Below are 56233 nucleotides of genomic sequence, written 5' to 3'. Positions count from 1 at the left end.
TGCACAGGCCGACGAAGCGCGGGCCCGGCACCGACAGACGGGCTTCACCATGGCGGCCGAACCCGTGCACAGGCCGACGGGGCGCGGGGCTCGGCGCTGACGGAGCGCCCTCACCACGGCGGCCGAACCCGTTCGCGGGACGGCGGGCCGCGCGATGGTGCGGCCCCGCGCCCCCGGCCGGACCGCCCCCGGTCAGACCAGTGCGGCCGTCTTCCGCCTGGCGCCGCCCGGGGCCGCGTCGCCCGCGGCGATGCCCGTGCTGCGGTAGGACCGGACCGCCTTGCCCGCCGGGCGGCCCCCGTTCCTCGCGAGCCAGTCCACGCGGACCCACAGCAGGGCGTCCTCGGCCTGCTCGCGGCGGCCGATCCAGGCCGCCTTCAGCCACAGGCCCGCGCCGCAGCCGGCCAGCAGCAGGCCGCCGGCGGCGGGCACCGCGAAGGCGCTGCCGAGCGCGGCGAGGAAGGCGAGCAGCAGCCACCAGCGGTGGCCCCGGCGCCAGTTGCGCACCGACACCGCGCGGTCCTGGAGGACGTCGTGCTTGCCCGCACGGGCGGCCGAGCGGGCCAGGGCGGCGTACCTCCTGCGGCGCACGGACGCCACGACGGCCGCCGCGACGACGAACAGCGCGGCACCGGCCAGCAGGCCGATCCGGCGTCCCGTCAGTCCCGGCACCAGCACGCCGATGCCCGCAGCGCACACGCCCAGCCACCACAGCGGCGCCGCCCCCGCCCGTACGACGACGGCGACCCGAGCCAGCCCCTGTCCTCCGCGTGCCACGTTCAGCCTCCCGTCCCAGATGTGCGAAGCGTCCGAAGGGTCGTCAGGGCAGGCACGTTAACGGGACAAGGTGAGACGAGTCTGAGAACTGCGGCGCGGCGACGCGCTGGTGGGTCATTCCACGAACAGCCCCCGCGCCGCCGCCTTCGCGTCGAACTCCTCCAGGCGGGCCTGGGCGTCCGGCAGGTCGTCACACATCGCCTCCAGCAGCACCCGGCCGAGGAGCATCGGCGCGCACGCCGTGTCGAAGGCGAGCCCGGTACCGACGGCGGCGGGCAGCAGCAGATCGGACACCTTGGCGACCGGCGCGAAGGCGGAGTCGGCGACCGTCACCACCGTCAGCCCCGCCTCCTTGGCGTGGGCGAGCGTGTCGACGACCTCGCGCGGGTGCCGGGGCAGCGCGAAGCAGAGCAGAGCCGTCGCCCCGGCCCGTACGGCGGCGTCGATGCGGTCGTGGATCATCGTGCCGCCCTCGTTGAGCAGCCGGACGTCCGGGTGGACCTTGGCGGCGAAGTAGGCGAAGCCGTGCGCCTGGGCCGCCGCCGCCCGCAGCCCGAGCACCGGCAGGGGCCGGCTCCCCGCGAGGACCCGGCCCGCCTCGCGCACCGGCCCCGGGTCGGCCAGCGCCTCCGCCAGGTGGCGCAGGTTCTCGATCTCGGCCTCCACGGCCTGCTGGTACTCGTTGCGGAACCCGGTCTGCTCGGCCGGCTCCGCGGGGGCGACCTCGCGCAGATGCCGGCGCAGCGCGGGGTAGCCGTCGAAGCCGAGGGCGACGGCGAAGCGGGTCACGGACGGCTGGCTGACCCCGGCCAGCTCGGCCAGCTCCACACTGGACAGGAAGGGCACGTCGGCGGCCCGCCGCACCATGCTGTGCGCGATGCGCCGCTGGGTCGGCGTGAGCCGGTGCCCCTCGAAGAGCGCCTGCAGCCGCGCGGCCGGGCTGTCGGTCCCGCTCATGACGTGCTCCCCCTCGACCTATTCACGTTCCCCGAGTCCTGCATACCTTTATACAGCCGAAGGGCAGCGCACACGTAGGCGGCCGGACGCCCCGGCCCCCGCACCCCTCCCGGCCCCTCCCGTCGCCCCCCGGGTGAAAACGGGGGCTAACCCCCGTGCCTCCGGCTCCCCGGCTCCTTACCGTGGGACTCATGACCGGAATGGACGCGCAGGGCCCCGACCTGAAGAAGGAACTCGACGCCACCCTGCAGGCCCGCAGGGAACTGGGCGAGGAGTACGACTCCGCCCTGGTCGACTCGTTCCTGGAGAAGGTCGACCAGCGCATCGACGGCGCCGTCGAGCGCCGGGTGCGCCGACAGCTCGCGGAGCAGCAGATGGCGGCGGCCCGCGATGCCCGGTCGCCGAGGGCCACGGACTCCTGGGGCGAGCGTTTCGGCTTCGGCATCGTCTCGCTGGTCCTCGCGATCCCGCTCTCCGCCATCGGCGGCGGCGTCGGGAACCTCTCCGGGCTGCTGGTGGCGTGGGCCGGCATCGTCGGCGTGAACGTCGTGCAGGTCGCCCGCACCAACCCGGGCCTCTTCGGCCGGCGCCGGCCGGACCGGGACAGCGACTGGGACGCCTGACGCCGGGCCGCAGCGCGCGGCCGGACGCCGGGTGCCGGGGACGCGCCGGCAGACAGCCGCCGGGTCGTGCCGGGGTCGCACCGGCTGACAGCCGCTGGGGGAAAGTGTTGCGCGGGGACCGCCGCACCCCCGTCGCCGGGGGGCGGGACGACGGCGGTCCCCGCGAGGGACGCGGGGCCTGGCCCCAGGGCCGGGCGGCGCGTCCGTGGCGTCCTTGGAGGTCCGGGAGCCGCTCCGGAGAGTCCGTGACGCCGTTCGGTGCCGGCCGGAGCGGGAGGCCTCCCCGCCTGGGAGGTGTCCCCGCCGCCTTGCCGACATCCCCTACTGTGCAGGACCCGTGTTAAGCGTGTGCTGCGTGAACGTGACGCGCTCGTACCACTTCGCGAACCCCCCGGAACCCGCGGTCCACCGCGAGTTCGCCCCGGTCACCCGCGGTTCACCGGGGGTTCGCCGCCCCGTCGGGCTACTTTCCGCCCTTGGCGAGGAAGGCCAGCAGGTCCTGACGGCCGATCACACCGGTCGGCTTGCCCTCCACGAGCACGATCGCCGCGTCCGCCGTGCCGAGCACCTGCATCAGGTCCGCGACCGGCTCCCCGGAGCCGACCTGCGGCAGCGGCGCCGACATGTGCTTCTCCAGCGGGTCCTCCAGCGAGGCGCGCTTGGCGAACAGCGCGTCCAGCAGCTCGCGTTCCACGACCGAGCCGACGACCTCGGCGGCCATCACGTCCGGGTGACCGGCACCCGGCTTGACGATCGGCATCTGCGACACGCCGTACTCGCGCAGCACCTCGATGGCCTGGCCGACCGTCTCGTCCGGGTGCATGTGGACGAGGGAGGGGATGGAGCCGCCCTCCTTGTCGTTCAGGACGTCGCCGACGCGGGCGCTGGGCCCGGCGTCCTCCAGGAAGCCGTAGTCGGCCATCCACTCGTCGTTGAAGATCTTGCTGAGGTAGCCGCGGCCGCTGTCCGGCAGCAGCACGACCACCACGTCGTCCTCGCCGAGCCGCTCGGCCACCCGCAGCGCCGCCACGACGGCCATGCCGCAGGAGCCGCCCACCAGCAGGCCCTCCTCCTTGGCGAGCCGCCGGGTCATCTGGAAGGAGTCCTTGTCGGACACGGCGACGATCTCGTCGGCGACGGTGCGGTCGTACGCCGTCGGCCAGAAGTCCTCACCGACGCCCTCGACGAGGTACGGCCGCCCGGAGCCGCCCGAGTAGACCGAACCCTCCGGGTCCGCGCCGACGACCTTCACCCGGCCGTCGCTGACCTCCTTCAGATAGCGGCCGGTGCCGGAGATGGTGCCGCCGGTGCCGACGCCCGCGACGAAGTGGGTGATCTTCCCCTCGGTCTGCTCCCACAGTTCCGGGCCGGTCGAGTGGTAGTGGGAGAGCGGGTTGTTCGGGTTGGAGTACTGGTCCGGCTTCCAGGCGCCCGGCGTCTCACGGACCAGCCGGTCGGAGACGTTGTAGTAGGAGTCCGGGTGCTCGGGGTCCACCGCCGTCGGGCACACGACCACCTCGGCGCCGTAGGCGCGCAGCACGTTGATCTTGTCGGTGGACACCTTGTCCGGGCAGACGAAGATGCACTTGTAGCCCTTCTGCTGGGCCACGATGGCGAGCCCCACGCCCGTGTTGCCGCTGGTCGGCTCGACGATCGTGCCGCCCGGCTGCAGCTCTCCGCTCTGCTCGGCGGCCTCGATCATGCGCAGGGCGATGCGGTCCTTCACGGAGCCGCCGGGGTTGAAGTACTCCACCTTGGCCAGGACGGTCGCCCTGATGCCCTTGGTCACGCTGTTGAGCCGCACCAGCGGGGTGTTGCCGACGAGGCTGATCATCGAGTCGTGGAATTGCACCGTTGTCTCCGGATGCTGCAAAAGAGTGTGGTCGTAGTGGTGCCGCCAGCCTATGGCTTGCCGATGGCCCGTGACGGTCGTTCACTCCCCGTTGAGATTGGGCGACCGTCCGTACGGGGCAAGCACTGGGTGTACGGGTTCGAGGAGGTGGCGGCGACGCATGACGAGCATGTCGAGGGCGAGGGTGGCCCGGCGGATCGCGGCCGGTGCGGCCTACGGCGGTGGCGGGATCGGACTGGCCGGTGCGGCCACCGTCGGGCTGCTGCTGGCGGAGGTGCAGCTGGCCAGGCGCCGGGTGGGCAACGGCACGTCGGGCCGGGTGCCCAACGCGGAGGGGCTGTACGGCGGCACCCTGCCGACGTCCGGTGAGCCACCGCTGCGGCTGGCGATGCTGGGCGACTCCACGGCCGCGGGGCAGGGCGTGCACCGGGCCGGGCAGACACCGGGCGCGCTGCTGGCGTCCGGGCTCGCGGCGGTGGCCGAGCGTCCGGTGCGGCTGAGGTCGGTCGCGGTACCGGGAGCCTGTTCGGACGACCTGGACCGGCAGGTCGCGCTGGTGCTGGCGGACCCGGACCGGGTGCCCGACATCTGCGTGATCATGATCGGCGCCAACGACGTCACCCACCGCATGCCGGCCACCCGCTCGGTCCGTCATCTCGCGGGCGCGGTCCGGCGGCTGCGCACGGCGGGCGCGGAGGTGGTGGTCGGCACCTGCCCCGACCTGGGCACGATCGAGCCGGTGCGGCAGCCGCTGCGCTGGCTGGCCCGGCGGGCCTCGCGGCAGCTGGCGGCGGCGCAGACGATCGGCGTCGTCGAGCAGGGCGGGCGCACGGTGTCGCTGGGCGACCTGCTGGGCCCGGAGTTCGCCGAGAACCCGCGCGAGCTGTTCGGCCCCGACAGCTACCACCCCTCGGCCGAGGGTTACGCCACGGCGGCGATGGCGGTGCTGCCGACCGTGTGCGCGGCGCTCGGTCTGTGGCCGGCGGAGGAGGAGCGCCCCGACGCCCTGCGCCGCGAGGGCTTCCTGCCGGTGGCCCGGGCGGCGGCCGAGGCAGCCTCCGAGGCGGGCACGGAGGTCGCGGCGGCGATGCCGACGGGGCCGCGTGGACCGTGGGCGCTGCTCAAGCGCCGGCGGCGGCGCCGGGTGGCGGAGGCAGAGCCGGAGCCGTCGGCGCAGCCGTCGTAGGCCCGGGTCCCAGACGGAAAGCAAGCGCTTAGTAAATTGCGGTCAGGGTCACACCGCACGACCCGTGACCCGGGCCATACGTGCGGGTAACTTCCCAACCAGCCCTGCCCGCCCCTCGCACTCCTGGAGCCGTGATGCCCGAAGCCGTGATCGTCTCTGCCGCCCGCTCCCCCATCGGCCGCGCTTTCAAGGGCTCCCTGAAGGACCTGCGCCCCGACGACCTGGCCGCCACGATCATCCAGGCCGCCCTGGCCAAGGTCCCCGAGCTGGACCCGAAGGACATCGACGACCTGATGCTCGGCTGCGGCCTGCCCGGCGGCGAGCAGGGCAACAACCTCGGCCGGATCGTCGCCGTGCAGATGGGCATGGACCACCTGCCCGGCTGCACGATCACCCGGTACTGCTCCTCGTCCCTGCAGACGTCCCGCATGGCCCTGCACGCCATCAAGGCCGGCGAGGGCGACGTCTTCGTCTCGGCGGGCGTCGAGATGGTCTCCCGGTTCGCCAAGGGCAACTCGGACAGCCTGCCGGACACGCACAACCCGCTGTTCGCCGAGGCGGAGGCCCGCACCGCCGAGGTCGCCCAGCAGGAGGGCACCACCTGGCACGACCCGCGCGAGGACGGCCTGCTCCCCGACCCGTACATCGCGATGGGCCAGACCGCCGAGAACCTCGCCCGCTGGAAGGGCGTCACCCGGCAGGAGATGGACGAGTTCGGCGTCCGCTCGCAGAACCTCGCCGAGGAGGCCATCAAGAACGGCTTCTGGGAGCGCGAGATCACCCCCGTGACGCTCCCCGACGGCACGGTGATCAGCAAGGACGACGGCCCCCGCGCCGGCGTGACCATGGAGGGCGTGGCGGGCCTGAAGCCGGTCTTCCGCCCCGACGGACTCGTCACCGCCGGCAACTGCTGCCCGCTCAACGACGGCGCCGCCGCCCTGGTCATCATGAGCGACACCAAGGCCCGCGAGCTGGGCCTGACCCCGCTCGCCCGGATCGTCTCGACCGGCGTCTCCGGCCTCTCCCCCGAGATCATGGGCCTCGGCCCGGTCGAGGCGAGCAAGCAGGCGCTGTCCCGCGCCGGGCTGACCATCGACGACATCGACCTGGTCGAGATCAACGAGGCGTTCGCCGCCCAGGTCATCCCCTCCTACCGCGACCTCGGCATCCCGCTGGAGAAGCTGAACGTCAACGGCGGCGCCATCGCCGTCGGCCACCCCTTCGGCATGACCGGCGCCCGCATCACCGGCACGCTCATCAACTCCCTCCAGTGGCACGACAAGCAGTTCGGCCTGGAGACGATGTGCGTCGGCGGCGGCCAGGGGATGGCCATGGTCATCGAGCGCCTGAGCTGAACGGCCCCTGAAGGACGGTCGGTAGCCCTTGCGGAACCCTGCGTGACCCGTCGGCCCGGAACCCTGGAGGCACCAGGGTTCCGGGCCGTTTTGTGACCCAATCTGCCCCAGGATGTGACCTACCTCTCCCTCACCTGGCTTTTCGCAGGTCAGACGAGTCGCACCCGCCCCTTCCGGGCCCAAAGTCCTGTCCGTTTCGTGACGTTACGCACTGACAGGGGGTTAGTCCGCCCTTCAAGCTGATGTAGGAAGTCGGGGGTCGACTTTGAACCGGGAGTACGTCAGTGAGCGCCATGCCGATCGCCCTGCTGCTCACCACGGCAGCCACCGGCGCCGTGGGCGTCGCCGTCCTGCGCAGCGTCATGGTGCTGCGCCGCCAGGTGACCGCACTGCGCACCGAGCTGGCCGAGAGCCGTGCCGCCGCCGCGCGGGGCCGCGTCCCGGCCGCGCGCACCACCGCCGACGCCGACGAGATACGCGCCGCCGTCGCCGAGGCGCTGGCGGAGGAGCGGGAGCGGGAGCTCGCCGAGGCCCGGGCGTTCTGGGCCGCGCAGGAGGCCCGCGACGCCTCGGACGCGCCGCTGCTGCTGGGTCTGGCCGACAGTGAGCTGTTCCTGCCCCGCCAGGCCGATTTCGCGGGCCTGGAGCCGGTGACCGAGCCGGGCGCCGACACCGAGGAGCCGGCCGAGTCGGCCGAGCTGGCCGCGGCGCGCCGCCGCCACCCCTCGCACCCGGACTTCGTACCGAACCCGTCCCCGGCCGGGAACGACCACGAGCGCACCATCGCCGCCCTGGAGGAACTGGCCGCCGGCCGGGTCCCGCTCGCGGACGTCCGCCCCGGCCCGCTGGGCACGCTCGACGTGTACGTCTTCGCCGACGGCACGACCCTGTGCATGACCCCGGGCCACCGCGAGACCGCGGAGCGCCTGGCCGCCGCCCTGCACGCGGGCGAGACGCCGTACCTGCTGGGCGGCTCCGGGATCTCCGGCGCCTACACGCTGACCTTCTCCTGCGGCGAGGAGAGCGTGTACATCCTGGCGGACCGGGTCATCGCCTCCGCGTAGCGCCCCGGCCCGGCGTCACACCCCGGCCCGCTTGCGCGCCTCCTCCACCAGCGCCACCGCTTCCTCGACCTGGCCGTCGTCCGTGAGGACGACGGCCAGGTCGTGCACGGCGACGGTGATCTGGTCCGCCGCCGCGAACATCCCGGCGTCCGGCATCCGGCGGGGCTCCGCGTCCGGATCCTCCGCCAGCTGGGCGCGGCGAGCCAGCTCCCTGGCCAGTTCCAGTGCCTCGGCGGCGGCCCCGCGTTGCAGCCGGCTCTGCGGAGCGGCCCTCAACCGGTCGGCGAAGTCGTCCACGGCACGGATCAGAGGCGTCGTATCAACCACGGCGCGAGCGTACGCGCCGCTCCGGGACTGTTGCCAACGGGCGAACGCTCAGGCACGGTGACGTGAAGGACCGGCTTACACCCTTTGCGTACGGAGGCGCCGATGTCCCAAGTCTTCTCCGAGGAGACCCATCGCAACCTGCTCGCCCGCATCCCCCACTGCACCGGTCGTGAGATCTCCGACTGGTTGCGCACCGTCGAGGACGGCCCCGCCCTCTTCCGCTTCGAGGAGAAGGTCAGCTGGCTCCGCCACGAATACGACCTCGCCTACGGCCACGCGAAGGCGATCGTCCACGAGTACGACCTGAGGAGGGCCGCACGCAAGCTGCTCTAGGCGTGCACTGCCGCTACGACGACGAAGGGCCCCGGGCGTGCAGCCCGGGGCCCTTCGGTCACCCGTGTCGGGGTACGGCGTCCTAGTCGTTGCTGTTGAGGATCGAGATGAGTCGCAGGAACTCCAGGTAGATCCACACCAGGGTCAGCGTGAGGCCGAAGGCGGCGAGCCAGGCCTCCTCGCGCGGGGCGCCGTAGGCGAGGCCGTCCTCGACCTGCTTGAAGTCCAGGGCGAGGAAGCAGGCGCCGAGGATGATGCCGACGATGCCGAAGACGACACCGAGGGCGCCGCTGCGGAAGCCGAGGCCGTCACCGCCGCCGAAGACGGCGAACAGCAGGTTCACCGCCATCAGGAACACGAAGCCGAGCGCCGCCGCCATCACGAAGCCGTAGAAGCGGCGGTTGACGCGGATCCAGCCCGCCTTGTAGGCGATCAGCACACCGGCGAAGACCGCCATCGTGCCGATCACGGCCTGCATGGCCGCGCCGTCCGCGATGCGGTTGTCGACGACGCTGGAGACGACGCCGAGGAAGACGCCCTCGAACGCCGCGTAGAGCAGGATCAGCGCCGGCGAGGCCTTGCGCTTGAAGGACTGGACGAACGCCAGGACCATGCCGATCAGCGCGGCACCGATGCCGATGCCGTAGGAGCGGTTGATGTTGGCGTCGTCGACGGGCAGCAGGGCCCAGGCGAGCGCGGCCGTGACCACGAGCACGCCGAGCGTGCTCGCCGTCCGCATGACGACGTCGTCCATCGTCATCCGTCCGGCGGTGGCCGGCGCCTGCGGCGGCGCGCCGTGCTGCAGGTCCTGCTGGGCGTACGGATTCTGCGCGTACGGGTTCTGCGCGTACGGGTTACCGGCCGGCTGGGCGTACGGGTTGCCCTGCGCGTACGGATTGCCCTGGGTGGCGACGGCGGGACCCCCGGCCTGCGGCGCGGCGTTGAAGCCCGCGTAGCCGTTGTCGCGGCTGAACCCCCGTCGCGAGAAGACCGGGTTTCTGCTCCTCATTTCACTCCTCCATGGCCACACTGCGCAGCCTTGGCTCAAGAGTAATAGAACGGCAAAGGATTGACCCTACTGCTTGGGGAGGATCTTTCCCTGGCAGTGCTCTGCAACACGCTACGCGGCCCCGTGATTCCCCTCACTGGCGGGCACGGTGTTCACCCGAGCGGGAAGCCCGTGTAGCCCTCGGCGAGGTCGGTCTCGGCGGCGCGGGAGGAGGCGATCCGGTCCAGGCGGGCCAGCTGGACGCGGTCGTCGAAGGGGGTGGCGTCGGGGGCGCGGTGCAGCATGGTCGTCATGTCGTAGGAGAACCGCTCGGCCTGCCAGACGCGGCGCAGACAGGTGGCGGAGTAGGCGTCGAGCAGGGCGTCGGAGCCGGTCTCCCGGCGGTGCGTGAGCGCCCGCGCGAGGGTGACGACGTCACCGACGGCGAGGTTCAGGCCCTTGGCGCCGGTGGGCGGCACGATGTGCGCGGCGTCGCCGGCCAGGAAGAGGCGGCCGTACCGCATGGGCTCGTGGACGTAGGAGCGCATCGGCGTGACCGACTTCTGGGTGATCGGGCCGCGCCGGAGCGTCCAGTCGTCGGCCGTCTCGAAGCGGCGCTCCAGCTCGTCCCAGATCTCCTCGTCGCTCCAGGAGTCGGCGTCCGTGCCGGCGGGGACCTGGAGGTAGAGGCGGGAGACGGACGGGGAGCGCATGGACAGCAGGGCGAAGCCGCGGTCGTGGCGGGCGTAGACCAGCTCGTCGTGCGAGGGGGCGACGTCGGCGAGGATGCCGAGCCAGCCGAAGGGGTACGTCCGTTCGAACGTGCGGCTCAGCTCGGCCGGGACCGCCCTGCGGGCCACGCCCCAGAAGCCGTCGCAGCCGACGACGTAGTCGCACTCCAGGACGTCCTCGGTGCCCTCGTGCCGGAAGCGGACGCGCGGATGGTCGGTGCCGGCGCCCTCGACGGCCAGCGCCTCCGCCTCGAACAAGAGCGGGCCGCCCTCCTTGAGCTGGAGGGCGATGAGGTCCTTGCAGACCTCGGTCTGGGCGTAGACCATCACGGACTTGCCGCCGGTGAGCGCGGGGAAGTCGACGCGGTGGCGCCGCCGGTCGAAGCGCAGCTCGATCCCGTCGTGCCGCAGTCCCTCACGGTCCATCCGCTCCCCGGCCCCGGCCGCGCGCAGCACGTCGACGGTGCCCTGCTCCAGGATCCCGGCGCGCTGCCGCCGCTCGACGTAGGCGCGGTCCCGGCTCTCCAGGACGACCGAGTCGATCCCGGCGTTGTGGAGCAGCCGGGCGAGGAGGAGTCCGGCGGGGCCGGCCCCGATGATGCCGACGGTGGTGCGCATCGGTCGTTCCCTTCGATTGGCGTCGTTGCCGCTGAGCGCTGTTCCGCGCATTGTTCGCGTGGTGAAATTTCCTTCACCATCTGCTGACGTGAGTTTCCGACCGCCGCGCGCCGCTGTCAACGGTCTGCGGTGAAGTCCTGGAAGGAAGGGATACGGGGACAAAGGCGTCGGAAGTGCCCGGAACCGGACTTGAACCGGTACGCCCGCGAGGGGCAGCGAGGTTTAAGCTCGCCGTGTCTGCATTCCACCATCCGGGCAGGCCATGGGCTCCGCGTCGAGTGTCCCGAGCCTATCGGGACGCGTCCTGCGAACAGCGGGAGGGCGAACCGATGTTGTCTTATTTTATTGATGTCTGAGGGTGCATCAGCCACGCGAACGGGCCATCCGCACTTGCCAATAGCCTTGCGTGCGGCGGTGGGCCGCGCATGCGGAATGACGGAATTTCACCGTCTCGACAAGGTCGCTCCACCTGTTCTCGCGGTACGTCCACGACGACGCCGCGGCTCAGGGTCGCCCGTCCTCCCCAGGTATGACACGAGGCCGCTCCGTCCGACCGAAGTCGCCCCCCGGAACCGGAACAGCGGCTGACTACACGGCGCTCCGGCGCCGGGACGATGGATGACGTCCGCCGAACACACCGCCGTCCCGACAGGAGCGCCTTTCCCGTGACCACCGCACCCATCGCCGACCGGTCCACCGCCGTGGCCGCACGCGCCACGGAGCTTTCGAAGATCTACGGCCAGGGCGAGACCCAGGTGGTCGCCCTGGACCGGGTCTCCGTCGACTTCCCGAGGGCCGAGTTCACCGCGATCATGGGCCCCTCCGGCTCCGGCAAGTCCACGCTGATGCACTGCGTGGCCGGCCTGGACACCTTCTCCTCCGGTTCGGTGCGCATCGGCGACACCGAGCTGGGCTCCCTGAAGGACAAGCAGCTGACCAAGCTGCGCCGGGACAAGATCGGCTTCATCTTCCAGGCGTTCAACCTGCTGCCGACCCTGACGGCCCTGGAGAACATCACGCTGCCGATGGACATCGCGGGCCGCAAGCCGGACAAGCAGTGGCTGGACTCCGTGATCCAGATGGTGGGCCTGTCCGGACGGCTCGGGCACCGCCCCTCCCAGCTGTCCGGCGGCCAGCAGCAGCGCGTCGCCGTGGCCCGGGCGCTGGCCTCCCGGCCGGAGATCATCTTCGGTGACGAGCCGACCGGCAACCTCGACTCCCGTTCGGGCGCCGAGGTGCTGGGCTTCCTGCGCAACTCGGTGCGGGAGCTGGGGCAGACGGTGGTGATGGTGACCCACGACCCGGTGGCCGCGGCCTACGCGGACCGGGTCGTCTTCCTGGCCGACGGACGGATCGTCGACGAGCTGTACGGGCCGACGGCCGACTCGGTGCTGGACCGCATGAAGCGGTTCGACGCCAAGGGCCGCACGAGCTGACGTCCCCTCACCTCACGCACGTACCTCCGGACAGAGAAGACCCATGTTCCGTACCGCCTTGCGCAACGTACTCGCGCACAAGGCCAGGCTGTTGATGACCGTGCTCGCCGTGATGCTCGGCGTGGCGTTCGTGTCGGGCACCCTGGTCTTCACCAACACCATCTCCGACGCCCTGCAGAAGAGCTCGGCCAAGGGCTTCGACCACGTCGACGTCGCCGTGCAGGCCAAGTACCAGGACGCCGAGGGCGACAGGGTCGGCAAGGAGCCCGAGCTGACGAAGGCCGTCCTCGACCGCAGCGCCGAGGTCCCCGGCGCGGCCTCCGCGATCGGTGTCGTCGGCGGCTTCACCGCCATCGCCGACCAGGACGGCAAGCTGATCGGCGACGGCTTCAGCACGCGGGGCGGCAACTACTGGGGCACCAAGGACCCCCGGTACCCGCTGGTGGAGGGGCGCGCCCCGAAGGGCGAGGGCGAGATCCTCATCGACTCCAGGACCGCCGAGCGCGCCGGCTACGAGGTCGGCGACACCGTGCGGATGTCGGTCGACGGCCCCGTCCTGAAGCCGACGGTCACCGGCGTCTTCACCACCGACGACGGCACCGTCGCCGCCGGCGGCAGCCTCGCCCTGTTCGACACGGCGACCGCGCAGAAGCTGTTCGGCAAGCCGGGCACGTACGACGAGATCGACGTCCAGGCGAAGGCGGGCGTCACGCAGGCCGCGCTCAAGGCCCAGCTGGACGAGGCGCTGCCGAAGGGCGTCACCGAGACCACCACCGGCCAGAAGCTCGCCGACGACCAGGCGGAGATGATCGCCTCGTCGATGAGCGGCATGAAGCAGGGCCTGCTGGTCTTCGCCGGCATCGCGCTGTTCGTCGGCACGTTCATCATCGCCAACACCTTCACGATGCTGGTCGCCCAGCGCACCAAGGAGCTGGCGCTGCTGCGCGCGGTCGGCGCCTCCCGCCGCCAGGTCACCCGGTCGGTGCTGATCGAGGCGTTCGTGGTCGGCGCGGTCGCCGCCGTCGTCGGCCTGCTCGCGGGCATCGGCATCGGCGCCGGGCTGCGCTCCCTGATGGGCGCCCTGGACGCGACCGTGCCCGACGGGCCGCTGGTCATCAGCCCGGGCACCATCGTCACGGCCCTCGCGGTCGGCGTGCTGGTCACCATGCTGGCGGCGTGGCTGCCCGGCCGCCGGGCGGCGAAGATCCCGCCGGTGGCGGCGATGAGCAGCCTGCACGCCAAGGCCACGACCAAGTCGCTGGTGCTGCGCAACACGCTCGGCGCCCTGTTCTCGGCCGCCGGCATCGCGGTGGTCCTCGCGGCGACCACGATGAGCGGCTCGGACGGGCAGGCCCCGATGGGGCTCGGCGCGGTGCTGCTGATCGTCGGCGTGTTCATCCTGACGCCGCTGCTGTCCCGCCCGCTGATCGCCGCCGCGGCACCGGTGCTGCGCCTGTTCGGCGTCTCGGGCAAGCTGGCCCGGCAGAACTCCGTGCGCAACCCGCGCCGCACGGCCGCGACCGCCTCGGCGCTGATGATCGGCCTCACCCTGATCACCGGCATGACGGTGATGGCGGGCAGCCTGCAGAAGTCCATCGACAAGATGGCGTCGGCGGCGATCGAGGCCGACTACGTGGTCTCCATGGCGAACGGCAACCCGCTCTCGCCGGACGTCGCCGAGAAGCTGCGCCGGGCCGACGGCGTCACCGCCACCAGCCCGCTGCGCAACGCGGCCTCGCGCATCGACGGCGAGACGGAGTACCTCACCGGTGTGACCGGCTCCACGATCGGTGAGCTGACCGACCTCAGGGTCGAGCAGGGCGCCTTCGAGGTCGGCGGCACGAAGGTCGTCGTGGACGGCGACACCGCGAAGGAGCACGGCTGGAAGGCCGGCTCGGACTTCACCGTCGCCTACGAGGACGGCGAGAAGCAGCGGCTGACCGTCGCCGGGGTCTACGAGGGCAACGACATGATCCGCGGCATCATGCTCGACACCGCCGCGCTCGCCCCGCACCAGTCGGACCCGGTCGACATGCAGGTGATGGTGAAGACCTCCGACGGGGCCTCGGCGTCGGCGAAGGACGGCCTGGAGAAGGCCCTCGGCTCCAACCCCGCGATCAAGGTCCAGGACAAGAAGGACATCTCCCAGGAGATCGCCCAGATGTTCACGCTGGTGCTGAACATGCTCTACGGCCTGCTGGCCATGGCGGTCATCGTGGCGGTCCTCGGGGTCATCAACACCCTGGCGATGTCGGTCTTCGAGCGTTCGCAGGAGATCGGCATGCTGCGGGCGATCGGTCTGGACCGCCGGGGCATCAAGCGGATGGTCCGCCTGGAGTCCCTGGTGATCTCCCTCTTCGGCGGCGTACTCGGCGTCGGGCTGGGCGTGTTCTTCGGCTGGGCGGCCGGGCAGCTGCTGGGCTCGACGATGGCGACGTACGAACTGGTCCTGCCCTGGGGCCGGATGGCCGTGTTCCTGCTGCTGGCCGCCGTGGTGGGCGTCCTGGCGGCGCTGTGGCCGGCCCGCCGGGCGGGGCGCCTGAACATGCTCCAGGCGATCAAGACGGAGTAGCCGGACGGACGGCAGGCAAGGGCCCCGTTCCCGTGAGGGAGCGGGGCCCTTGCGCGTACGGACCGCGGTCAGTTCCAGGTGCGGGCACGCAGCGGCATGCCCGAGTCGCCCCGGTCGGGGGTCTTCACGGCGAGGACCTGGTTGACGCCGATGCGGTTGCGTTCGAAGGAGAGCGCGGAGGCCGCCATGTACAGGCGCCAGACACGGGCGCGGCCGGGGCCGGTGAGCTGCACGGCACGGTCCCAGCCGGCCTCCAGGTTGGCGACCCAGCGGCGCAGGGTGAGCGCGTAGTGCTCGCGGATCGACTCCACGTCGCGCACCTCGAACCCGGCGCGCTCCAGCTGGGTGACGGTGGTGCCGATGGGCGCCAGCTCGCCGTCGGGGAAGACGTAGGCGTCGATGAACTCGTCCACGCTGTAGGCGGACTCGTCCTGCTGGGGGCGGCGGGCGATCTGGTGGTTGAGGAGCCGCCCGCCGGGCTTGAGGAGGCGGTAGAGGTCGCCGGCGTACTCCAGGTACCGTTCGGCGCCGACGTGTTCGGCCATGCCGATGGAGGAGATGGCGTCGTACGGCCCGTCGGCGACGTCCCGGTAGTCCTGGACGCGGATCTCCACCCGGTCCGTCAGCCCCTCGTCGGCGACGCGCTTGCGGGCGTAGGCGGCCTGCTCCTGGGAGAGCGTGACGCCGACGACGCTCACGCCGTGCTCGCGGGCCGCGTGGATCGCCATGGAGCCCCAGCCGCAGCCGACGTCGAGCAGGCGCTGACCGGGCCTCAGGCCGAGCTTGCGGCTGACGAGTTCGAGCTTGTCGCGCTGGGCGTCCTCCAGGGTGCCGCCCTCGGACTCGGGAGCCGTCCAGTAGGCGCAGGAGTAGACCATGGAGGGGCCGAGGACCAGCTCGTAGAAGTCGTTGCCGACGTCGTAGTGGTGGCTGATGGCCCGCCGGTCGCTGCGCCTGGTGTGCAGATGGCCGCGGACCCGGCGGACCTCCTCGCGGGGCGGGGCGGGCGGCAGCGGCGGACCGGCCAGCCTCACCAGGCCGCGTACGGCGGCCCGGACCTCGGGGTCGCGCAGGGCGGCGGTGAGCGTGCGGGCGTCCTCCCCGCGCTCCCAGATGAGACCGGCGAGCAGGTCGAGGGCGGAGTAGAGGTCCCCCTCGACGTCCAGGTCACCGGCCACCCAGGCGCGGGCCAGGCCCAGTTCGCCCGGCTTGAACAGCAGGCGGCGCAGGGCCCGGCGGTGTCGTACGACGAGGGTCGGCGCGCCCGGCGGCCCCGCCTGCGAACCGTCCCAGGCGCGGATGCGCACCGGCAACGGTGCTCCCAGCAACTGTTCGAAGAGGCCCTGCAGCCGCAGCGCGGCATCAGCCATGGCGTACCTCCGTGACGTGCGATCCCGGAATGTCCATCACCACGTAAACACCTGTGGGCCCCGGGTACAGTCCCCGGCACGCGTTACGACTGAGCAAAATGCCTGTACACACCACGCATTTGGTCGCCCGTCCGGCGCAACGCCGAAGGGGCCGCCCGCACCACGGATGGCGGACGGCCCCTTCGGGCGTGTCACGGGTGACCGGAGGTCAGGAGGCCTTGGCCTTCTCCTCGGTCTTCGGCGCGGCGGCGACCGGCGCCGGCTTGGCGGCCTCGTAGAACTCCTCGCGCGGGGACTCGATCGCACCGAGCGAGACGACCTCGCGCTTGAGGAACATGCCGAGCGTCCAGTCCGCGAAGACACGGATCTTGCGGTTCCAGGTCGGCATCGCCAGCCCGTGGTAGCCGCGGTGCATGTACCAGGCGAGACGTCCCTTGAGCTTGATCTTCATCTTGCCCATGACGATCATCGCGACGCCCTTGTGCAGGCCGAGGCCCGCGACCGCGCCCTTGTTGGCGTGGCTGTACTCCTTCTGCGGGAAGCCCCGCATGCCGGAGACCACGTTGTCGCCGAGGACCCTGGCCTGGCGCAGCGCGTGCTGGGCGTTCGGCGGGCACCAGGCGTTCTCGTTGCCCGCCTTGCGGGCGGCGAGGTCCGGCACCTGGGCGTTGTCGCCCGCGGCCCAGATGTAGTCGGTGCCCGTGACCTGGAGCGTCGGCTCGCAGTCGACGTGACCGCGGGGGCCCAGCGGCAGACCGAACCGGGCGAGGGCCGGGTTCGGCTTGACGCCCGCCGTCCACACGATGGTGTTGGAGTCGACCTCGAGGCCGTTCTTCAGCACGACGTGGCCGTCGACGCAGGAGTCCATGGAGGTCGACAGGTAGACCTCCACACCGCGGCCCTCGAGGTGCTCCTTGCCGTACTTGCCGAGCTTCGGGCCGACCTCCGGGAGGATCTTGTCGGCGGCGTCGACGAGGATGAAGCGCATGTCCTCACGGGACACGTTGTTGTAGTACTTCGCCGCGTCCCGGGCCATGTCCTCGACTTCACCGATGGTCTCCGCACCGGCGAAGCCACCGCCGATGAAGACGAAGGTGAGCGCCTTGCGGCGGATCTCCTCGTCGGTGGTGGAGTCGGCCTTGTCGAGCTGCTCCAGAACGTGGTTGCGCAGGCCGATGGCCTCCTCGATGCCCTTCATGCCGATGCCCTGCTCGGCGAGGCCGGGGATCGGGAAGGTGCGGGAGACCGCGCCCATCGCGATGACCAGGTAGTCGAAGGGCAGCTCGTACGACTCGCCCGTGAGCGGGGCGATCGTGGCCACCTTGCGGTCCTGGTCGATGGTGGTGACCCGGCCGGTGAGGACCTCCGCCTTGGGGAGCACACGTCGCAGGGGTACGACGACGTGCCGCGGGGAGATGTTGCCGGCGGCGGTTTCGGGAAGGAAGGGCTGGTAGGTCATGTACGACCGGGGGTCGACGACGGTGACGGTCGCCTCTCCGTAACGCATCTTCTTCAGGATGCGTCGAGCTGCGTACAGGCCTACGTACCCACCGCCTACTACGAGGATCCTGGGACGCTCCGTGGTGCTCATGCCATCGAGTATCCACCCGTCCCGGGGGGGTCGTTCGTGCGCCCCTTCACAAGCTTCGGCAGGGGCTGTGCTACTATCCGCCGCCCACGTGACGGAGGTCATGGTGCCGGAAGGGAACCAGCGTGTAGTGCACGCCGTTGTCAATGCCGCGTGAGCTGCCCCTCCGGCTCGCCGAGGCCCCTGAACCACCCCTTCCGGCGACCGTCTCCGGGGGCTCTCGCCACACCGCCCTGAACGCGTTCAAAGGGCAGTTGAGCCCCCAAAAGGGTCAACGGAGGCGCCCGTGTCGTCCTAGCGGGCCCAATTCCTTGTGAAGAACTTCACGAACTTTCCCGACGGAGTGTCGCCGAGGGGCGCACAGAGCCCCCTCGGACGCGCTCAAACGTCGTTCACCCTGCTCGGCCGGGGGGCTACGCCACCGACCACGCGATGCCGTCGAGGATGTCGTGCTCGCTCACGACGACATCCTCCGCCCCGGTCCGCTCCATGATCGCCAGCAGGACGAGGGCCCCGGCGGCGATCACGTCGACACGGCCCGGATGCATGGACGGCACCGCCGCCCGCTCGGCGTGGGTGGAGTGCAGCAGCCAGTCGGCGATCTCGCGGACCCGGTCGTGGGAGACCCGGGAGTGGTGGATGGCCGCCGAGTCGTACTCCGGCAGCTCCTGGGCGATCGCGGACACCGTGGTCACCGAGCCGGCCAGCCCCACCAGCGTGCGCGCCTCGCGCAGCGGCACGGTCTGCTCGGCCAGGTCGAGGGCCGCCTCGATGTCCGCCCGCATCGCGGCGATCTGCTCCTCGGCGGGCGGATCGGTCACCGCGCCGTCCCGCACCAGGTGCCGCTCGGTCATCCGCACGCAGCCGACGTCGACGGAGCGGGCCGCGCGCACGTGGTCGTCGCCGACGACGAACTCGGTCGAGCCGCCGCCGATGTCCACGACCAGGAACGGACGGTGCAGGTCCGCGCGCCCGGTCAGCTCCTTGGTGGCGCCGGTGAAGGAGAACTCGGCCTCCTCGTCGCCGGTGATCACCTCCGGTTCCACGCCCAGGATGTCCAGCACCCCGCGCACGAACTCGTCCCGGTTCTCGGCGTCCCGGGAGGCGGAGGTCGCCACGAAACGCAGCCGTTCGGCGCCGTGCTCCTTGATGATCCCGGCGTACTCCCGGCAGGCGGCGAAGGTCCGCTCCAGCGCCTCGGGCGCCAGCCGCCCGGTGCGGTCCACGCCCTGGCCGAGCCGCACGATGGTCATGCGCCGGTCGAGTTCGACCAGCTCGCCGGTCTCCGGGTCGGCGTCCGCGACCAGGAGCCGGATGGAGTTCGTACCGCAGTCGACGGCGGCGACACGGGTCACTTGGCGTCCTCCTCGTCCGTACCGGCCACGCACGGCCCCTTCAGCCACCACTCGGGCAGCATCGCGAGCGCCTCGTCGCCCAGCGGGTTGACACCGGGGCCGGCCGCCAGCGAGTGGGCGACCAGCACGTGGAGGCACTTGACCCGGTCGGGCATGCCGCCGGCGCTCGGGAAGCCCGTCAGCTCCTCGATCTCGTCGCGGCGCCGGATGTAGTCCTCGTGCGCGGCGCGGTAGGCGGCGGCCAGTTCGGGGTCGGTGGCCAGCCGCTCGGTCATCTCCTTCATCACGCCGTTCGCCTCCAGCGTGCCGATCGCCGAGGCGGCCCTCGGGCACGTCAGGTAGTACAGCGTGGGGAACGGCGTGCCGTCGGGCAGCCGCGGTGCCGTCTCCACGACGTCCGGCTGCCCGCACGGGCAACGGTGCGCGATGGCGCGCAGTCCGCGCGGGGGACGCCCGAGCTGCTGCTTGAAGGCCTCGACGTCCGCGTCGGTGGGTTCGGTGCGCGGAGTGGGCGGCGGGGGCGATTGCATGGCTGTCTTCTGCTGGTCTTCCTGTTGATTCACTGGTCGCGGGCGGCGTCGGCCTTGTCGACCCCGTCCCAGAGGTTGCGGTACCAGGGGCGGTCGGCGGAGCCGAGGTCGGTGCGCGACTGCTCGGCCGCGTCCGGGTCGATGACGATGTACCCCGTCTCCCCCGGCATCACGTAGTGCAGCCGCAGCCGGATCTGCTGTTCGGCGTAGGCGTCGTCCTGCCAGCGTGCCTTGAGGTCGCGCAGCTGCTCGACCCGTTCCTCGGTCTCCTGCCGCTGCCGCTGCAGGTCGGCGATCTCGGCGCGCTGGGCGACGTACTGCCGTATCGGGTAGGCGAGCGCCACGACGAGCGTGCAGATCACCATCGCCAGCAGCGCCGCCCGGCCGGTGAGCCGGGAGCGGCGGGCCTGGCGCTTGGTCTGCGAGCGGTAGACCCGGGCCGCGGTCTGCTCCCCGATCAGCCGGATCCGGGTCGCGGTGGAGAAACGGTCCCGGCCGGTCACGGAGTCTCACCTCGCATGCCCACGCCGACTGCCCCACCGCCCTGCCGGGGGTCCGGGGGTTGCCCCCCGGGACAGCACAGCACCGCCATGTGCCCCGCCTCCCGTTCGCCTTCATACGTCGTCACACGCGCGTACGTCCCCGCACACGGTACGGGACCGGGTACGGGGACGTACGTACGACGCCGCCTACGAGAGCGGCGCTCAGCCCTTGAAGCGCGGGAACGCGCTGCGGCCGGCGTACACCGCGGCGTCGTCGAGGATCTCCTCGATGCGCAGCAGCTGGTTGTACTTGGCGACGCGCTCGGAGCGGGCCGGGGCGCCGGTCTTGATCTGGCCGCAGTTGGTGGCGACGGCCAGGTCGGCGATGGTGACGTCCTCGGTCTCGCCGGAGCGGTGGGACATCATGCACTTGAAGCCGTTGCGCTGGGCCAGCTCGACGGCGTCCAGGGTCTCGGTCAGCGAGCCGATCTGGTTGACCTTGACCAGCAGGGCGTTGGCGGCGCCCTCCTCGATGCCGCGGGCCAGGCGCTCGGGGTTGGTGACGAACAGGTCGTCGCCGACGAGCTGGACCTTGTCACCGAGCTTGGCGGTGATGGTCTTCCAGCCCTCCCAGTCGTCCTCGAACAGCGGGTCCTCGATGGAGACCAGCGGGTAGGCGTCGACCAGCTCGGCGTAGTACTCGGTCATCTCGGCGGCCGAGCGGGTCTTGCCCTCGAAGAGGTAGGAGCCGTCCTTGTAGAACTCGGACGCGGCCACGTCGAGGGCCAGGGCGATCTGCTCGCCGGGGGTGTAGCCGGCCTCCTTGATCGCCTCCAGGATGAGGTCGAGGGCCTCGCGGTTGGAGCCGAGGTTCGGGGCGAAGCCGCCCTCGTCGCCGAGGCCGGTGGCCAGGCCCTTGCTCTTCAGGACCTTCTTCAGCGTGTGGTAGACCTCGGCGCCCCAGCGCAGCGCCTCGGAGAAGGACTCCGCGCCGATCGGGGCGATCATGAACTCCTGGATGTCCACGTTGGAGTCGGCGTGCGAGCCGCCGTTCAGGATGTTCATCATCGGCACCGGCAGCAGGTGCGCGTTCGGGCCGCCCAGGTAGCGGAAGAGCGGCAGGTCGCTCGCCTCGGAGGCGGCGTGGGCGACGGCGAGGGAGACGCCGAGGATGGCGTTGGCGCCGAGGGAGCCCTTGTTGTCGGTGGCGTCCAGGTCGAACATGGCCTGGTCGATCAGGCGCTGCTCGGTGGCGTCGTAGCCGACCAGCTCGGGGCCGATCTGCTCGATGACGGCCAGGACGGCCTTCTCGACGCCCTTGCCCTGGTAGCGGTTCTGGTCGCCGTCGCGGAGCTCGATGGCCTCGAAGGCGCCGGTGGAGGCGCCGGACGGGACGGCGGCACGACCCGTGCTGCCGTCGTCGAGGCCGACCTCGACCTCGACCGTGGGGTTGCCTCGGGAGTCCAGGATTTCCCGGGCTACGACGACGTCGATGGACGGCACGAGCATCTCCTTCTTGGGATGTGACGCGGTTTGGCAGGGCCGCGGCGGCTCTGTGGGAGGAACCGTGTGGCTCTGCGGGATGAGCCTAACCGGCTCCGGGCGATCGGCCAGCCGGTCACCCACCCGTTGGACAGAACCGAGAGTAAATTGTTTCCGAACGGAACAAAGACGGCTCCGGGAACCCCGCGTGAAAAGCCCGCCCCGGTGCGTACGGGGGAACACGCACCGGGGCGGGCCGACTGGGGGCGCTGCTTACTTCAGGTGCAGCTGCTGGCCCGGGTAGATGAGGTCGGCGTCGTCGACGATGTCCTTGTTGAGCTCGAACAGCTTGGCCCAGCCGCCCGTGACGCCGTGCTCCTCGGCGATCGAGCTGAGGGTGTCGCCCTCGACGACCTTGTACTCGCCGTCGCCCTTCTCGACCTTCTCGCCGGTCGGGGTGGTGACGGTCTTCTCCGCGGCCGGACGCTCGGCGGAGCGGGACGCCTTCTGCTCGGTGGAGCGCTCGGCTCCGGAGCCGGCGCTCTGCGAGCCGCCGGAGTTCTGCGAGGTCTGCGAGGAGCCGCCGTCCTGGGGCGCGGTGGCGCCGCCGCCGCTGTACGGGGCGTTCGACAGGCCGGTGCCGCAGACCGGCCAGGCGCCCTTGCCCTGGCCCGCGAGCACCTTCTCGGCGATCTCGATCTGCTGCGCCTTGGTGGCCCGGTCGGCCGTCGCGGCGTACTGCGTACCGCCGTAGGCGGCCCAGGTGGAGGCGGAGAACTGCAGACCGCCGTAGTAGCCGTTGCCGGTGTTGATGGACCAGTTGCCGCCGGACTCGCACTGGGCGACGGCGTCCCACTCGGACGCGGTGGCGGCGGAGGCGTTGCCGGCCGCCATCAGCGGGGCGGCGACGGCGACGCCGGTGGCGCCGGCGACGGCGATGGCGCGGGTGGCCTTGGACGGACGACGGTGCTTGCCCTTGCCGGAAAACAGCATGGATGGATCCCCTCACCGACGCCTGCGAGGTGAGCTGTCGGGTTCGGGCCGGTTGAGTTGCCCGGCCGTGTTCCTTGCGGAACACGGCTTCACCCCCAGCCGCGCCGGCCAACTGCCCGGTGCGGCACTTACCTTGGGTCCCCCGCTCCTGCCTGCGGCGCTCGACGCGACGACTGTTCCCGGGCGGCCGCTGGCAGGATTCGGCGTTGCGGCGGCCGGGGCCCGCGGTGGCGGGCGGTCATGACCGTAGACACGCGCTCCGCGGATTTTCAAAGACGATCAGGGCTTCTGAGACCTATCTCTCACGGCTTTTATACCGGACATACAACCCGAACCATGACGTGAACTCCCGCTACTTTTCGCCCGATTCGCCCACGACGTCAAGCTTCTGACCGGGAAGGATGTGGTCGGGGTCGGCGCCGACGGTCTCCTTGTTGTCGGCGTAGAGGGAGCGCCATCCGCCGCTGAGCTCAAGGGAGTCGGCGATGCCCCAGAGGCTGTCGCCCTCGCGCACGGTGTAGGAGCCGTCGGTGGCGCCACGCACCTCACCCTCACCGCGGGAGGCGTGCCGGCCGGAGGACTCGGCCGTACGGCCGTCCGCCGCACCCTCGTCCGCGCTGTCACCGCGGTGCCGGCCGGTGCCGGGCTCCTCGGTCGCGGTGAGCCCCGAAGAACCCTCATTCCGGCCCGACTTGTCCGAGTCGTCGGACTTGGGAGGGGTGGCGGGGGAGCTGCCGGGGTTCGCCGTCCCGCCGGTCGTCGGCGCGCCGGACCCGGAGGACGTGTCGGACTCGGCCGTTTCGTCCGAACTGTCCGACGAAGTGTCAGAGGAGGTCGTCGGCGACGACGACGGGGATGTTTCGGGTGTGGAATCCGGCGATTCAGTCGATTCGTCCGACTTCGTCGATCCGGACAGGCCGGACGACACGGATGACTCGGACGACTCGGGCGCCTCGGGCGACTCCGACGCCCCGTCATCGGTCGTGCCGGCCCCGGTCCCGGTGGACGCCGAGTCGTTGCCCAGTCCCGCGAGCAGGCCGCAGGTCGGCCAGGCCGCGATGCCCTGGTCGGCCAGCACCTGCTCGGCGACTCTTATCTGCTGGGCCCGACTGGCCTGGTCGGCGCTCGACGCGTAGTCGAGCCCGCCGTAGCGCTCCCAGTCCTCCTGGGACAGCTGCAGGCCGCCGTAGTAGCCGTTGCCGCTGTTCTGGCTCCAGGCGCCACCGGTCTCGCACTCGGCGACCCGGTCCCAGTTGGCGCCGTCGGCCGCGTGTGCGCCGCTTGCTCCGAGCAGCGGGATCGCGATGGCGGAGCCGGTCACTCCGGCGGCGACGACGAGGGCCGGGGCCTGGCGGGGGCGACGGTGACGACCGTTCCCGGAGAGCATGCGACAACCTTTCGCGAGACAACGGTGTTCGCGCGACGCGTGGTGCTCGGTGCCGCGCTGATCCGTGAACGTATAGGCATACGATCACTTGTCACAAGTTCATGCCGTGCAGATCACATGAAGATCACAGAGTTGAGCGCGTGTCACTTTTGCGGTGACCGCGTGGCCGTGACGAGCGGTCAGGGCACGGGTGTGAACGACACGGGCAGGGCGCGAAGGCCCCGCATGATGAGCCCGCCGCGCCAGCGCAGTTCGTCCGGGTCCACGGCGAGGCGCAGGTCCGGGAGGCGGGTGAGCAGCGTGGCGAGAGCGGTCTGTCCCTCCAGCCGGGCCAGTGGGGCGCCCAGGCAGTAGTGGATTCCGTGGCCGTAGCCGAGGTGCTGGTTGTCCCGGCGGGAGAGGTCCAGGGTGTTCGGGTCGGCGAACCGCTCCGGGTCCCGGTCGGCGGCGGCGAGGACGACGAGGACCGGGTCGCCGGGGGCGATGTCCTGTCCGCCGATGGTCAGCGGGCGGGTGGCGAAGCGCCAGGTGGCGAGCTCCACCGGGCCGTCGTAGCGCAGGAGTTCCTCGACACCGGTCTCCAGCAGGCCGCGTTCGCCGGCGGCGAGGGACGTCTGCAGGCGGGCCCGCTGCCCGGGGTGGGTGAGAAGGGCGTAGGTGCCGTTGCCGATGAGGTTGACGGTGGTCTCGAACCCGGCGAACAGCAGGATGAAGGCCATGGCCGCGGCCTCGTTCTCGGTGAGGTGCTCACCGTGGTCGGAGGCGCGGATGAGACCGGAGATCAGGTCCTCGCCGGGTCCGGGTTCGGGGGGCAGTGCCTCGCGCTTGCGGTGGATGAGGTCGGCGAGGTAGCCCCGCATCTTCTTCACCGACCGGGCGACGCCGCCCCGGGGCCCGCCGCCGTGACGGATCATCATGCCCGCCCAGTCCCGGAAGTCGTCCTGGTCCTCGCGGGGGACGCCGAGCATGTCGCAGATGGCGTAGATGGGCAGCGGGAAGGCGAACTCGTGGATGAGGTCGGCGGAGCCGGTGCCGGCGAACCGGTCGATCAGATCGTCGGCGAGTTCCTGCACGCGGGGCGCGAACTCGGCGACGCGTCGGGGGGTGAACGCCTTGCTGACCAGCCGACGCAGCCTGGTGTGGTCCGGCGGGTCGATGTTGAGCAGATGCGTCATCAGCTCGGCCTTGCGCTCGCCCGGGATGCCGGTCTTGCCCTTGGCGTGGGCGGGCTCGTCGTGGTGCGCCGGGTTCTTGGACAGCCGCTGGTCGGCGAGGGCCTGCCGGGCGTCGGCGTACCGGGTGACCAGCCAGGCCTCCACTCCGCTGGGCAGCCGGGTCCGGTGCACGGGGGCGTGCTCGCGCAGCCAGGCGTAGGCGGGGTAGGGGTCGCTCGCGAACTCCCAGGTGAAGAGCTCGGGGGCGGGGCTGTGGGGCGTGGGCTGGTCGGTCACCCCTCGACCGTATCCGGGCCCGGACCGGGGTGCCGGTCGCCCTCCCTCCCCCTCCGCCGGGCCGACGCCGGGGTCTCAGCTCTCGGGGTCCTCACCATGCCCGGCGCCCTCGGCGGGACCGGCGCCCTCGGCGTGCCCGGCCCTCGCCGTGCCCGGCGTGCTCGCCGTGCCCGGCATCCTAGGCGCCCTCGCCGTGCCCGACGTGCCCGGCCCCCTCGGCGTCCTCGGCGTCCCTGGCGTCCTCGCCGTGCGCGGTGTCCTCGGTGTCCTTGACGCCCTCTGCCTCCCTGATCGCGTCCCGGTACGTCCGTGCCGCCGCGCGCAAGGCCGCCTCCGGGTCGACGCCCTCGGCCTCGGCGCGGGCCGCCATCGCCAGCAGCTCGTAGCCGATGCCCTCGCCGGAGGGCAGGGGGACGTCCAGTCCCGCCGTGCGCACGCGCGAGGCGAGCTTGGTGGCGAGGGCCAGGCCGGGCTGGCCGAGCGGGACGCCCTCGGTGACCGAGGTGCGGCGCTTCTCGACGGCCTTGGTGCGCAGCCAGTGCTCCTTGACCTCCTCGGGGGTGGTCGCCGTCGCGTCGCCGAAGACGTGCGGGTGGCGGTGGACGAGCTTGGCGACGATGCCGCCGGCCACGTCGTCGACGGAGAAGGGCGCCTCGGGGTGCTCCTCGGCGATGCGGGCGTGGAAGACGACCTGGAGGAGCACGTCGCCCAGTTCCTCGCGCAGTTCCTCGCGGTCGCCGGCCTCGATGGCCTCGACGAGTTCGTACGCCTCCTCGATGCCGTACTTCGCCAGGCCCTCGTGGGTCTGCCGGGAGGACCAGGGGCACTCGGCACGGATGCGGTCCATGACCTGGACCAGGTCGAGCAGGCGGGCGCCCGGCAGGTCGTAGGAGGCGGGCAGCAGCTCCAGGTCCGGCATGCGGACGCGGCCGGAGCCGGCGAGGCGGGCCAGGCCGTCGGTGAGGGCCGGGTCGCCCTCGCCGGTCGCCACGACCACCACCGTGCGGCCGCCGGCACAGGCGTCCACCAGTTCCCGGGCGTCCGGCGAGGCCTCGTCGACCCGTATGCCCGCCTCGCGCAGGTACGGCAGCTGCGGGTGGGCGCCGTCCGCGCACAGCACGCGGTCGGCGGAGCGCAGCGCCTGCCAGGCGGGCCAGGACAGCAGGCCGGGCGCTACGCGGTGGCTGGTGGTGAGCAGGACGATGCGGCCCGGGTCGGGGGCGGTGTCGGGGCTGGTTGCGTTCACGCTTCGAACGTAACGCACGGCACCGGCGGCCCCGGACGCCGCGGGACCCGTTGTACCGCGGGACCGTTGCGGCTGCGGGCCCCGGAGGCAGCCGGGGCTACGCCGTCTGCGCCGGGCCCGCCGCCGTGACCTCGCGCACCCACGGCGTCTTCGCGTCGACGCGGCCGCTCTTCTGGACGTCCCAGGTGCCGTAGCGGGGGTTGAGGTCGACGTTCAGCCGGTCGGAGGCCTCGGACAGGGCCTTCCAGAACGCCGGCTGACCGGTGTCGGTGCCCAGGTGCTCGGCGAGCTTCTGGGCCTCCAGCTGGAGGCGGAGGTTCTCGTCCAGGCGCTCGGGCGGAACGCCGTACTGCTGCAGCCAGACCGTCCGCAGCTCCTGGGCCCCGCCGGCCTGCTGCTCCAGGCCGGCGCGCATCTGCTGGACCTCCTTGCGGGTCACGGTCACGCCCGCGTCCCGGGCGGCGCGGTGCAGCACCCGGTCGAGGACCATGCCGTGCAGGGTGTCGCGGGTGAGGCTGCCGGTGCCGGCGACGACCTGCTCGTACTGGGCCTCGTCCCGTACGGCGGCGCGCTGTGCGTCGCGCACCTCGCCGACCCGGCTCTCCAGCTGGGCGATGGTGATCCGCTGGTCGCCCACGACGGCCGCGGCGCCGGGATGCGCATCGTTTCCGCAGGCGGTCAGGAGGGGTGCCGCGGTGGCGATCGCGGCGGTGAGGAGGAGCGCGGTGCGACGGCGGCGGTGCAAGGAAACCTCCCGGTGGAGATTGTGCGACGGTGCACAAAGTCTTGCGGTGATCGATGGTAGGCAGTGGGCGAGCTCCGGCCAACCCATTCGACCAACGATTCACCGGGACTTCGGGCACCGCCGCGCCGCCCCGCGCGTGGGAGGCGTCAGCCGCGCACCTGGCCCAGCCATTGCAGCGTCCGCCGGATGTCGGCCGCGAGGGGGTGGCCGGGGCCGTGGACGCGTTCCACGTCGTGCAGCAGCCGGGCCAGCGTGTCGTGGGCGGCGGCGCGGTCGCCGAGGGCGAGGAGCAGGTGGCCGATGCGGCGGCGGACGTCGTGGGCGAGGTCCGGGTCGCCGGCGGCCACGTACTGGTTCTCGTAGTACGGCAGGAGCGCGCGGTACTCGGCGAGGGCCGCGGCCGCCTCGCCGAGCTGCTCCAGGCACTGGGCGGCGTCGAAGCGGTGGCGCAGGGACTGCGGGTCGGCCTGGCCGGCCTCGGCGGCGCGCTCGTCGGCGAGGCGGCGCAGCTCGGGCAGGGCGCGCCGGTACTGGCCGTCGTCCATGAGGGTGGCCGCGTACTGCTTGCGCAGGGTGCGCACGACCGGGGAGCGCTCGCCGTGCTGTTCGGCGGCGGTGGGCAGGATCGCGCCGAGGATGTCGACGGCCTGGGTGATGCGGCCCTCGCCGAGGAGGCGCTTGACCTCGTCGACGGCCCGGGCGACGTCGGGCTTCTCGGCCTCGGCGACGGGCGGGACGGGGGCCGGCCGCGGTGCCGGGGTGCGCGCGCGGTCCGGCCACGGCGCATGGGGGCGCACGAAGGGGCGCGTGGGGTCCAGGGGGCCTCCGGTGGGCATGCCGCGGGCGGGCAGGAGCAGCGCCAGGTCCTCGTAGACCTCCTGGGCGGAGGCGGGACGGTGCTGCGGGTCCTTGGCGAGCAGACGCAGGACGAGCGCTTCGAGCGCCTCGGGGACCTCGGGGCGGACTCGGCGCACGGGCAGCGGCGGCTCGTACAGGTGCCGGTGCAGCACGCCGAGCGCCGTGGAGCCCGCGAACGGGACGTCGCCGCTGAGCAGTTCGTGCAGCAGCACACCGAGCGCGTAAAGGTCGGTGTACGGGCCGACGGCGCCGCCCATGGCCTGCTCCGGGGCCATGTAGGCGGGCGAGCCGATGGGGGTGCCGGTGTGGGTGAGGCGGGTGGTGTCGGCGTCCATGACGGAGGCGACGCCGAGGTCGAGGACGGTGACCGTGCCGTCCTGCTTCACCATCACGTTGCGCGGCTTGAGGTCGCGGTGGACGATCGGCACGGCGTGCACGGCGCTCAGCACGGCGCACAGTTGCGCGGCGACCGCGACGGCCCACTGCCACGGGTACGGCTCGTGCTCGGCGAGGTGGTCGGAGAGGTCGGCGCCGTCGACGTACTGCATGACGAGGAACAGCTCCTCGCCCTCGCTGCCCGCGTCGTGCACGGTGACCAGGCCGGGGTGGTCGACCTGGGCGGTCACCCGGCACTCGCGCACGAAGCGCCGGCGCAGTTCGTCCGCCTCCTGGCCGGCCACCTTGTCGGGGCGCAGCAGTTTCACGGCCACGCGCCGGTCGAGCCGCTGGTCGTACGCCGTCCAGACCTGTCCCATGCCGCCCTGGCCGATGAGCGTGGACAGCTCGTAGCGTCCGGCGACGACACGTCCTGTCGTCACGGTCACCTTCCGCCCTCGTGGTTGCCGTCGTGTCTGCGCAGGTAGTCGCTGAGCTCGTCGAGTTCGGCGCGCACCTGGTCGATGCGGGCGGGGCCCGGCTGCCGGGGCGGCGGCGTGGGGGCGGGCGGCTGCGGCATCGGGGGCGGGGTGTGGGGGGTGTGCGGGACCGGGGGCGCATAGGGCGGCGCGGCCGTGTGCGGCACGGTGGTCGCCGTGTAGGGCGCCGGGGGCTGCGGGTAGCCGTACGCCGGTGCGGGCGCCGGCTGCGGGCTGTAGCCGGCGCCGTAGCGGAGCTGGTGGAAGTGGCGCACGTCGGCCGAGAGGTAGTAGGCCATGGCGGCCACGAGGGTGCCGAGGAGCAGGGCCATGCCGGTCCAGCCGCCCGCGGTGTGGATCTCGTCGCCGGGCTCGGTGCCGACCAGGACGAGCGCGAGGGCGTCGGCCACGAGCGCCGCGACGAAGAGCCCCCAGTCCAGCCCCTTGCGCGTGACGATGGCCAGGCGCAGCAGCATCGTCCAGGCGAGGATTCCGATGCTGAGGATCGACAGCGCCACGAACAGCACGCGCAGGAAGACCAACCACCCTGTGGGCGGTGGCTGCTTCACCGGCTGCGTGTAGCCGTGGCCGTGCATGGCTGCTCCTGGGACCTCAAGACGGGCGAATGTCGCTTCGAGCGTATAGGCCGACACGGACAAGCGGTCCCTGGTTGTACCGAACCGTTGTCGTGCTGATCACTTCCCGTCCCCGGACCGTCAGCCGGGCGCGACCGTACCGTCCGTGAGCCCGTCGTACATCCCGCGTACGAGTTGCTCGCCGAGGCGGCCCGCGAGCCTGAGCGCCCGCTCGAACTCGTCGAGGGCGCGGAACCGGTCGCCGTAGCGGCGCTGCTCGCCGAGCGGGAGCCGGGGCAGCTGCAGGCGCCGCACGTCGAGCCGGGTGGCGGTGGAGGCGTAGCTGCTGGCCTGGCGGTTGTTGGCGGTGCCGCGCAGGAAGCCGGCGAGGAACCAGGGGTCGAGCGCCGCGGGGTCGGGGCGCAGCAGCACGAGGTTGCGGCCGAGGGCGGCACCGGCGGTGGCGTCGTCGACCACGCGCGCGACGGAGCCGCCGCCGAGCACCGGGACGACGACGTCCCCGGGTTCGGTCAGCACGGGTTCCTCGTCGCTCTCCGGCAGGGTGCCGGAGGGGCTTGTGCCGGCGAGGACGTCGTGGTCGGTGAGCACGGGTACGCGCGCGTGGCCGCCGTTTCCGCCGGTGCGCATCAGCAGGGCGCCGGCGCGCGCGAGTTCGCCGACGGTGGTCAGCGGCCAGCGGGGTGCGGGCTGTACGGCGTCGGCGGGCGCGGGGGTGAGGTCGGCGGTCAGGCGCAGGGTCTCGCCGAGGCGGGTGCGCACGTCCGTGAGCTGTTCGGCGCCGTCGGCGGCCGCGGGGGGCGGCAGGCGGCGGGCGGGGGCCAGGTCGACGTCGTCGTCGAGGAGTTCGATGACGGGCAGGGAGCGGGCCAGTCCCGGCCGTTCGCCGAGCCGTCCGGTGCGGTCGAAGTGCCGCCAGGAGCCGAGGACGGCCTCGCCCACGGCCCGCCAGTCCGGGCCGCCGCGGCCTTCCCCGGCGAACTGCCCCACGTCGGCGAGCAGCACCTCCGGCTGGGCGGGCGCCTTCTCCGGCCGGCGCAGCACCCACAGGTGGAGCGGGATGTTGTACGGCGGTGCGGCGCCGACCGGCAGCGCGACCACGGCGCGCAGTGCACCCCGGCGCAGCAGGTCGGCCCGGATACGGCGGCCGGAGCGGCGGGAGGCGGCGGCGGGCGGCATGAGGAGCACGGCGGTGCCGCCGTCCCTCAGCCGGGCCAGCGCGTGCTGCACCCAGGCCAGTTCGGACTCGGTGCGGGCCGGGAAGCCGTACTCCCAGCGGGGGTCGTAGGCGAGTTCGTCGTGCCCCCAGTTGCGCTCGTTGAACGGCGGGTGGCACAGGACGGCGTCGGCGCGCAGCCCGGGGAAGGCGTCGGCGCGCAGGGTGTCGCCGGTGGCGGCGCGCACGGTGGCCGGAGTGTTGAGGGCGAGCCGGAGTGCGGTGAGCGCGGCGAGGTCGGCGGCGGCCTCCTGGGCGTACAGCTCCTGGCCGGGGCGGGGGGCGACGGCGCGCAGGAGGGCTCCGGTGCCGCAGGCCGGGTCGAGGACGGTGCGGGCGGGGCCGGCGAGGTCCGCCATGAGGCCGGCGAGGCCGGCGGGGGTGAGCGTGTACTGGCGGGGGTTGGCGTCCAGGTGCCGGCCGAGCAGGAACTCGAAGGTCTGCCGGGCGCCCGACTCGGCGGCCAGTTCGGCCGCGCCGCGCAGGAGGGGGACGGAGGGCAGGAGCGCGGTGCCGGTGGGGGCCTGGACGGCGGGGGACGTCCGCGGGGCCGACGGGGCTCCGCCGGGCCGGGGTACGGCGTGGGCCGTGGCGGGCGTGTTCCCGGCCTGCGGGGCGCCGTGGGCCGCGTCGGGGGTGTGAACGGCGCCGGACGGGTTGGCGCCGGACGGTGTGTTCACAGCGGCCGGTCCGCTCACACCGGCTGCCTCGTGGGTGCGCCCTTCGCCCGGGTCCGCGGGCGCCGCCCCGAAGCGCGGCGTCAGGACCTGCTCCAGCGCCCCCGGCAGCATCGCGGCGAGCCGCTCGTCGGAGCCGGCGCTCAGCTCCAGCCACAGGGTGGGACGGTCGTGGATGAGCAGCAGGACGCAGCCGGCGTGGGTGAGCGCGGCGACCGGGCCCTCGGGGTGGCCGACGAGCTGCTGCCAGACCCGCTCCCGCAGGGGGACCTCGGCGAGCTTGCCGTGTCCGCGCAGCCAGGACTCCACCTCGGCGAGGGCGAAGGAGGGGCTGGTCTCGGTGCCGCCGACGGGCTTCGGGAAGTCGGCGTGACGCCGGCGCCAGTTGCTCACGGCGGCGCGGCCGACGCCGGCGAGCCGTGCGATTCCGGCGGCGGTCACTTCTGTCGCGTTGTCCTGCACCCGCGCGGCTCCCCTCGTCCCGTCCCTGTGTGACGCCGAGCATACCGATGCGCACGTGATCACGGCATTCACGCTCGTGTACACGCGCCATCCTGTGAACCTGGTTGACTCGGTTCACAGGCTCTGGTCTTATTGACCACGCGAACGAGCAGCCGCCGGCAAGGCGGCGGCTGCCGCATTGGGAGGGGACACAGCCATGGGCATGAAGGGCAAGGTCGCGCTGGGCGCCGTCGTGGGGATCGTCGTCATCGGTGCCGTGTCGGCGAACGGCGGCGGCGACGGGGACGGCGGTTCCGGCGACAAGGGTTCTTCGGCCTCCGCACAGCGGCAGTCCGGCGGCGAGAAGGACGCGGGCAAGGCGGAGGACGCCGGGAAGAAGGCGGCGTTCGCGGGGGACGGCGACTTCGAGGTGGGCGCGGACGTCAAGCCGGGCACGTACCGCACGACCGGCAACACCGACTCCATGTGCTACTGGGAGCGGGCCAAGGACGCCTCGGGCGAGATGGACTCGCTGCTGGCCAACGACAATGTGAGCGGCACCAGTTACGTCACCGTCAAGGCCACCGACAAGATCTTCAAGTCGAGCGGGTGCAACGACTGGGAGGCCGTCGACCCGAAGGCGAAGGGGAACCCCGCCGCCAAGATGGCCGGAGACGGCGGCATGTTCGCGGTCGGCGCCGACATCGCCCCCGGCACCTACAAGTCCACCGGCAACACCGACGACATGTGCTACTGGGAGCGCGCCAAGGACGCCGAGCACTCCCTCGACTCGATCATCGCGAACGACAACGTGAGCGGTACGGCGGTCGTGACGATCAGCGCCTCGGACGGCTACTTCAAGACGACCGGCTGCAAGGACTGGCAGAAGACCGGCTGACGGACCGGCCCTCGGGCATCCGGCCCGTCCCGCCACTCGGGCTCACCACCACACCAGGACCAAGGGGAATCCATGCGTCGTACCGCTTTCGCGGCGCTCTGCGTCGTCGCCGCCGCGGCCACCGGACTGACCGGCTGCCTGCCGGGCCAGGACCGGGCGGACGCCGGGCCGGGTACGTCCGGGCAGAAGCCGAACACCTCGGAGAGGAAGACGGGAGAGAAGAAGGAACCGTTCGCCGGGCTGACCGGCGGACAGATCGCGGAGCGGGCCGTGAAGGCCACCGCCGGCGCCGCCTCCCTCCGGATCACGGGTGACGTCCCGGACGACCAGGGCGGCGGCACCATCCGGGTCGACCTGGCCATGGACAGGAAGGGCGAGTGCGCCGGGACGATGAGCGCCGACGGCGAGGGCGAAGCCCGGTTGGTCAAGACCGGGGACGCCGTCTACCTGAAGTACGACGAGGCGTTCCTGCGCGCCCAGAGCGAGGGCGAGTCCGCCGCGGAGACCGACGCGACCGTGGCCATGCTGGCCGGGCGGTGGACCAAGATGTCCGTCACGGGGCAGGACGCCCAGGACATCGCGGCCTTCTGCGACCTGGACACGGTGCTCAGCGGCGCGCAGGACGTCGATTCGGACGCCACGCGGGGCACGACGACCACGGTCGACGGCGCCTCCGCCATCGTCCTGAGCGAGCGGGACGGCACGGACCGGCAGACGCTCTACGTCGCCACCGAGGGCACCCCGTACCTGCTGCGGGTCGACAGCACGTCCGCGACGGACCCCGGCTCCCTGACCTTCAGCGACTACGACGTCCCGGTCCCGGCCCGCAAGCCCGACGGCGAGATCGTCGACCTGGACGCGCTGGCCGGCTGACCGGCCGGGGGCTCACAGCGCGTGCCGCATCCACACGTTGGGCTCGACGTACACCGCGTAGCCGCGCTCCGGCTCGCAGTGCACCGGCACCAGCGCGCCGGGCACCTCGACGTCGCCCGCGGTGTCGAAGGGCAGCCCCGTCCAACGGCGCCACTCCTCAAGGGACGCGGAGACGGTCATGGAGGCCGGGGCCACGGAGTCGAGGGTGGCGCCGGCCCGGGCGTGGACGCGCAGCCAGGGGTCGTGCGGCAGGCCGTCGGGGCGGACGCGGCGGGCGTACTCCTCGATCGGGGTGTGCGGTTCGAGGTGCTTGGCATTGGGGCGGACGGGAGCGACGACCTCGCGGAAGCCGTGCGCGCGGGCGTTGTCGCGCATGGCGGCGAGCATCCGGCCGGACAGGCCGCGCCCCTGGGCCTGCGGGGCGACGACGACGGAGATGGCGCTGACGGTGTCGGGCCGGACGTCCCGGCGCAGGTCACTGAAGGCCCAGACGAGCACCTCGCTCCAGCCGCGCGCGGGCAGGGCGCCGCGCCCTTCGGCGTGGAGCGCGAACGGCACGCTGTAGGCGTGGGCGACGACCTCGCCGTACTCGTCCTCGGCGAACTGCACGTACTCGGGCAGTTCGACGGGTATGCGCGGGTAGTGGGCGTTGCCCGAGAGGTCCTCGACGGCGAACGCGGGCCAGCTGTCGGCCATGTCGCGGACCCGGTCCAGCATCTCGGGGCGCTCGGCGAGACTCGATACCTTCAGCTCCATGGGGTCACCGTAGGCAGCGGGGGCGGGGACCGGAAAGCGGATTTGTGCCCGTCAGCCGCCGCACTGACGCAGCATCGCCTGCCGGTCCGGTGCGGTCACCGCCAGTTCGTACTTGGCGGCGACCTGCGCGAAGCGGACCGCGTACGCGCACCGGACCGACCTGTTCGGCGGAAGCCAGGACGCCGGCCCGGAGTCGCGCTTGGCCGAGTTGGCGCGGCCCTGCACGGGGAGCAGGTTCAGCGGGTCGTTCGCCAGTTGTTCGCGCTTGCTCTCCGGCCATCGCGAGGAGCCCATCTGCCAGCTGTACGACAGCGGCACGACGTGGTCGATCTGGACCTCGCTCGCCTGCTGTTTGCGCCACTCGACGGTCGTGCCGGTGTAGGGATCGTCCAGCGTCATGGCGACGACCACACAGTCGGAGCCGGAGCGGAAGCGCAGCTTCTGGCCGTCTCGTTTCAGCAGGTCGTTCCGCGTGTCACAGCCGTTCCGGGCGAGCGGCACACCGTCGGCCGAGTCCATCCAGGCGTAGCCGAACTCGTCCCGGTCGTACCCCGTCCTGGGGCCGCGCCCCTTGGTCCGCAGGCCCTCGACGAGCTTGCGGGCGGCCGCCTCGGGGCCGTCGCCCACGACCGGGGCGAGGCCGGGCCCGGTGCCGTCCGGGTTGCGCAGCGGGCTGACGGCGTGTCCGGCCGCCGGCGCCTCGGCCCCGCCTTCCGAGGCCGTGGGCCCGTCGCCCTCGACGAGTCCCTCGCATCCGGTGACCAGGGTGAGAGCGAGGGCCGCGCCCGCGGCCCAAACGGTACGGATCCTGCTGTGCCGCCTCATGCGCGCCCCTCCCCTTGCCGTTCGCCGGGATCACCGTAGCGAGAGAGAGGTCCAGACCATAGCGGGCTTTATTGGGCATGCAGGACATATCTGTCGTACCGTCGACAGTGAGCCACGTCTCGGAAGGAGCTCTGCATGGGCATCCTCGACAAAATGAAGAGCATGGCGGGCAAGGACAAGGACAGGTCACGGAAGATGTCCGACGCCGCCGAACGCCAGGTCAACGAGAGGACCGGCGGAAAGTACGAGAAGCAGGTCGACGCCGCGCAGCAGCAGGCCGAGGACAGGCTCGGCTTCGGGCGCGAGCGGGGCGGCGACCGGCCGGAGCAGCAGTAGCGCGCTCCCGTACCCCAGCACATACGGCGAAGCCGTCCACGGGCCCTGTCCCCGTGGACGGCTTCTCTTGTCCCCGGCCGGCTTCTCCTGTCCGTGGACGGCTTCTCCTGTCCCGTGGACGGCTCCGGCGGGCGGGTTACGACCCGAGGACCGAGGTCAGGAACTCGCCCACCCAGGCCAGCAGTTCGCGCCCGACCAGCGGCTTGCCGCCCACCTTCGCGGTCTTCGGGCGCGGCACCAGCACCTGGTGCACGGCCGGCTTGACGACCGTCCCCGGGTACAGCCGCTTGAGCCTCAGCTCCTGGGACTCGCGCAACTCCACCGGCGCGAAGCGGATGTTGCTGCCCTGCAGGACGATCTCGCCCACCCCGCACGCCCGCGCCAGCATGCGCAGGCCCGCGACCAGCAGCAGGTTCTCCACCGGCTCCGGCAACTTGCCGTAGCGGTCGACGAGTTCCTCCCGCACGGCCTTGATGTCCGCCTCGCTGTTGGCGGAGGCGATGGAGCGGTAGGCCTGCAGACGCAGCCGCTCTCCGGGGGCGTAGTCGTGCGGGACGTGCGCGTCGACCGGCAGCTCGATCTTGACCTCCAGCGGCGGCTCCTCCTCCACGCCGCCCTCCAGGGAGGCCCGGTAGTCCGCGACCGCCTCGCCGACCATCCGCACGTACAGGTCGAAGCCGACGCCGGCGATGTGGCCGGACTGCTCGCCGCCGAGCAGGTTTCCGGCGCCGCGGATCTCCAGGTCCTTCATCGCCACGTACATGCCCGCGCCCATCTCGGTGTGCTGGGCGATGGTCGCCAGCCGCTCGTGCGCGGTCTCGGTCAGCGGCTTCTCCGGCGGGTACAGGAAGTAGGCGTAGCCGCGCTCGCGGCCGCGGCCGACCCGGCCGCGCAGCTGGTGCAGCTGGCTGAGGCCGAAGTTGTCGCCGCGCTCGACGATGAGGGTGTTGGCGTTGGAGATGTCGATGCCGGACTCCACGATCGTCGTGGAGACCAGCACGTCGAACTTCTTCTCCCAGAAGTCGACGACGACCTGCTCCAGCGCCTGTTCCGACATCTGGCCGTGGGCGGTGGCGATGCGCGCCTCGGGGACGATCTCCCACAGCCGGGCCGCCGCCCGGTCGATGGACTCGACCCGGTTGTGGATGTAGAAGACCTGGCCCTCGCGCAGCAGCTCGCGGCGGATCGCGGCACCGATCTGCTTCTGCTCGTAGGGGCCGACGAAGGTCAGGACCGGGTGCCGCTCCTCGGGCGGGGTGGTGATCGTGGACATCTCGCGGATGCCGGTGACCGCCATCTCCAGGGTGCGGGGGATGGGCGTGGCGGACATCGTCAGCACGTCGACGTTGGCACGCAGCTTCTTCAGCTGCTCCTTGTGCTCGACGCCGAAGCGCTGCTCCTCGTCGACGATGACCAGGCCCAGGTCCTTGAACTTCGTCTCGGAGGAGAACAGCCGGTGGGTGCCGATGACGACGTCCACCGAGCCCTCGCGCAGACCCTCCAGGACCGCCTTGGCCTCGGTGTCGGTCTGGAAGCGGGAGAGCGCCTTCACGTTCACCGGGAACTGCGCGTACCGCTCGCTGAACGTCCCGAAGTGCTGCTGCACCAGCAGTGTCGTCGGCACCAGCACCGCCACCTGCTTGCCGTCCTGGACGGCCTTGAAGGCGGCGCGCACCGCGATCTCGGTCTTTCCGTAGCCGACGTCGCCGCAGATCAGGCGGTCCATGGGGACCGTCTTCTCCATGTCCTCCTTGACCTCGGCGATGGTGGTGAGCTGGTCCGGGGTCTCCGCGTACGGGAAGGCGTCCTCCAGCTCGCGCTGCCAGGGCGTGTCCGCGCCGAACGCGTGCCCCGGCGCCGCCATCCGCGCGCTGTACAGCTTGATCAGGTCCGCGGCGATCTCCTTGACCGCCTTCTTCGCGCGGGCCTTGGTCTTCGTCCAGTCGGCGCCGCCCAGGCGGTGCAGGGTGGGGGCCTCGCCGCCGACGTACTTGGTGATCTGCTCCAGCTGGTCGGTGGGGATGTAGAGCCGGTCGCCGGGCTGGCCGCGCTTGGCGGGGGCGTACTCCACGACCAGGTACTCGCGGGTGGCGCCCTGCACGGTGCGCTGCACCATCTCGATGTAGCGGCCGACGCCGTGCTGCTCGTGGACGATGTAGTCGCCCGACTCCAGGGTCAGCGGGTCGATGGTCTTGCGGCGCCGGGCCGGCATGCGGGTGCCGTCGCGGCCGGCGGCCTTCTGGCCGGACAGGTCGGTCTCGGTCAGGACGGCCAGCTTGAGCGCCGGGTCCACGAAGCCGTAGTCGATCGAGCCGCAGGAGACGTGGACGACGGAGGGGCTGAGTGTGCCGAGGTCGGAGTCCAGGCGGGCGGCGATGCCCTCGCCGCCGAGGACCTCGACCGTGCGGGCCGCCGGGCCGTGGCCCTCGGTGACGTAGACCGTGCGCCAGCCGTCGGCGAGCCAGCCCTTGGTGTCGGCCAGCGCCTTCGCGGTGTCGCCGCGGTAGGTCTCGGGGGCGTGCATGCCGAGCTTGAGGGTGTCCCCCGCCGCGTCAGCGGCATATGTCCCCGTCAGCTCCTCGTCGGCGGCGAACGGCGACACCGACCACCACATCATGTCCAGCTCGCGGGCGCGCTCACGGACGTCCGCGATGGACCACAGGGAGGCGGCGCCGACGTCGATGGGCGCCTCGCCGCCGCCGGCGGTGGCCGCCCAGGACGCCTGCAGGAACTCCTGGCTCGTCGCCACCAGGTCCGTCGCCCGCGTGCGCACCCGCTCCGGGTCGCAGACGACGGCCATGGCGCCCTTGGGCAGCACGTCCAGCAGCAGCTCCATGTCGTCGACGAGCACCGGCGCCAGGGACTCCATGCCCTCCACCGCGATGCCCTCGGCGATCTTGCCGAGCAGTTCGCCCAGCTCGGGGTGTTGCTCGGCGAGGGCGGCGGCCCGCTGCCGCACCTCGTCCGTCAGCAGCAGCTCGCGGCAGGGCGGGGCCCACAGCCCGTGCTCGGCGACTTCGAGGGAGCGCTGGTCGGCGACCTTGAAGTAGCGGATCTCCTCGACGTCGTCGCCCCAGAACTCGATGCGCAGGGGGTGTTCCTCGGTGGGCGGGAACACGTCGAGGATGCCGCCGCGCACGGCGAACTCGCCGCGCTTCTCCACCAGCTCCACGCGTGCGTACGCGGCGGCGGCGAGGGCGTCGACGACCTCGTTCAGATCGGCGCTCTGTCCGGTCCTCAGCGACACCGGCTCCAGCTCGCCGAGGCCCTTGACCTGCGGCTGCAGCACGGACCGCACGGGCGCCACGACGACCGAGACCGGGCCGGTCTCCGGGTCGTCGGGCCGGGGGTGGGCCAGGCGCCGCAGGACGGCCAGGCGGCGTCCCACGGTGTCGCTGCGCGGGCTGAGCCGCTCGTGCGGGAGGGTCTCCCAGGACGGGTACTCCGCCACGCCCTCCGGCGGCAGCAGCGAGCGCAGGGCCGCGGCCAGGTCCTCCGCCTCGCGACCGGTCGCGGTCACCGCCAGCACGGGACGGCCCGTCTCGCGGGCCAGCGCGGCGACCGCGAAGGAACGGGCCGCGGGGGGACCGACCAGGTCGACGTGCATGCGGTTGCCGTCGGCGGCCGCCGCGATCGCTTCCGCGAGGGCGGCGTCCTTGACGACGGCGTCGAGCAGACCGTGCAGGCTCATGAAGGGGGCGCTTTCGTCCGGGGGTGGACAAGGGGGTGGACAACACGACAGGCCCGACACGCGGTGCGGGCCGGGGGTGTCCAGCGTACGACGCTCCGCTCGGCGGCGTCGGGGGCTGTGGATGACGTCCGCTTCTCGGGTGACCTGTGTGGCGGTGAGCCCACCAGGGGCTCCGCCCCCTGAACCCCCGGCCTGTGCCCGCCCACCACCCGACCCGGTCGGCTGAAGGGCCCCGGACAGCGGCGAGCCCGGCGCCGGGAAGTCCGCGAAAGGCTTCCGGCGCCGGGCTCTCCCCCGCAACCCCCGTATGCGGTGGCCGTCGGCCGCTACTCCGTCGCGATCGCGTTCAGCACGTTCATCCGGCCGGCCCGGAACGCCGGGACCAGGGCGGCGAACAGACCCACGAACGCCGAGCCGATGAACACGCCGATGATCGTCGGCCACGGGATGTCGAGGACGTTCAGACCCTCCAGGGCGAGCAGCTTCTGCGCCGTGGCGCCCCAGCCCATGCCCAGTCCCAGACCCAGCAGGGCACCGAAGAGGGCGATGACCACGGACTCCAGGCGGATCATCCGGCGCAGCTGCCGGCGGGAGAGGCCGATCGCCCGCATCAGGCCGATCTCGCGGGTCCGCTCGACCACCGACAGGGCCAGGGTGTTCACCACACCCAGCACGGCCACGATGATCGCCAGGGCCAGCAGGCCGTAGACCATGTTCAGCAGCTGGCCGACCTGGTCCTTCAGCTCCTGCTTGTAGTCGGTCTGGTCCCGGACCTGGTACTGCGGGTACTGGTCCAGCGACTTCTTCAGCGCCGCGTACGCCTGCTCCTCCTGGCCGTCCTTGGCCTTGGCGAACATGATCGTGTTCGGCGGGATCCTGTCGGCCGGCACGTACTTCCGCATCGTCTCGATGCTGATGTACCGCGCGCCCTGGTCGATGGCGGTGTCGTCGTCCGTGATGGCCGCGACCTTCAGCTTCGCCGTCTCGCCGCCCTCGAAGGCGACGGAGACGGTGTCGCCGACGCCCACGCCGTGCTCCTTGGCGTAGTCCGAGCCGACCGACATGGAGTCCGGGCCGTAGGCGTCGGCCAGCGAGCCGGCCGTGGTCGGGCGGCGCAGGTCCTCGGCGTACGTCGGGTCGGCGGCGGTGACGCCGTCGTCGTCCTTCTTGCCGTCGGGCGAGGTCAGCGTGGCGTCGAGCATCTTGTAGCGGGTGACGTGCTCCAGGCCCTGCGTCTGCTGCATCGCCTTCTCGGCCTGCGGCACGATCCGCTGGTTGCCCTGGACGATGAAGTCCGCGCCGACCGACTTGTCCAGCTCGCTGGTGGCCGAGGCGACCATGGAGGAGCCGACCACCGACAGGCAGGCGACCAGCGCGAGGCCGATCATCAGGGCCGCGCCCGTGGCGCCGGTACGGCGCGGGTTGCGCAGGGCGTTGCGCTCGGCCATGCGGCCCACCGGCCCGAAGGCCCGCAGCAGCACCGCGCTGATCACCCGCACCACACCGCCGGCCAGCAGCGGGCCGATGACGACGAAGCCGATCAGGGAGAGCACGATGCCCACGCCCAGCATCGACGCGCCGTCGCCCGCCTTGTCGGCCGTACCGGCCGCGTAGAGGGCCGCGGCGCCGGCGCCGGTCAGCACCAGGCCGATCAGGCCCCGGATCCAGCCGGCCTTCCCGTCGGCGGGGGTCCCGGCGTCGCGCAGCGCGGCCATCGGGGAGACCTTGCCGGCGCGGCGGGCCGGGAGGTAGGCGGCGAGGACGGTGACGACGACACCGAGGACCAGGCCGACCACGGGCGTCGTCGCCTTCACGGTCAGGTCGTCCGTGGACAGGTTCATGCCCGCCGCCGACATCAGCTTCATCAGGCCGACGGCGATCCCGACACCGGCCGCGACACCGAGGACGGAGCCGACGACGCCGAGGAGCAGCGCCTCGACCAGCACCGAGCGGTTGACCTGCCGGCGGGAGGAGCCGATGGCCCGCATCAGGCCGATCTCACGGGTGCGCTGGGCGACCAGCATCGAGAAGGTGTTGATGATCAGGAAGATGCCGACCAGGAAGGCGATCCCGGCGAAGCCGAGCATGGCGTACTTGATGACGTTCATGAACTCGCCGACGTCCTTGCGGTTCTCGTCGGCGCTCTCCTTGGCCGTCTGGATCTTGTACGTGCCGTCCAGGGCCTCGGAGACGTTCTTCTTCAGCTGCGCGTCGGAGACACCGGACGCGGCGGTGACGTTGATCTGGGTGAACTTCCCCGTGCCGCCGAGCAGTTCGCGCTGGGCGGTGGCGGTGTCGAAGTAGACGACGGCCGCACCGGGGTTGGTCACCGTGAAGGAGGCTATGCCGACGATCCGCGCCCTGAAGTCGCCGGTCTGCGCGATGGTGCGCAGTTCGTCGCCGAGCTTCAGGTCGTGCTTGTCGGCGGTGTCGGAGTCGACCATCATCTCGGTCGGGCCGCGCGGGGCGTGTCCGGAGGTGATCTCCATCGACCGCAGGTCGTTCTTCGTCCAGTTGCCGGCGAGCGTCGGGGCGCCGTTGGTGGCGCCCACGTTGTCGTTGTCACGGTCGACGACGGTCACGTTCGCCGAAGCGACCGCGCCCTCCACCGACTTGACGCCCTCGGCGGAGCGGACCTGCTCCAGCATGGACGCCGGCAGCGAGGCGGGCACCCCGTTCTGCGGCGTGTCCTCGGCCTCGGCGTCCTTCGGCGCGACCGTCACGTCCGACGACGTGACCGCGAAGAGCTTGTCGAACGTCGTGTTCATCGTGTCCGTGAACACGAGCGTGCCGCACACGAACGCCACCGACAGCAGCACCGCCACCGCCGACAGCGCCATGCGGCCCTTGTGCGCGAAGAAGTTGCGCAGCGAGGTCTTCACGACGGTCATGACGTGCGCCCCCGGGCGTCGAAGTCCTTCATCCGGTCCAGGACGGCGTCCGCGGTCGGCTTGTACATCTCGTCCACGATCCGGCCGTCGGCGAGGTACAGCACCCGGTCGGCGTAGCTGGCGGCCACCGGGTCGTGGGTGACCATCACGATGGTCTGGCCCAGCTCGTCCACCGAACGGCGCAGGAAGCCCAGCACCTCGGCGCCCGCGCGCGAGTCGAGGTTTCCGGTCGGCTCGTCACCGAAGATGATCTCCGGCCGGGCCGCCAGCGCCCGCGCCACGGCGACCCGCTGCTGCTGGCCGCCGGAGAGCTGGGTCGGCCGGTGCTTGAGCCGCCCGGCGAGCCCCACGGTCTCCACGACCCGGTCCAGCCACGCCCGGTCGGGCTTGCGGCCGGCGATGTCCATGGGCAGCGTGATGTTCTCGATCGCCTTCAGCGTCGGCAGCAGGTTGAACGCCTGGAAGATGAAGCCGATCCGGTCGCGGCGCAGCTGGGTGAGCTTCTTGTCCTTCAGCCCGGTGATCTCGGTCTCGTCGAGGTAGATCTGCCCGCTGCTGACGGTGTCGAGGCCCGCCAGGCAGTGCATCAGCGTGGACTTGCCGGACCCCGAGGGACCCATGATCGCGGTGAACTGCCCGCGGGCGATGTCCACGTCCACGTGGTCGAGGGCGACGACCCGGGTCTCCCCGGACCCGTACGCCTTCACGAGCTGCCGCGCCCGCGCGGCAACGGCCGTACGCCCTCCAGTGCTCCCGTGCCTGGGAATGGTCACGGCCGATGTCATGGCAAGTCTCCTATGTCGGTCATCAGATGGGCCGCCGGTGCCGACGGCGGCGTGGTGCTGTCGGATGCGGTGGTCCGGGCCGGCTGTGCCGGGCCGCGCGGTTGCTACGTCGATGAGTCTGACGGCAACCGGGTGCCGTCCGCGCTGGTGTTCAGCGCAGTCTTTCCCTGGGGAAAACCCCACCCCCGTGGCTGTGGTGCGCCGCCCCCCAGCGGCGTGAAGCCAGATTAAGGACGACGCGGGCGCCCTCTCGTCCTCCGTCGGTACGAACCCTCCCCGAGCCGTAGTACGGAGGTACCCCTAGGGGCAGTCCACCCCTCGGTGGAGGACGCCTCGGGGTCGGCTCCCCCTCGGACCCGTCCACTGTCCACCCTGCCGCTGCGTCAGGCTCAAGTGCGAAGCTGGTCCCGGCAACTGGATGCATGGGGAAACCAAGGGAGGGACCCGGGGTGGGCAGCACCAGACCCGCGGTACGCAAGGCCGCGCAACCCGCCGGTGCGAACCGGCGCGGTGCCGTCGTCGCCGCTCTCATGCTCGCGATGGCGCTGGCGGCGCTGGACTCGACCATCGTCTCCACCGCCGTACCGCAGATCGTCGGCGACCTCGGCGGGTTCTCCGTCTTCTCCTGGCTCTTCTCCGGCTATCTGCTGGCCGTCACGGTCACCCTCCCCGTCTACGGCAAGCTGTCCGACACCTTCGGCCGCAAACCGGTGCTGGTGGCGGGCGCGGTGGTGTTCCTGATCGGCTCCCTGCTGTGCGCGCTCGCCTGGAACATGGGCGCGCTGATCGCCTTCCGCGTCGTCCAGGGACTGGGCGGCGGCGCCCTCCAGGGCACGGTGCAGACCCTCGCCGCGGACCTGTACCCGCTGAAGGACCGCCCCAAGATCCAGGCCAAGCTGTCCACCGTGTGGGCGGTGTCCGCGGTCGCGGGTCCGGGACTGGGCGGCGTGCTGGCCGCGTACGCCGACTGGCGCTGGATCTTCCTCATCAACCTGCCGATCGGCGCGGTCGCCCTGTGGCTGATCGTCCGTCACCTGCACGAGCCGGCCCGGGAGACGGACGGCACGCGCGCGCGTGTCGACTGGGCGGGCGCGCTCGCGGTGTTCGCCTGCGGCGGCGTCCTGCTCACCGCACTGGTGCAGGGCGGGGTGGCCTGGCCGTGGCTGTCGCCGCACTCGCTGGTCTTCTTCGGGACGGGCCTCGTCCTGCTGGCGGCCGTCGTGGTGATCGAGCGCCGGGCGGCGGAGCCGATCATCCCCGGCTGGGTGTGGCGGCGCCGCACGATCGCCGCGGTGAACCTCGCGCTCGGCGCGCTGGGCCTGCTGATGGTGGCGCCGACCGTGTTCCTGCCCACCTACGCCCAGTCCGTCCTGGGCCTGGCCCCGGTGGCCGCCGGTTTCGTGCTGTCCGTCTGGACGCTGAGCTGGCCGGTGTCGGCGGCGCTGAGCCAGCACGTGTACCGCAGGATCGGCTTCCGCAACACCGCCATGCTCGGCATCGGCACGGCCGCGCTGATCCTGTTCGCCTTCCCCTTCCTGCCCTACCCGGGCCAGGCCTGGCAGCCGGCGCTGCTGATGCTGCTGCTCGGCGCCGCGCTCGGCCTGTTCCAGCTGCCGCTCATCGTCGGCGTCCAGTCGACGGTCGGCTGGGCGGAACGGGGTACGGCGACGGCGTCCGTCCTGTTCTGCCGGCAGACCGGGCAGACGGTGGGCGCGGCCGTCTTCGGCGCGGTCGCCAACGGGGTGCTGGCCGCGCGGCTCGGCGGGGCGAGCGACCTGGACTCGGTGACGCGGGCACTGGATTCGGGCACGGCCGACGAGTCCGTACGGCGGGCGATCGCCGACGCCGTCCACGCGGTCTACCTCGGAGCGGCGGGGGCCGCGGCCCTGGCCTTCCTGGTGCTGCTGGTCCTGGCGCCGCGGAAATTCCCGGTCCTCACGGACTGAATGCGCGGGCCGGCACCCCCGAAAGGCCCAGGTTAACGCGGGTAACACCTGTGCTCCGGCACAGCAAGCGCATACCGACCGACCAGTTTGGCGAAAACCCGGCGCTCCCCCGAACCGGCGAGTAGCGTGCGTGGCCCCCGCCACCCCCCAACTCCCTGCGGTCCGCCGCACCGGACCCGAGCCGCGCAAGGAGCACCGGGATGTCCTACGACCCGTCCCCGTCGTATCCCCCTCCGTCGTACCGACCCCCGTATCCCCCTCCGTCGAACCGCCCCGCGCCGTCGTACCCGCCCCCGCCGTACCCGTCCGGACCGCACCCGTCCCCGCCCCCGTACGGCACCCACCCCTGGCAACCGGCCGGTCCCGGCCCCCTTCCCGACCCCGGCCCCGGTCCCGGCCACCCCGGCCTCGGCGAGCCGCGGGCGCCGCGGCGGGCCGCGCTCGGGCACCACAGCGACCTGCGGATCCTGCGCAGCGCCTACCGCTGGCAGCGGCGCACCGCCACGCTGACCGCCCTCGGCTACTTCACGCTCTTCCTGATCCTGTCCGCGTACGCCCCCGGCTTCATGACCGGCGACGGCGCCGGCGGACTGCCCACCGGGATGCTGCTGGCCCTGCTGCAACTGCCCGTCACCTGGCTGGCGATCGGGCTGTACGAGTACACCGCCCGCCGCCATGTCGACCCCCTCGCGGACCGCATCCGCAAGGAGGCCGAACTGGACGCCAGACGGGAGGCGGGACGATGACGGAGTTCAGCGGCAACGCCCAGACGATGTCCCTGGTCGGATTCACCGCCGTCGCCACCATCACGCTGCTGCTGTGCGTGATGACCGGCCCGGACCGCGACGACATCGACGAGTTCTACACCGGCTACGGCTCCCTGTCCCCCATGCGCAACGGCCTGGCCATCGCCGGCGACTACATCTCCGCCGCGACCGTCCTCGGCACGGGCGGCGTCATCGCCCTGTTCGGCTACGACGGCATCGTGCTGGCGCTCAGCACCGCCCTGTCGCTGATGCTGCTGATGTTCCTGCTGGCCGAACCGCTGCGCAACGCGGGCCGGTTCACCATGGGCGACGCCCTCGCCCGCCGGATGCCGGGACGCAGTGTGCGCATCGCCGCCTGCGCGGTGACCATCGCGGCACTGCTGCCGCTGATGCTGGTGCAGCTCGCGGGCGCCGGCCAGCTGCTCTCCTTCGTCCTCGGCTTCTCCGGGGAGTCCCTGCAGACCGGCTGCATCATCGGACTGGGCGCCCTGATGATCAGCTACGCGGCGATCGGCGGGATGAAGGGCACCGCCCTCATCCAGATCCTGAAGATGGTGATGCTGCTCGGCTCCGGTGCCGTGGTCGCCGCGCTGATCCTGAACCGCTTCGACTGGGACCCCGGCGCACTGTTCGACGCGGCCGCCGCCCGCAGCGGCGCGGGACCGGCGTTCCTGAACTCGGGACTGGAGTTCGCGGGCGGACCCCACCCCGAGGTGGACATGATCACCTCGCAGCTGACCGTCGTCCTCGGCGGCGCCTGTCTGCCCCACGTCACCATGCGCATGTACACCGCCTCCTCCGCCCGCCAGGTGCGCCGCTCGATGTCCTGGGCGGTCTCCGGCGTCGCGCTGTTCGTCCTGGTCATCACGGTCGTCGGGTTCGGGGCGACCGCGCTGGTCGGACGGGCCGTCATCGCCGGGATCGACCCGCAGGGCAACACCGCCTATCTCCTCGGCTCCCAGGCCGCGTTCGGCGCGGAGGTGTCCACGGCGGAGACCTTCCTGTTCACGACGGTCACCACGGCCGTCTTCCTCACCCTGCTCGCCTCCGTCGGCGGCATGATCCTCGCCTGCGCCAACTCCCTCGCCCACGACGTGTTCGCCACCCGGGTGCAGGAGATGTCACCGCGACGCGAGATGACCCTGGCCCGGGCCTCCGCGCTGGCCGTCGGCATCCCCGCGATCATCCTGGCGACGCTGGTGCAGCACCGCAGCCTCCAGCCCCTGGTGACCCTGTCCTTCTGCCTGGGCGCCTCGGCCATCGCCCCCGCACTGGTCTACGGCCTCTTCTGGCGCCGCTACACCCGCGCCGGAATGCTCAGCACCCTCATCGGCGGCTCCCTGGCCGTACTGCTGCTGATGCCGGGCACCAACCTGGTCTCCGGCTCACCCGTCTCCGCCTTCCCCGACGCCGACGTCAACTGGTTCCCGTTCACCACGACGGGCCTGGTCTCCATCCCGCTGGGCTTCGCCTGCGGCTGGCTGGGCACGATGCTCTCCGGCCGGCGCAAGGCGGAGGAGCAGCGCCGCCAGTACGAGGCCGTGGAGGGGTGGATCCTGGCGGGCGCGGTACGCCGGGGCGACTGAGAAGGCACGGACGGCGTACGGGCAGGGCCGACGCGGCCCCTCGGCCCACGGCCCTGCCCCTCGGTCCTGCTCCTCGGCCCACCGCCCTGCCCGTCATTCCACGGCCCTGCCCGTCAGCGAACCGAGGCTGCTGCGCGCGTGGTCCATGTCGGCCTGCATGTCCTCCCACCGCTCCCCGTGCTCGTGCAGCAGCCGCTCCGTCTCCCGGGCGATCCGCTCCGCCCGCACCCGCGCCCCGTCGACCACCTCGAAGGCCCACGCCCGGGCCTCCTCCTGCCGGCGCCCGGCCCACGCCCGGGCGTCGGCCAGGTCCCTCTCCGCCTCGGCCAGTTCCCGCTCCGCGCGGGCCAACGGCTCCGCGTACCGCGCGGCCAGGGCCGCCACCCCCTCGGCCTCCGCCCGCTCGGCCTCGGCCCAGCGCTCGGCGTGCTCCCCGGCCTGCTCGTCGAGGACCGCCGAGGTGCGCCGGCGCGCCTCGCGCACCACGGCCAGCGCCGCACGCCGGCCCTCCCGCACCTCGCGCCGGACGGCGATCCGCACCTCGTCGGCCTCCGCGCGCGCCGCGAGCAGCCGCCGGCGGGCAGAGTCGTCGGCCTCGCCCCGTACCGCGTCCGCGTGCGCCTGTGCGGCCTCGCGCACGCCGGTCGCGTACGCCTGCGCCTGTGCCGACAGGTCCTCCGCCGCGCGCCGCGCGCTCTCCCGAAGGGCCTGCGCCTCCTCCTGCCCGAGCTCGAAGATGCGCCGCGCGCGCTCCCCGAGCGACTCGTAGGTCTGCGGGGCGAGTCCCGCCAGCGTCTCCCGCAGCCGGCCCAGCTCCGTCTCCATCTCACGGGCGAGCACGGTGAGCCGTGCGGCCCGCTCCCAGGCGGCGTCCCGTTCCTCGGACAGCGCCCCGGCACACGCGTCGACCTGGTCCGGACGGTAGCCGCGCCCCCGTACGACCACGAAGCCGTGCGGCGACGCCGATGCGCTGCTCATACCGGAACTCCCGTTCGCCCGATTCCATGACAATCCGCGCATATCTTGATGGATCGGACTTGAGCGCTCATAACGCGACACTCCGCGGGAAGGTCACGCACCACGGCCGCACCCCGGCTCACCCCGCCCGCACACCCCGGCCACGGCCACGAAAAAAGGAGGGCCAAAAGAAGGGGCCGGGCCCGGTCGCGTACGACATCGACCGGGCCCGGCCCCAGGTGAGGGCGCGTCAGCGGCGCCTCACAGCAACCCGTCCCACATCTGCTCCAGCAGCACCGACCACCAGCTCTCCGGCGACCCGAGCGCCGCCGGGTCCAGCGAGGCCAGCTGGGCCTGGAAGTCGACCGTCCAGCGGCCCGCCTGCTCCTGGTTCAGCCCGAACCGCAGCCGCCACATCCGGCCCAGCAACGCCAGGCACCGCGCGAACTCCGGCAGCCCGGTGTTCACGAACTGCGGCGGTACGGGCGCACCGCCCGGCCCCGCCTCCACCGGCACCGCCACGATGCTCGCCGTGCCGTACTGCACACAGATCGCCTTGCCGAAGTCACTGCCCAGCACCAGGTACGAGCCCGCGTCCGAGGCCGGCTGCACCCCCCGCTCGGCCGCCAGCTCCGCCAGCGTCGGCACCGGGCGGCCCGGCTGGGCCTGCGCCCAGAAGAACGGGCCCATGTCCATCGGCAGACCCGCCGCCACCAGCGTGTGCGCCACCACCGGCGGCACGCCCTGCCGGGACACGGCGGCCTGCTCGAACCGGAAGACACCGGGACCGAACGCCGCCGCCAGCTCCTGCCCGATCGCCTCCGGCGGAACCGGCGGCACCGGCTGCACGGGCGGCAGCGGAGCACGCACCGGCCCCGGACGCGCCGGACCGTCGGCCACCTGGTGCAGCTCACCCTGATGGGCCAGCAGCTGCTGCATGCCCTGCTGACGGCTCGCGTGATCCGCGCCGTACGGCGCGATGGACGTGATCCGCGCCTGCGGCCACTGCTCCCGGATCATCCGCGCGCAGTACGCGCCCGGCAGCTCGCACGACTCCAGCTCCGTGTGCAGCTCCAGCACCTGGTCCGGCGGCACGTTCATGGCGCGCAGCTCGTGGAAGATCTGCCACTCCGGGTGCGGCGTACCCGGCGCCGAACGCCGGATCAGCTGCTGCTCGGAACCGTCCTGCGCGCGGTAGCGCAGCACCGCCTGGTAGCCGGGGCCGACGGTCGGCTGACCGGCCGGCGGCTGCGGGTAGCCGTACGCCGGCGGCTGCCCCGGGAGGGGCTGACCGGGCGGCGGCATCGCACCGGGCGGCATGGGCCGGGCCGCACCGGGGGCGCCGGGGGCGCCCGGCGGCACGGGCGGGCCGGGCACACCCGGCGCCTGCGGCGGCGGGGGCGTGCCGGGACCGCCCACCGGGGGCGAGGCCAGCACGGTCTGCGCGTGATGAACGGCACCGCTGCCGCCGCCCGACGTGCCCGGCGCGGGGGGCGCACCGGGAGCACCAGGAGCACCGGGGGCGGCCGGGGGCTGCGGCGCACCGGGCGCTCCCGGGGCACCGGGAGGGCCGGGAGGCTGCGGCGCACCGCCGGTCCGGCCGGGGTCGGCCAGCATCGTGGCCGCGTGGTGCACCCCACCCGGGGGCGTCCCGCCCGGGGCGCCCGGAGGCGGCGTACCCGGGGCACTCGGAGGCGGCGTACCCGGACCGGCCGGAGGCTGCGGCGCGCTCGGCGGAGGCGGCGTGCCGGGCCCCTGCGGGCCCTCGGGACCGAGCGAGGACACGAGCTGCGTCGGCACGTAACCGCCCGACGACCCACCCGGCGCGGCGGGCGCCGCGGGCGGCGGAGGCGTGCTCCCCGGCCGCGCGCCCGGCGTCCCCGGAGCGCCCGGCGGAGGCGGCGGGGTCGCACCCCCGCCCCGGCGCGGCGGAGGCGCCGCCTTGCTGGTCGCGGCGTCGGCGATGTCCCCGGCGTTCGACGCGAGCGGCCGGGCCGGCGTCCCCGGGGCGCCCGCGGCCGACGGCAGCGGCACACCCGGAGGCGGCGTACCCGGGGCGGCCGGAGGCGGCGTACCCGGACCGGACGCCGTACCAGGAGGCGGCGTACCCGGCGCCGCAGGCGCGGACGGAGGCGCCCCCGGCACGGAAGCCGCACCCGGCGCCGCAGGCGCAGGCGCCCCCGCCCCCGTCGGCGCAGGCGGCGCAGCCGGCGCGCTCGGCACACTCGGCGCGTTCGGATCGTCGATCGCCGGCGCGAGCGCCGTCGGCGGAAGCTGACTGCCCCCCGACATCAACGTCGTCTTGGCATCCGGCGCCGCAGGCGGCGGCGTGTCGTCCCCGGTGCTCAGCGGCGGCGCGAACACCGTCTCCGGCAACGGCACGGAACGGTCGTCCCCGCCGTCCGCGTTGGTGTCCGTCCCGGCCCACGGCGTCGCCCCCGCAGGCGAACCAGGCGCCCCGGAACCGCCGGCACCGCCCGACCCGGCCGCCGGCCACGCCGCGCCACTCCCCGAGGAACCCGGCGCACCCGGCGCACCCGAGCCCGACGGACCGGCGGAAGCCCCCGCCGCGGCCGACGGAACCCCGGCCTGCGTCTCGGGCAGCGCACCGGCCCCCGTGCCACGCTGCGCCTCACCCCGCCGGTCGGGAACACCCATCCGGTCCGCCGCCTCCTGCAACCACTCCGGCGGAGTCAGCAGGAACGACGTCTGGTTCAGGTCCACCCGGGCCGGCGGCGCGGGCGCCGGCTCCGGAGCCGCGTCGGGACGGCCGTACTCCTCCTCGTACCGGCGGATCACCTCGCCCACCGCCAGCGCCGGCCACAGCGTCGCCTCACCGCTGTCCCGCGCGATCACCAGCCGCTGCGCGCCCCCGTCCGAACGCGGCCCGTCCGCACGGTCCTCGGCCCACACCACGAACCCGAGCTCGAACTCCCGCACCCGCACCTCACGGTGCTGGTACGACGGCACATCACCGTTGATCCACTCTTCCGCGCGCTCCTGCGCCTGCGCGAACGTCACCATGCCCCGCTCACTCCCCTACCGACGACGCGGGCACCGCTCGCGCGAAACCGCCGTCCACCATCAGGTTCGCCACCGTCTCCAGCTCCGGCGGCGACCCCGCCAGCCGCGACAGGAACGCGTCGAAGTCCTCACCGCACGGCACCAGCAGCCGCTCCACCCGCTCCGCCGGCGACCACGAGGCGTCCACGTCCCGCGCGTCGTCGTACGCGCAGAACCACACCGAACCGATCCGCTCGCCCTTCACCTTCACGGCCAGCAGACCGCCCTGGACGAACCCGACCCCCAGGAAGTCCTTCGTCAGATGGTCCCGCAGACACTTGTTGACGTACACCAGGTCGTTGACCGCCGCCTCCTCACGCACCGTGAAGAACGGCTGGTCGACCAGCAGCCCCAACTCCGCGTCCAGCGCCGTCCCCACCGGCGCGCAGCCGCCCGCCGCCTTCAGGAACGACCGGTACGCACCCGGCAACCGGTACCCGAGGTCCTCCTCGACCCCCTGCACCTGCTGCTCCGTCACCGCCACACCCGACTTCGGCAACCCGAAGTGCGCCGGACGCGTCTCCTGCAACGGCCGCGTCCCCCGCTTGCCCTGGTCCACCGCCGCCGTCGCGATCCCGCCGTGATGCCGCAGCAGCGCCTTCACCTCGACCGGGACGAGCTCCATCCGCCGCGACCCCACCACGTGATGCCACGTCCAGCCGTGCGGCGTCGCCACCGCAGGCACCGTGTCCCACAGCTCATGACCCGACGCCGCCAGCGCCGCGTTCGCCGACACGTAGTCCGTCAGCCGCAACTCGTCGACCCCGAACCCCTCCGGCGGCTCCGCGACCTCCGCGGCCGCCCGCGCATAGGGCGAGAAGTCGGGGTAACCACGCTCGTCCACCCGCACCCCTCTGGGATGACGGGCCGCCCTGACCGGATCCGGGAAATGCACTACCTGCCCGGCGTAGGCCGCGTTCGGCGGCGCGGCTTGCTGCCCGAGCCGACCTGTCGTCATGGCGGTTGCCCCCTGCGGCGTCTGTCCGTCTCGACTGTCCGTCTCGACTGTCTGGCTGTCTGGATCACCGCATGGAATCGCGGTGCCGACAGCCTATGCGGTACGACGACACCGGTCACCGGGCACCGGCAAGCAGCCCCTCCGCTTCCGTGACCAGCCGTCACCCCAGCGTGACAGACCGCCCATACCCGGGCGTGTCACCCCGCCCCAGCTTCCCCAGCCGCCACGGGATTTGGCACTCTGTGACCTCCGGGGGGATGCTCAGGAGGGGATGATGATCATGAGTGCGACGCAGACGGGGCCGCACACCGGCCACTCCGGCGACCCCCGGACCGGAGACCCACGCATCGGCTGGAGCGCCGCCGAGACCCCCCACGCCCCCGCGCTGCGCCACCGCCGCGACGGCATCCTGCCCACCGTCGCCGCCGCCCTCTCCGTGCGCGGCACCACCCTCACCGGCACCGCCACCCGCGCCGACACACCCCCCGCCCTCCACCACCTCGTCCAGGACTTCCTCGACACCCTCACCAGCAGCCAGCGCGACCGCTTCACCGGCCGCTGCGCCGAGACCATCCTCATCTCCCGGCACCTCACCACCGCCGACGCGGCCCGCAGCAAACGCGCCTCCCGCAGACCCATGACCAACGGCGAAGCCCGCAAAGCGCTCAAACACGCCAAACTCACCACCCGCCGCATCCGCGAGGACGGCGACCCCCTCCACGGCAGCTTCGCCGCCCCCTGCCGCGCCTGCACCGCCCTCACCGCCCACTTCGGCGTCCGCATCATCGACCCCACCACCGACGACTGACGACGACCCACCCACGACGACCGGAACGAACCAAGGGCAGATGCACGCCGACCGCACCTCCACCACCCGCTTCCCCGTCCCCGTCGACGCCGCCCTGCGCGCCGCCGGATGGCAACCCGGACGCTGGGACATCAAACAGGCCGAACTCTGGGCCGACGCCCTGCGCGAACACACCTCACCCGCCGGACACCGCCACACCGTCTTCCCCGCCGCCGTCGAAGCCTGGGCCGAATTCGGCGGCCTGAACATCACCCCCACCGGCCCCGGCCGGCAGATCGCCCCCGCCGCCCTCCACCTCGACCCCCTGAACGGCCTCCACATGGCCCGCACCCTCGGCGACCTCGGCCGCGCCCTCGACACCGAGGTCAGCCCCCTCGGCACCGAGACCGACACCCAGGCACTCCTCGCCATCGACGCCCAGGGACGCGTCTACGCCCTCGACCACACCGGCGACTGGTACCTCGGCCCCGACATCGACCAGGCCCTCGCCGCCCTCGTCTCCGGCACCCAGCCCACCCGCCTCACCACGGGCTGACCCCCGGCCGGACCTACGACGCCGGAATCACCGCCGACACGCGGAAGCCCCCCGCATCCGTCGGCCCCGACACGAACACACCCCCCAGAGCGGTCACCCGCTCCTTCATCCCCACCAGCCCGTTGCCCCCCGACGGCAACCGCGCCGACGACGCCGACGACACCTCCGGCGGCGGCTCGTTCTCCACCTGCATCGCGATCTCCGACACCCGGTGCGCGAGCCGCACGTACGTCTTCGCCCCCGCCGCGTGCTTGTGCACGTTCGTCAGCGCCTCCTGCACCACCCGGAACGCCGTCTGCTCCACCTCCCGCGCATACGACCGCTCCTCCCCCTCCACCGACAGAGCCACGACCATCCCCGCGGCCGCCGACTGCCCGATCAGCTCATCCAGCTCCGACAGGCACGGACCCTCCGCCCGCCCCTCGTCCTCCGCGGCGCGCGAAGCCGCCGCGGCGGCCGCCACCCCCACGGCGGCCAACGGCACCGACGGCCGCTCCCGCGGCCCGCTCTCCCCACCGCTGCGCAGCACCCCGAGCATCTCCCGCAACTCGGTGAGCGCCTGCCGGCCCATGTCCCCCACCAGCGCCGCGTTCTTCACGGCCTTCTCGGGATCCTTCCGCGCAACGGCCTGCAGCGCGGCGGCATGCACCACCATCAGACTCACCCGGTGCGCGACGACGTCGTGCATCTCCCGCGCGATCCGCGTCCGTTCCTCGTTGCGCGCCCACTCGGCCCGCTCCTCCGCCCGCTCCGCGAGCAGCTGCAGCTCCCGCTCCAGACTGTCCGCCCGCTCCCGCAGGCTCTCCATCAGCCGGCGCCGGGCCCCCACGTACATGCCCAGCAGCACCGGCGGGGCGGTCACCCCCAACGAGGCGGTGATCGACGCGAACGGCACGAACCAGTCCCCCAGGTCCAGGTCGTCCCGCGCCATGTCCTGCCGCACCCGCACGAACATCACGATGAACGTGCCCAGCAGCGACATCCCCGCCAGCGAACCGATGATCCGGCGCGGCAGCTCCGACGCGGCCAGCGTGTACAGGCCGACGATGCCCATCAGGAAGCCCATCTGGGCCGGCGTGACGGCGATCGCCACCAGCACGACCGCGATCGGCCACTTCCGCCGCACCACCAGCACCGAACCGGCCAGCAGACCGAAGACGACCCCCGCCGCCCACGGGATCCCCGCGTCCCGCGCGAACGGAACCCCCTCCGCCGCACACTCGAAAGCGGACACGACAGCAAGGCCCACATCGAGCACCGCACCGCGCCGCCTGTCCCACCACCAAGGCCCACCTCGGGCCGGTACGTGGTCTTCCCCCGTCGTGGTCATGCCTCCAGCCTACGGGCGCCGGACGGTGCATTTCCGGTGACTTTCGACAAGCGATACGACGCGATACCCCTCGACCAACCGAAAGAACATCGACCCGAGCCACCGGGGTTGCCTGCGCATCGATGTGCGCAACGGAGCAGACCTGTACCGTCGCATCGAAGGCTGGTGGTACGGCATAGTAGGTGCTGCTTCCGCGGCCGATCTACGGAATCGGACATAGCGGCGATCCCGGGTCGTCTAAGGGCAAGACGTCAGATTTTGGTTCTGATCATGGGGGTTCGAGTCCTCCCCCGGGAGCCCACACTCAGTTCGGGCCCTCACCTCCGGGTGGGGGCCCGCGCTCATGCCCCCCGTGAACACCCCCGGTATCCTGCGGATGTCCACCCCCACCCCACAAAGCCGAAGGGCATCCCGTGAGCGCCATTCGCCCGGCAGCCGTCGTCGTTCTCGCAGCGGGTGAGGGCACCCGTATGAAGTCGGCCACACCCAAGGTCCTGCACGAGCTGTGCGGCCGGTCCCTCGTGGGGCACGTGCTCGCCGCGGCCGGTGAGCTGAACCCCGAGAACCTGGTCGTCGTCGTCGGCCACGCCCGTGAGAAGGTCACCGCGCACCTCGCCGAGGTCGCCCCGGACGTCCGTACCGCCGTGCAGGAGCAGCAGAACGGCACCGGGCACGCCGTCCGGATGGCTCTGGAGGAGCTGGGCGGTCCGGTCGAGGGGACCGTCGTGGTCGTGTGCGGTGACACGCCGCTGCTGACCGCCGAGACGCTGCGGCAGCTCGCCGACACCCACTCCGCCGACGGCAACGCGGTGACGGTGCTGACGGCCGAGGTGCCGGACGCGACCGGTTACGGCCGGATCGTGCGGGACGGGGCGTCGGGTGCCGTGACCGCGATCGTGGAGCACAAGGACGCGAGCGACTCGCAGCGGGCGATCCGTGAGATCAACTCCGGGGTGTTCGCCTTCGACGGGCAGTTGCTCGCGGACGCGCTGGGGAAGGTGCGGACGGACAACAGCCAGGGCGAGGAGTACCTGACGGACGTCCTCGGGATCCTGCGCGAGGCCGGTCACCGGGTGGGTGCCTCCGTGGCCGCCGATCACCGGGAGATCGCCGGGATCAACAACCGGGTGCAGCTCGCCGA

45 protein-coding genes, 2 tRNA genes and 1 riboswitch (1 of these 48 cut by a window edge) are annotated in these 56233 nt (G+C 72.5%); of the genes, 17 read left to right on the top strand and 30 right to left on the bottom strand.

The window, feature by feature from the left end; translation table 11 throughout:
• Positions 1 to 192 precede the first annotated feature (192 nt).
• Positions 193 to 777 carry a hypothetical protein gene (locus H0H10_RS16060; RefSeq protein WP_188181636.1) on the bottom strand — a complete coding sequence of 195 codons (585 nt, stop codon included), beginning with the start codon at positions 775 to 777 and terminating at the stop codon, positions 193 to 195.
• Positions 778 to 891: 114 nt separating this feature from the next.
• Positions 892 to 1734, bottom strand: a complete 843-nt coding sequence (locus tag H0H10_RS16055; RefSeq protein ID WP_188181635.1) for a MurR/RpiR family transcriptional regulator — start codon at positions 1732 to 1734, stop codon at positions 892 to 894.
• A gap of 200 nt (positions 1735 to 1934) precedes the next feature.
• Here H0H10_RS16055 and H0H10_RS16050 point away from each other — a divergent pair, with 200 nt between their 5' ends.
• Positions 1935 to 2357, top strand: coding sequence for a hypothetical protein (locus H0H10_RS16050; RefSeq protein WP_188181645.1), 423 nt, complete (start codon positions 1935 to 1937; stop codon positions 2355 to 2357).
• A gap of 463 nt (positions 2358 to 2820) precedes the next feature.
• Here the strand turns inward: H0H10_RS16050 and H0H10_RS16045 are convergent, their stop codons facing one another.
• Entirely contained in the window at positions 2821 to 4209 is a 1389-nt protein-coding gene (locus H0H10_RS16045; RefSeq protein WP_188181634.1) for a cystathionine beta-synthase, read from the bottom strand.
• 160 nt (positions 4210 to 4369) lie between these two features.
• Between H0H10_RS16045 and H0H10_RS16040 the strand changes: the two genes are divergently transcribed.
• From H0H10_RS16040 to H0H10_RS16030, 3 genes are all read left to right on the top strand, one after another.
• Entirely contained in the window at positions 4370 to 5395 is a 1026-nt protein-coding gene (locus tag H0H10_RS16040) for an SGNH/GDSL hydrolase family protein (RefSeq protein WP_188181633.1), read from the top strand.
• Positions 5396 to 5529: 134 nt separating this feature from the next.
• Positions 5530 to 6750, top strand: a complete 1221-nt coding sequence (locus H0H10_RS16035; protein ID WP_188181632.1) for an acetyl-CoA C-acetyltransferase — start codon at positions 5530 to 5532, stop codon at positions 6748 to 6750.
• A gap of 284 nt (positions 6751 to 7034) precedes the next feature.
• Positions 7035 to 7814, top strand: a complete 780-nt coding sequence (locus tag H0H10_RS16030; protein ID WP_188181631.1) for a hypothetical protein — start codon at positions 7035 to 7037, stop codon at positions 7812 to 7814.
• A 15-nt stretch (positions 7815 to 7829) separates the two neighbouring features.
• Here the strand turns inward: H0H10_RS16030 and H0H10_RS16025 are convergent, their stop codons facing one another.
• Complete coding sequence (locus H0H10_RS16025; protein WP_188181630.1) at positions 7830 to 8141, bottom strand: hypothetical protein; 312 nt, start codon at positions 8139 to 8141, stop codon at positions 7830 to 7832.
• A 102-nt stretch (positions 8142 to 8243) separates the two neighbouring features.
• Between H0H10_RS16025 and H0H10_RS16020 the strand changes: the two genes are divergently transcribed.
• Entirely contained in the window at positions 8244 to 8474 is a 231-nt protein-coding gene (locus H0H10_RS16020; protein WP_188181629.1) for a DUF4287 domain-containing protein, read from the top strand.
• 82 nt (positions 8475 to 8556) lie between these two features.
• Here H0H10_RS16020 and H0H10_RS16015 read toward each other — a convergent pair whose 3' ends face one another.
• The 3 genes from H0H10_RS16015 to H0H10_RS16005 form a co-directional block, all read right to left on the bottom strand.
• A complete protein-coding gene (locus H0H10_RS16015; RefSeq protein ID WP_188181628.1) occupies positions 8557 to 9483 on the bottom strand; it encodes a Bax inhibitor-1/YccA family protein in 927 nt (308 codons plus the stop codon).
• Positions 9484 to 9635: 152 nt separating this feature from the next.
• Positions 9636 to 10811, bottom strand: coding sequence for a 4-hydroxybenzoate 3-monooxygenase (locus tag H0H10_RS16010; protein ID WP_188181627.1), 1176 nt, complete (start codon positions 10809 to 10811; stop codon positions 9636 to 9638).
• A 174-nt stretch (positions 10812 to 10985) separates the two neighbouring features.
• Positions 10986 to 11068 (bottom strand) — tRNA-Leu (locus H0H10_RS16005).
• 408 nt (positions 11069 to 11476) lie between these two features.
• Between H0H10_RS16005 and H0H10_RS16000 the strand changes: the two genes are divergently transcribed.
• Entirely contained in the window at positions 11477 to 12247 is a 771-nt protein-coding gene (locus H0H10_RS16000; protein WP_188181626.1) for an ABC transporter ATP-binding protein, read from the top strand.
• Positions 12248 to 12290: 43 nt separating this feature from the next.
• Positions 12291 to 14819, top strand: coding sequence for an ABC transporter permease (locus H0H10_RS15995; RefSeq protein ID WP_188181625.1), 2529 nt, complete (start codon positions 12291 to 12293; stop codon positions 14817 to 14819).
• A gap of 68 nt (positions 14820 to 14887) precedes the next feature.
• Here the strand turns inward: H0H10_RS15995 and H0H10_RS15990 are convergent, their stop codons facing one another.
• From H0H10_RS15990 to H0H10_RS15925, 14 genes are all read right to left on the bottom strand, one after another.
• The gene (locus tag H0H10_RS15990; RefSeq protein WP_188181624.1) at positions 14888 to 16189 is read right to left on the bottom strand and encodes an SAM-dependent methyltransferase; all 1302 of its coding nucleotides are present in this window, start codon (positions 16187 to 16189) and stop codon (positions 14888 to 14890) included.
• A gap of 208 nt (positions 16190 to 16397) precedes the next feature.
• Positions 16398 to 17780, bottom strand: coding sequence for an NAD(P)/FAD-dependent oxidoreductase (locus H0H10_RS15985; protein WP_188181623.1), 1383 nt, complete (start codon positions 17778 to 17780; stop codon positions 16398 to 16400).
• 410 nt (positions 17781 to 18190) lie between these two features.
• Entirely contained in the window at positions 18191 to 19132 is a 942-nt protein-coding gene (locus tag H0H10_RS15980; protein ID WP_188181622.1) for a Ppx/GppA phosphatase family protein, read from the bottom strand.
• Positions 19129 to 19662, bottom strand: coding sequence for a DUF501 domain-containing protein (locus H0H10_RS15975; protein ID WP_188181621.1), 534 nt, complete (start codon positions 19660 to 19662; stop codon positions 19129 to 19131). Before H0H10_RS15975 ends, H0H10_RS15980 begins: the two co-directional genes overlap by 4 nt.
• A 29-nt stretch (positions 19663 to 19691) precedes the next feature.
• Positions 19692 to 20165: an FtsB family cell division protein gene (locus H0H10_RS15970; protein ID WP_188181620.1), complete on the bottom strand. Its 474-nt coding sequence runs from the start codon at positions 20163 to 20165 to the stop codon at positions 19692 to 19694.
• Positions 20166 to 20366: 201 nt separating this feature from the next.
• A complete protein-coding gene (eno, locus tag H0H10_RS15965) occupies positions 20367 to 21647 on the bottom strand; it encodes a phosphopyruvate hydratase (RefSeq protein ID WP_188181619.1) in 1281 nt (426 codons plus the stop codon).
• 252 nt (positions 21648 to 21899) lie between these two features.
• Complete coding sequence (locus tag H0H10_RS15960; protein WP_188181618.1) at positions 21900 to 22619, bottom strand: LysM peptidoglycan-binding domain-containing protein; 720 nt, start codon at positions 22617 to 22619, stop codon at positions 21900 to 21902.
• A 4-nt stretch (positions 22620 to 22623) separates the two neighbouring features.
• Positions 22624 to 22789: riboswitch (cyclic di-AMP (ydaO/yuaA leader) on the bottom strand.
• A 182-nt stretch (positions 22790 to 22971) separates the two neighbouring features.
• On the bottom strand, positions 22972 to 24006 hold the full coding sequence (locus H0H10_RS15955; RefSeq protein ID WP_188181617.1) for a LysM peptidoglycan-binding domain-containing protein: 1035 nt from the start codon (positions 24004 to 24006) through the stop codon (positions 22972 to 22974).
• A 179-nt stretch (positions 24007 to 24185) separates the two neighbouring features.
• Entirely contained in the window at positions 24186 to 25457 is a 1272-nt protein-coding gene (locus H0H10_RS15950) for a cytochrome P450 family protein (protein ID WP_188181616.1), read from the bottom strand.
• 178 nt (positions 25458 to 25635) lie between these two features.
• The gene (locus H0H10_RS15945; protein ID WP_309141812.1) at positions 25636 to 26703 is read right to left on the bottom strand and encodes a nucleoside triphosphate pyrophosphohydrolase; all 1068 of its coding nucleotides are present in this window, start codon (positions 26701 to 26703) and stop codon (positions 25636 to 25638) included.
• Between the two features lie 97 nt (positions 26704 to 26800).
• Positions 26801 to 27448, bottom strand: a complete 648-nt coding sequence (locus H0H10_RS15940) for a SurA N-terminal domain-containing protein (RefSeq protein ID WP_188181615.1) — start codon at positions 27446 to 27448, stop codon at positions 26801 to 26803.
• 146 nt (positions 27449 to 27594) lie between these two features.
• On the bottom strand, positions 27595 to 29088 hold the full coding sequence (gene pkaE / locus H0H10_RS15935) for a serine/threonine protein kinase PkaE (RefSeq protein WP_223179968.1): 1494 nt from the start codon (positions 29086 to 29088) through the stop codon (positions 27595 to 27597).
• Positions 29089 to 29126: 38 nt separating this feature from the next.
• Entirely contained in the window at positions 29127 to 29756 is a 630-nt protein-coding gene (locus H0H10_RS15930; protein WP_188181613.1) for a hypothetical protein, read from the bottom strand.
• A 120-nt stretch (positions 29757 to 29876) separates the two neighbouring features.
• Positions 29877 to 32108 carry an N-6 DNA methylase gene (locus H0H10_RS15925; RefSeq protein WP_188181612.1) on the bottom strand — a complete coding sequence of 744 codons (2232 nt, stop codon included), beginning with the start codon at positions 32106 to 32108 and terminating at the stop codon, positions 29877 to 29879.
• 196 nt (positions 32109 to 32304) lie between these two features.
• On the opposite strand from H0H10_RS15925, the gene H0H10_RS15920 reads away from it, so the two are divergent.
• Complete coding sequence (locus H0H10_RS15920; RefSeq protein ID WP_188181611.1) at positions 32305 to 32985, top strand: Rv1352/Rv1906c domain-containing protein; 681 nt, start codon at positions 32305 to 32307, stop codon at positions 32983 to 32985.
• 72 nt (positions 32986 to 33057) lie between these two features.
• Positions 33058 to 33858 carry a hypothetical protein gene (locus tag H0H10_RS15915; protein WP_188181610.1) on the top strand — a complete coding sequence of 267 codons (801 nt, stop codon included), beginning with the start codon at positions 33058 to 33060 and terminating at the stop codon, positions 33856 to 33858.
• A gap of 12 nt (positions 33859 to 33870) precedes the next feature.
• Here the strand turns inward: H0H10_RS15915 and H0H10_RS15910 are convergent, their stop codons facing one another.
• Both H0H10_RS15910 and H0H10_RS15905 read right to left on the bottom strand, forming a co-directional pair.
• A complete protein-coding gene (locus H0H10_RS15910; RefSeq protein ID WP_188181609.1) occupies positions 33871 to 34614 on the bottom strand; it encodes a GNAT family N-acetyltransferase in 744 nt (247 codons plus the stop codon).
• A 51-nt stretch (positions 34615 to 34665) separates the two neighbouring features.
• Positions 34666 to 35439, bottom strand: a complete 774-nt coding sequence (locus H0H10_RS15905) for an HNH endonuclease family protein (protein ID WP_188181608.1) — start codon at positions 35437 to 35439, stop codon at positions 34666 to 34668.
• A gap of 135 nt (positions 35440 to 35574) precedes the next feature.
• Here H0H10_RS15905 and H0H10_RS15900 point away from each other — a divergent pair, with 135 nt between their 5' ends.
• Positions 35575 to 35775, top strand: coding sequence for an antitoxin (locus H0H10_RS15900; protein WP_188181607.1), 201 nt, complete (start codon positions 35575 to 35577; stop codon positions 35773 to 35775).
• Positions 35776 to 35911: 136 nt separating this feature from the next.
• On the opposite strand, the gene mfd is transcribed toward H0H10_RS15900, so the two are convergent.
• The 3 genes from mfd to H0H10_RS15885 form a co-directional block, all read right to left on the bottom strand.
• Complete coding sequence (gene mfd / locus H0H10_RS15895; protein WP_188181606.1) at positions 35912 to 39466, bottom strand: transcription-repair coupling factor; 3555 nt, start codon at positions 39464 to 39466, stop codon at positions 35912 to 35914.
• Between the two features lie 326 nt (positions 39467 to 39792).
• Positions 39793 to 42357, bottom strand: a complete 2565-nt coding sequence (locus H0H10_RS15890) for an ABC transporter permease (RefSeq protein ID WP_188181605.1) — start codon at positions 42355 to 42357, stop codon at positions 39793 to 39795.
• Positions 42354 to 43142 carry an ABC transporter ATP-binding protein gene (locus H0H10_RS15885; protein ID WP_188181604.1) on the bottom strand — a complete coding sequence of 263 codons (789 nt, stop codon included), beginning with the start codon at positions 43140 to 43142 and terminating at the stop codon, positions 42354 to 42356. The genes H0H10_RS15890 and H0H10_RS15885 overlap by 4 nt, the downstream gene beginning before the upstream one ends.
• A 449-nt stretch (positions 43143 to 43591) precedes the next feature.
• Here H0H10_RS15885 and H0H10_RS15880 point away from each other — a divergent pair, with 449 nt between their 5' ends.
• From H0H10_RS15880 to H0H10_RS15870, 3 genes are all read left to right on the top strand, one after another.
• On the top strand, positions 43592 to 45088 hold the full coding sequence (locus H0H10_RS15880) for an MFS transporter (protein ID WP_188181603.1): 1497 nt from the start codon (positions 43592 to 43594) through the stop codon (positions 45086 to 45088).
• Between the two features lie 200 nt (positions 45089 to 45288).
• On the top strand, positions 45289 to 45834 hold the full coding sequence (locus H0H10_RS15875) for a DUF485 domain-containing protein (RefSeq protein WP_188181602.1): 546 nt from the start codon (positions 45289 to 45291) through the stop codon (positions 45832 to 45834).
• Complete coding sequence (locus H0H10_RS15870; RefSeq protein WP_188181601.1) at positions 45831 to 47441, top strand: sodium/solute symporter; 1611 nt, start codon at positions 45831 to 45833, stop codon at positions 47439 to 47441. The genes H0H10_RS15875 and H0H10_RS15870 overlap by 4 nt, the downstream gene beginning before the upstream one ends.
• Positions 47442 to 47534: 93 nt before the next feature.
• On the opposite strand, the gene H0H10_RS15865 is transcribed toward H0H10_RS15870, so the two are convergent.
• The 3 genes from H0H10_RS15865 to H0H10_RS15855 form a co-directional block, all read right to left on the bottom strand.
• Entirely contained in the window at positions 47535 to 48419 is an 885-nt protein-coding gene (locus H0H10_RS15865) for a cellulose-binding protein (RefSeq protein ID WP_188181600.1), read from the bottom strand.
• Positions 48420 to 48659: 240 nt separating this feature from the next.
• Positions 48660 to 51422 carry an SUKH-4 family immunity protein gene (locus tag H0H10_RS15860; RefSeq protein WP_188181599.1) on the bottom strand — a complete coding sequence of 921 codons (2763 nt, stop codon included), beginning with the start codon at positions 51420 to 51422 and terminating at the stop codon, positions 48660 to 48662.
• A gap of 7 nt (positions 51423 to 51429) precedes the next feature.
• Entirely contained in the window at positions 51430 to 52419 is a 990-nt protein-coding gene (locus tag H0H10_RS15855) for an SMI1/KNR4 family protein (protein ID WP_188181598.1), read from the bottom strand.
• A gap of 280 nt (positions 52420 to 52699) precedes the next feature.
• On the opposite strand from H0H10_RS15855, the gene H0H10_RS15850 reads away from it, so the two are divergent.
• Both H0H10_RS15850 and H0H10_RS15845 read left to right on the top strand, forming a co-directional pair.
• Positions 52700 to 53227: a YwqJ-related putative deaminase gene (locus H0H10_RS15850; protein WP_188181597.1), complete on the top strand. Its 528-nt coding sequence runs from the start codon at positions 52700 to 52702 to the stop codon at positions 53225 to 53227.
• A 40-nt stretch (positions 53228 to 53267) separates the two neighbouring features.
• Entirely contained in the window at positions 53268 to 53762 is a 495-nt protein-coding gene (locus H0H10_RS15845; protein WP_188181596.1) for an SUKH-3 domain-containing protein, read from the top strand.
• Between the two features lie 13 nt (positions 53763 to 53775).
• On the opposite strand, the gene H0H10_RS15840 is transcribed toward H0H10_RS15845, so the two are convergent.
• Positions 53776 to 55092: a sensor histidine kinase gene (locus H0H10_RS15840; protein ID WP_188181595.1), complete on the bottom strand. Its 1317-nt coding sequence runs from the start codon at positions 55090 to 55092 to the stop codon at positions 53776 to 53778.
• A 226-nt stretch (positions 55093 to 55318) separates the two neighbouring features.
• Between H0H10_RS15840 and H0H10_RS15835 the strand changes: the two genes are divergently transcribed.
• Together H0H10_RS15835 and glmU are read left to right on the top strand one after the other, a co-directional pair.
• A tRNA-Gln gene (locus tag H0H10_RS15835) sits at positions 55319 to 55389 on the top strand.
• A gap of 116 nt (positions 55390 to 55505) precedes the next feature.
• Positions 55506 to 56233, top strand: the 5' portion of a protein-coding gene (gene glmU / locus H0H10_RS15830; RefSeq protein WP_188181594.1) for a bifunctional UDP-N-acetylglucosamine diphosphorylase/glucosamine-1-phosphate N-acetyltransferase GlmU. It continues 721 nt past the right edge of the window; 728 of the gene's 1449 nt are visible here — the first part of the coding sequence; its start codon is at positions 55506 to 55508; its stop codon lies beyond the right edge, outside the window.

The organism is Streptomyces griseicoloratus (assembly GCF_014534645.1).
GTDB lineage: Bacteria > Actinomycetota > Actinomycetes > Streptomycetales > Streptomycetaceae > Streptomyces > Streptomyces griseicoloratus.
This window is presented reverse-complemented; position numbering and strand designations above follow the sequence as displayed.

Bases quoted from the DNA above. Each gene is read 5' to 3' on its own strand.
- H0H10_RS16050 (WP_188181645.1), top strand. From the start codon at position 1,935: ATGGACGCGCAGGGCCCCGACCTGAAGAAGGAACTCGACGCCACCCTG.
- H0H10_RS15845 (WP_188181596.1), top strand. From the start codon at position 53,268: ATGCACGCCGACCGCACCTCCACCACCCGCTTCCCCGTCCCCGTCGAC.
- H0H10_RS15890 (WP_188181605.1), bottom strand. From the start codon at position 42,357: ATGACCGTCGTGAAGACCTCGCTGCGCAACTTCTTCGCGCACAAGGGC.
- H0H10_RS15865 (WP_188181600.1), bottom strand. From the start codon at position 48,419: ATGAGCAGCGCATCGGCGTCGCCGCACGGCTTCGTGGTCGTACGGGGG.
- mfd (WP_188181606.1), bottom strand. From the start codon at position 39,466: ATGAGCCTGCACGGTCTGCTCGACGCCGTCGTCAAGGACGCCGCCCTC.
- H0H10_RS16055 (WP_188181635.1), bottom strand. From the start codon at position 1,734: ATGAGCGGGACCGACAGCCCGGCCGCGCGGCTGCAGGCGCTCTTCGAG.
- H0H10_RS15920 (WP_188181611.1), top strand. From the start codon at position 32,305: ATGGGCATGAAGGGCAAGGTCGCGCTGGGCGCCGTCGTGGGGATCGTC.
- H0H10_RS16020 (WP_188181629.1), top strand. From the start codon at position 8,244: ATGTCCCAAGTCTTCTCCGAGGAGACCCATCGCAACCTGCTCGCCCGC.
- H0H10_RS15915 (WP_188181610.1), top strand. From the start codon at position 33,058: ATGCGTCGTACCGCTTTCGCGGCGCTCTGCGTCGTCGCCGCCGCGGCC.
- H0H10_RS15850 (WP_188181597.1), top strand. From the start codon at position 52,700: ATGAGTGCGACGCAGACGGGGCCGCACACCGGCCACTCCGGCGACCCC.
- H0H10_RS15960 (WP_188181618.1), bottom strand. From the start codon at position 22,619: ATGCTGTTTTCCGGCAAGGGCAAGCACCGTCGTCCGTCCAAGGCCACC.
- H0H10_RS15905 (WP_188181608.1), bottom strand. From the start codon at position 35,439: ATGAGGCGGCACAGCAGGATCCGTACCGTTTGGGCCGCGGGCGCGGCC.
- H0H10_RS16035 (WP_188181632.1), top strand. From the start codon at position 5,530: ATGCCCGAAGCCGTGATCGTCTCTGCCGCCCGCTCCCCCATCGGCCGC.
- H0H10_RS15855 (WP_188181598.1), bottom strand. From the start codon at position 52,419: ATGACGACAGGTCGGCTCGGGCAGCAAGCCGCGCCGCCGAACGCGGCC.
- H0H10_RS15990 (WP_188181624.1), bottom strand. From the start codon at position 16,189: ATGGCTGATGCCGCGCTGCGGCTGCAGGGCCTCTTCGAACAGTTGCTG.
- H0H10_RS15985 (WP_188181623.1), bottom strand. From the start codon at position 17,780: ATGAGCACCACGGAGCGTCCCAGGATCCTCGTAGTAGGCGGTGGGTAC.
- H0H10_RS15860 (WP_188181599.1), bottom strand. From the start codon at position 51,422: ATGGTGACGTTCGCGCAGGCGCAGGAGCGCGCGGAAGAGTGGATCAAC.
- H0H10_RS15885 (WP_188181604.1), bottom strand. From the start codon at position 43,142: ATGACATCGGCCGTGACCATTCCCAGGCACGGGAGCACTGGAGGGCGT.
- H0H10_RS15910 (WP_188181609.1), bottom strand. From the start codon at position 34,614: ATGGAGCTGAAGGTATCGAGTCTCGCCGAGCGCCCCGAGATGCTGGAC.
- H0H10_RS16015 (WP_188181628.1), bottom strand. From the start codon at position 9,483: ATGAGGAGCAGAAACCCGGTCTTCTCGCGACGGGGGTTCAGCCGCGAC.
- H0H10_RS15900 (WP_188181607.1), top strand. From the start codon at position 35,575: ATGGGCATCCTCGACAAAATGAAGAGCATGGCGGGCAAGGACAAGGAC.
- H0H10_RS15975 (WP_188181621.1), bottom strand. From the start codon at position 19,662: ATGCAATCGCCCCCGCCGCCCACTCCGCGCACCGAACCCACCGACGCG.
- H0H10_RS15875 (WP_188181602.1), top strand. From the start codon at position 45,289: ATGTCCTACGACCCGTCCCCGTCGTATCCCCCTCCGTCGTACCGACCC.
- H0H10_RS16010 (WP_188181627.1), bottom strand. From the start codon at position 10,811: ATGCGCACCACCGTCGGCATCATCGGGGCCGGCCCCGCCGGACTCCTC.
- H0H10_RS15930 (WP_188181613.1), bottom strand. From the start codon at position 29,756: ATGCACGGCCACGGCTACACGCAGCCGGTGAAGCAGCCACCGCCCACA.
- H0H10_RS15955 (WP_188181617.1), bottom strand. From the start codon at position 24,006: ATGCTCTCCGGGAACGGTCGTCACCGTCGCCCCCGCCAGGCCCCGGCC.
- H0H10_RS15995 (WP_188181625.1), top strand. From the start codon at position 12,291: ATGTTCCGTACCGCCTTGCGCAACGTACTCGCGCACAAGGCCAGGCTG.
- H0H10_RS15840 (WP_188181595.1), bottom strand. From the start codon at position 55,092: ATGACCACGACGGGGGAAGACCACGTACCGGCCCGAGGTGGGCCTTGG.
- H0H10_RS16040 (WP_188181633.1), top strand. From the start codon at position 4,370: ATGACGAGCATGTCGAGGGCGAGGGTGGCCCGGCGGATCGCGGCCGGT.
- H0H10_RS15870 (WP_188181601.1), top strand. From the start codon at position 45,831: ATGACGGAGTTCAGCGGCAACGCCCAGACGATGTCCCTGGTCGGATTC.